Annotated in this window: 54 protein-coding genes and 9 pseudogenes (1 of these 63 running past the window's edge); 38 read left to right on the top strand and 25 right to left on the bottom strand. The window is 69.4% G+C overall.

Annotation, left to right across the window (positions count from 1 at the left end):
* The 6 genes in view from ACZ562_RS35460 to mftA are tightly spaced (at most 10 nt apart) and all read right to left on the bottom strand, a layout consistent with a single transcriptional unit that may run on beyond the window.
* Positions 1-414 carry the 5' portion of a mycofactocin-coupled SDR family oxidoreductase gene (locus ACZ562_RS35460; RefSeq protein WP_471188105.1) on the bottom strand. The gene continues 372 nt to the left of window position 1, outside the view, so the window shows 414 of its 786 coding nt (coding positions 1-414); its start codon is at positions 412-414; its stop codon lies beyond the left edge, outside the window.
* Positions 411-1,172 carry a mycofactocin biosynthesis peptidyl-dipeptidase MftE gene (mftE, locus tag ACZ562_RS35455; RefSeq protein WP_471188102.1) on the bottom strand — a complete coding sequence of 254 codons (762 nt, stop codon included), beginning with the start codon at positions 1,170-1,172 and terminating at the stop codon, positions 411-413. The genes ACZ562_RS35460 and mftE overlap by 4 nt, the downstream gene beginning before the upstream one ends.
* Before the next feature lies 1 nt (position 1,173).
* A complete protein-coding gene (gene mftD, locus ACZ562_RS35450) occupies positions 1,174-2,346 on the bottom strand; it encodes a pre-mycofactocin synthase MftD (protein ID WP_471188099.1) in 1,173 nt (390 codons plus the stop codon).
* Positions 2,343-3,644 (bottom strand): mycofactocin radical SAM maturase, encoded by a 1,302-nt coding sequence (mftC, locus tag ACZ562_RS35445; protein WP_471188097.1) that lies wholly within the window; start codon positions 3,642-3,644, stop codon positions 2,343-2,345. The genes mftD and mftC overlap by 4 nt, the downstream gene beginning before the upstream one ends.
* Entirely contained in the window at positions 3,644-3,955 is a 312-nt protein-coding gene (gene mftB / locus ACZ562_RS35440; protein ID WP_471188094.1) for a mycofactocin biosynthesis chaperone MftB, read from the bottom strand. Before mftB ends, mftC begins: the two co-directional genes overlap by 1 nt.
* A gap of 10 nt (positions 3,956-3,965) precedes the next feature.
* A complete protein-coding gene (gene mftA, locus ACZ562_RS35435; RefSeq protein WP_351579461.1) occupies positions 3,966-4,073 on the bottom strand; it encodes a mycofactocin precursor MftA in 108 nt (35 codons plus the stop codon).
* Between the two features lie 389 nt (positions 4,074-4,462).
* On the opposite strand from mftA, the gene mdo reads away from it, so the two are divergent.
* The 4 genes from mdo to mftM all read left to right on the top strand — a co-directional run bounded on the left by mdo (position 4,463) and on the right by mftM (position 9,538).
* Positions 4,463-5,755 carry an NDMA-dependent methanol dehydrogenase gene (gene mdo / locus ACZ562_RS35430; protein ID WP_471188091.1) on the top strand — a complete coding sequence of 431 codons (1,293 nt, stop codon included), beginning with the start codon at positions 4,463-4,465 and terminating at the stop codon, positions 5,753-5,755.
* Between the two features lie 84 nt (positions 5,756-5,839).
* Positions 5,840-7,033 carry an AAA family ATPase gene (locus tag ACZ562_RS35425; RefSeq protein ID WP_471188088.1) on the top strand — a complete coding sequence of 398 codons (1,194 nt, stop codon included), beginning with the start codon at positions 5,840-5,842 and terminating at the stop codon, positions 7,031-7,033.
* A gap of 14 nt (positions 7,034-7,047) precedes the next feature.
* Entirely contained in the window at positions 7,048-8,577 is a 1,530-nt protein-coding gene (locus tag ACZ562_RS35420; RefSeq protein WP_471188085.1) for a VWA domain-containing protein, read from the top strand.
* A gap of 34 nt (positions 8,578-8,611) precedes the next feature.
* Positions 8,612-9,538, top strand: a complete 927-nt coding sequence (gene mftM / locus ACZ562_RS35415; RefSeq protein WP_471188082.1) for a mycofactocin oligosaccharide methyltransferase MftM — start codon at positions 8,612-8,614, stop codon at positions 9,536-9,538.
* Between the two features lie 148 nt (positions 9,539-9,686).
* On the opposite strand, the gene ACZ562_RS35410 is transcribed toward mftM, so the two are convergent.
* From ACZ562_RS35410 to ACZ562_RS35400, 3 genes are read right to left on the bottom strand one after another with little or no spacing between them, the layout of a single operon-like run.
* On the bottom strand, positions 9,687-10,352 hold the full coding sequence (locus ACZ562_RS35410) for a MadR family response regulator transcription factor (protein WP_471188079.1): 666 nt from the start codon (positions 10,350-10,352) through the stop codon (positions 9,687-9,689).
* Positions 10,349-11,719: a MadS family sensor histidine kinase gene (locus ACZ562_RS35405; protein ID WP_471188076.1), complete on the bottom strand. Its 1,371-nt coding sequence runs from the start codon at positions 11,717-11,719 to the stop codon at positions 10,349-10,351. The genes ACZ562_RS35410 and ACZ562_RS35405 overlap by 4 nt, the downstream gene beginning before the upstream one ends.
* Positions 11,720-11,729: 10 nt before the next feature.
* Positions 11,730-13,004: an iron-containing alcohol dehydrogenase gene (locus ACZ562_RS35400; protein WP_471188074.1), complete on the bottom strand. Its 1,275-nt coding sequence runs from the start codon at positions 13,002-13,004 to the stop codon at positions 11,730-11,732.
* A 224-nt stretch (positions 13,005-13,228) separates the two neighbouring features.
* Between ACZ562_RS35400 and ACZ562_RS35395 the strand changes: the two genes are divergently transcribed.
* From ACZ562_RS35395 to ACZ562_RS35380, 4 genes are all read left to right on the top strand, one after another.
* Complete coding sequence (locus ACZ562_RS35395) at positions 13,229-14,464, top strand: GAF domain-containing protein (RefSeq protein WP_471188071.1); 1,236 nt, start codon at positions 13,229-13,231, stop codon at positions 14,462-14,464.
* Positions 14,465-14,591: 127 nt separating this feature from the next.
* The gene (exaC, locus tag ACZ562_RS35390) at positions 14,592-16,109 is read left to right on the top strand and encodes an acetaldehyde dehydrogenase ExaC (protein ID WP_471188068.1); all 1,518 of its coding nucleotides are present in this window, start codon (positions 14,592-14,594) and stop codon (positions 16,107-16,109) included.
* A complete protein-coding gene (locus ACZ562_RS35385) occupies positions 16,109-16,513 on the top strand; it encodes a DUF779 domain-containing protein (protein ID WP_471188065.1) in 405 nt (134 codons plus the stop codon). The genes exaC and ACZ562_RS35385 overlap by 1 nt, the downstream gene beginning before the upstream one ends.
* A gap of 193 nt (positions 16,514-16,706) precedes the next feature.
* On the top strand, positions 16,707-17,243 hold the full coding sequence (locus ACZ562_RS35380; RefSeq protein ID WP_471188062.1) for an ATP-binding protein: 537 nt from the start codon (positions 16,707-16,709) through the stop codon (positions 17,241-17,243).
* A gap of 32 nt (positions 17,244-17,275) precedes the next feature.
* On the opposite strand, the pseudogene ACZ562_RS35375 reads toward ACZ562_RS35380, so the two are convergent.
* Positions 17,276-17,581 (bottom strand): annotated as a pseudogene (locus ACZ562_RS35375) (SDR family oxidoreductase); the annotation flags it as partial.
* Here ACZ562_RS35375 and ACZ562_RS35370 point away from each other — a divergent pair.
* From ACZ562_RS35370 to ACZ562_RS35360, 3 genes are read left to right on the top strand one after another with little or no spacing between them, the layout of a single operon-like run.
* Positions 17,528-17,800, top strand: a complete 273-nt coding sequence (locus ACZ562_RS35370) for an NAD(P)-binding domain-containing protein (protein ID WP_471188059.1) — start codon at positions 17,528-17,530, stop codon at positions 17,798-17,800. The pseudogene ACZ562_RS35375 and the gene ACZ562_RS35370 overlap by 54 nt on opposite strands.
* Positions 17,797-18,177 (top strand): nuclear transport factor 2 family protein, encoded by a 381-nt coding sequence (locus ACZ562_RS35365; RefSeq protein ID WP_471188057.1) that lies wholly within the window; start codon positions 17,797-17,799, stop codon positions 18,175-18,177. The genes ACZ562_RS35370 and ACZ562_RS35365 overlap by 4 nt, the downstream gene beginning before the upstream one ends.
* Positions 18,174-18,947 (top strand): HD domain-containing protein, encoded by a 774-nt coding sequence (locus ACZ562_RS35360; RefSeq protein ID WP_471188055.1) that lies wholly within the window; start codon positions 18,174-18,176, stop codon positions 18,945-18,947. Before ACZ562_RS35365 ends, ACZ562_RS35360 begins: the two co-directional genes overlap by 4 nt.
* Before the next feature lie 22 nt (positions 18,948-18,969).
* Here the strand turns inward: ACZ562_RS35360 and ACZ562_RS35355 are convergent, their stop codons facing one another.
* The 3 genes and pseudogenes from ACZ562_RS35355 to ACZ562_RS35345 form a co-directional block, all read right to left on the bottom strand.
* Entirely contained in the window at positions 18,970-19,092 is a 123-nt protein-coding gene (locus ACZ562_RS35355; protein WP_471188053.1) for a hypothetical protein, read from the bottom strand.
* A 60-nt stretch (positions 19,093-19,152) separates the two neighbouring features.
* Complete coding sequence (locus tag ACZ562_RS35350; RefSeq protein ID WP_471188051.1) at positions 19,153-19,554, bottom strand: DJ-1/PfpI family protein; 402 nt, start codon at positions 19,552-19,554, stop codon at positions 19,153-19,155.
* Between the two features lie 58 nt (positions 19,555-19,612).
* Positions 19,613-19,960, bottom strand: a pseudogene (locus ACZ562_RS35345) (ATP-dependent DNA ligase); the annotation flags it as partial.
* A gap of 423 nt (positions 19,961-20,383) precedes the next feature.
* Here ACZ562_RS35345 and ACZ562_RS35340 point away from each other — a divergent pair.
* Both ACZ562_RS35340 and ACZ562_RS35335 read left to right on the top strand, forming a co-directional pair.
* Positions 20,384-21,336: pseudogene (locus ACZ562_RS35340) on the top strand (PHP domain-containing protein); the annotation flags it as partial.
* Positions 21,305-22,432, top strand: coding sequence for a TIGR02679 domain-containing protein (locus tag ACZ562_RS35335; protein ID WP_471188049.1), 1,128 nt, complete (start codon positions 21,305-21,307; stop codon positions 22,430-22,432). The pseudogene ACZ562_RS35340 and the gene ACZ562_RS35335, both read left to right, overlap by 32 nt.
* Before the next feature lie 261 nt (positions 22,433-22,693).
* Here the strand turns inward: ACZ562_RS35335 and ACZ562_RS35330 are convergent.
* Positions 22,694-22,813: pseudogene (locus ACZ562_RS35330) on the bottom strand (IS5/IS1182 family transposase); the annotation flags it as partial.
* Here ACZ562_RS35330 and ACZ562_RS35325 point away from each other — a divergent pair.
* The 3 genes from ACZ562_RS35325 to ACZ562_RS35315 all read left to right on the top strand — a co-directional run bounded on the left by ACZ562_RS35325 (position 22,812) and on the right by ACZ562_RS35315 (position 24,168).
* Positions 22,812-22,958 carry a hypothetical protein gene (locus ACZ562_RS35325; protein ID WP_471188047.1) on the top strand — a complete coding sequence of 49 codons (147 nt, stop codon included), beginning with the start codon at positions 22,812-22,814 and terminating at the stop codon, positions 22,956-22,958. The pseudogene ACZ562_RS35330 and the gene ACZ562_RS35325 overlap by 2 nt on opposite strands.
* A 454-nt stretch (positions 22,959-23,412) precedes the next feature.
* Complete coding sequence (locus ACZ562_RS35320; RefSeq protein ID WP_471188044.1) at positions 23,413-23,919, top strand: hypothetical protein; 507 nt, start codon at positions 23,413-23,415, stop codon at positions 23,917-23,919.
* A gap of 57 nt (positions 23,920-23,976) precedes the next feature.
* Positions 23,977-24,168: a hypothetical protein gene (locus tag ACZ562_RS35315; protein ID WP_471188041.1), complete on the top strand. Its 192-nt coding sequence runs from the start codon at positions 23,977-23,979 to the stop codon at positions 24,166-24,168.
* A gap of 100 nt (positions 24,169-24,268) precedes the next feature.
* On the opposite strand, the gene ACZ562_RS35310 is transcribed toward ACZ562_RS35315, so the two are convergent.
* The 3 genes and pseudogenes from ACZ562_RS35310 to ACZ562_RS35300 all read right to left on the bottom strand — a co-directional run bounded on the left by ACZ562_RS35310 (position 24,269) and on the right by ACZ562_RS35300 (position 27,059).
* A complete protein-coding gene (locus ACZ562_RS35310; RefSeq protein WP_471188038.1) occupies positions 24,269-25,156 on the bottom strand; it encodes a GNAT family N-acetyltransferase in 888 nt (295 codons plus the stop codon).
* A gap of 493 nt (positions 25,157-25,649) precedes the next feature.
* Positions 25,650-26,231 (bottom strand): annotated as a pseudogene (locus ACZ562_RS35305) (IS701 family transposase); the annotation flags it as partial.
* A gap of 207 nt (positions 26,232-26,438) precedes the next feature.
* Positions 26,439-27,059: a CGNR zinc finger domain-containing protein gene (locus tag ACZ562_RS35300; protein WP_471188035.1), complete on the bottom strand. Its 621-nt coding sequence runs from the start codon at positions 27,057-27,059 to the stop codon at positions 26,439-26,441.
* 108 nt (positions 27,060-27,167) lie between these two features.
* Here ACZ562_RS35300 and ACZ562_RS35295 point away from each other — a divergent pair, with 108 nt between their 5' ends.
* Positions 27,168-27,548 carry a carboxymuconolactone decarboxylase family protein gene (locus ACZ562_RS35295; RefSeq protein WP_471188032.1) on the top strand — a complete coding sequence of 127 codons (381 nt, stop codon included), beginning with the start codon at positions 27,168-27,170 and terminating at the stop codon, positions 27,546-27,548.
* Positions 27,548-28,453: a phosphotriesterase family protein gene (locus tag ACZ562_RS35290; protein WP_471188030.1), complete on the top strand. Its 906-nt coding sequence runs from the start codon at positions 27,548-27,550 to the stop codon at positions 28,451-28,453. The genes ACZ562_RS35295 and ACZ562_RS35290 overlap by 1 nt, the downstream gene beginning before the upstream one ends.
* Before the next feature lie 769 nt (positions 28,454-29,222).
* Here the strand turns inward: ACZ562_RS35290 and ACZ562_RS35285 are convergent.
* Positions 29,223-29,681 carry a hypothetical protein gene (locus ACZ562_RS35285; protein ID WP_471188027.1) on the bottom strand — a complete coding sequence of 153 codons (459 nt, stop codon included), beginning with the start codon at positions 29,679-29,681 and terminating at the stop codon, positions 29,223-29,225.
* Positions 29,682-30,388: 707 nt separating this feature from the next.
* Here ACZ562_RS35285 and ACZ562_RS35280 point away from each other — a divergent pair.
* From ACZ562_RS35280 to ACZ562_RS35265, 4 genes and pseudogenes are all read left to right on the top strand, one after another.
* On the top strand, positions 30,389-30,655 hold the full coding sequence (locus tag ACZ562_RS35280; RefSeq protein WP_471188024.1) for a hypothetical protein: 267 nt from the start codon (positions 30,389-30,391) through the stop codon (positions 30,653-30,655).
* Positions 30,656-30,669: 14 nt separating this feature from the next.
* Positions 30,670-33,072: an AfsR/SARP family transcriptional regulator gene (locus ACZ562_RS35275; protein ID WP_471188022.1), complete on the top strand. Its 2,403-nt coding sequence runs from the start codon at positions 30,670-30,672 to the stop codon at positions 33,070-33,072.
* Between the two features lie 360 nt (positions 33,073-33,432).
* Positions 33,433-34,276, top strand: a pseudogene (locus ACZ562_RS35270) (IS5 family transposase).
* Complete coding sequence (locus ACZ562_RS35265) at positions 34,273-34,428, top strand: hypothetical protein (protein WP_471188020.1); 156 nt, start codon at positions 34,273-34,275, stop codon at positions 34,426-34,428. The pseudogene ACZ562_RS35270 and the gene ACZ562_RS35265 overlap by 4 nt, the downstream one beginning before the upstream one ends.
* A 70-nt stretch (positions 34,429-34,498) precedes the next feature.
* Here ACZ562_RS35265 and ACZ562_RS35260 read toward each other — a convergent pair whose 3' ends face one another.
* The 4 genes and pseudogenes from ACZ562_RS35260 to ACZ562_RS35245 form a co-directional block, all read right to left on the bottom strand.
* Positions 34,499-36,661, bottom strand: coding sequence for a WD40 repeat domain-containing protein (locus ACZ562_RS35260; RefSeq protein ID WP_471188018.1), 2,163 nt, complete (start codon positions 36,659-36,661; stop codon positions 34,499-34,501).
* 326 nt (positions 36,662-36,987) lie between these two features.
* Positions 36,988-37,242 carry a DUF3732 domain-containing protein gene (locus tag ACZ562_RS35255; protein WP_471188015.1) on the bottom strand — a complete coding sequence of 85 codons (255 nt, stop codon included), beginning with the start codon at positions 37,240-37,242 and terminating at the stop codon, positions 36,988-36,990.
* Positions 37,239-37,802, bottom strand: a complete 564-nt coding sequence (locus ACZ562_RS35250) for a TopoII/MutL transducer domain-containing protein (protein ID WP_471188013.1) — start codon at positions 37,800-37,802, stop codon at positions 37,239-37,241. Before ACZ562_RS35250 ends, ACZ562_RS35255 begins: the two co-directional genes overlap by 4 nt.
* A 558-nt stretch (positions 37,803-38,360) precedes the next feature.
* Positions 38,361-39,422: pseudogene (locus ACZ562_RS35245) on the bottom strand (DUF4158 domain-containing protein); the annotation flags it as partial.
* A gap of 356 nt (positions 39,423-39,778) precedes the next feature.
* On the opposite strand from ACZ562_RS35245, the gene ACZ562_RS35240 reads away from it, so the two are divergent.
* From ACZ562_RS35240 to ACZ562_RS35220, 5 genes are all read left to right on the top strand, one after another.
* A complete protein-coding gene (locus tag ACZ562_RS35240) occupies positions 39,779-40,897 on the top strand; it encodes a tyrosine-type recombinase/integrase (RefSeq protein WP_471188010.1) in 1,119 nt (372 codons plus the stop codon).
* A complete protein-coding gene (locus ACZ562_RS35235) occupies positions 40,897-41,211 on the top strand; it encodes a helix-turn-helix domain-containing protein (protein WP_471188008.1) in 315 nt (104 codons plus the stop codon). The genes ACZ562_RS35240 and ACZ562_RS35235 overlap by 1 nt, the downstream gene beginning before the upstream one ends.
* 137 nt (positions 41,212-41,348) lie before the next feature.
* Positions 41,349-41,639 (top strand): hypothetical protein, encoded by a 291-nt coding sequence (locus ACZ562_RS35230; RefSeq protein ID WP_471188006.1) that lies wholly within the window; start codon positions 41,349-41,351, stop codon positions 41,637-41,639.
* Positions 41,640-42,124: 485 nt separating this feature from the next.
* On the top strand, positions 42,125-42,394 hold the full coding sequence (locus ACZ562_RS35225) for a hypothetical protein (RefSeq protein ID WP_471188003.1): 270 nt from the start codon (positions 42,125-42,127) through the stop codon (positions 42,392-42,394).
* Positions 42,376-42,696, top strand: coding sequence for a hypothetical protein (locus ACZ562_RS35220; RefSeq protein ID WP_471188001.1), 321 nt, complete (start codon positions 42,376-42,378; stop codon positions 42,694-42,696). The genes ACZ562_RS35225 and ACZ562_RS35220 overlap by 19 nt, the downstream gene beginning before the upstream one ends.
* Positions 42,697-42,726: 30 nt before the next feature.
* Here the strand turns inward: ACZ562_RS35220 and ACZ562_RS35215 are convergent, their stop codons facing one another.
* Positions 42,727-42,954, bottom strand: a complete 228-nt coding sequence (locus ACZ562_RS35215) for a hypothetical protein (protein ID WP_471187998.1) — start codon at positions 42,952-42,954, stop codon at positions 42,727-42,729.
* Between the two features lie 248 nt (positions 42,955-43,202).
* Entirely contained in the window at positions 43,203-44,192 is a 990-nt protein-coding gene (locus ACZ562_RS35210) for a helix-turn-helix transcriptional regulator (RefSeq protein WP_471187995.1), read from the bottom strand.
* 216 nt (positions 44,193-44,408) lie between these two features.
* On the opposite strand from ACZ562_RS35210, the gene ACZ562_RS35205 reads away from it, so the two are divergent.
* From ACZ562_RS35205 to ACZ562_RS35155, 11 genes and pseudogenes are all read left to right on the top strand, one after another.
* Positions 44,409-45,452, top strand: coding sequence for a helix-turn-helix domain-containing protein (locus tag ACZ562_RS35205; RefSeq protein ID WP_471187993.1), 1,044 nt, complete (start codon positions 44,409-44,411; stop codon positions 45,450-45,452).
* A gap of 789 nt (positions 45,453-46,241) precedes the next feature.
* Positions 46,242-46,394 carry a hypothetical protein gene (locus tag ACZ562_RS35200; protein ID WP_471187991.1) on the top strand — a complete coding sequence of 51 codons (153 nt, stop codon included), beginning with the start codon at positions 46,242-46,244 and terminating at the stop codon, positions 46,392-46,394.
* Between the two features lie 5 nt (positions 46,395-46,399).
* Positions 46,400-46,681: a hypothetical protein gene (locus ACZ562_RS35195; RefSeq protein ID WP_471187989.1), complete on the top strand. Its 282-nt coding sequence runs from the start codon at positions 46,400-46,402 to the stop codon at positions 46,679-46,681.
* 339 nt (positions 46,682-47,020) lie between these two features.
* Positions 47,021-47,851 (top strand): hypothetical protein, encoded by an 831-nt coding sequence (locus ACZ562_RS35190; protein WP_471187987.1) that lies wholly within the window; start codon positions 47,021-47,023, stop codon positions 47,849-47,851.
* 47 nt (positions 47,852-47,898) lie between these two features.
* Positions 47,899-49,143: a hypothetical protein gene (locus ACZ562_RS35185; RefSeq protein WP_471187984.1), complete on the top strand. Its 1,245-nt coding sequence runs from the start codon at positions 47,899-47,901 to the stop codon at positions 49,141-49,143.
* A gap of 114 nt (positions 49,144-49,257) precedes the next feature.
* Entirely contained in the window at positions 49,258-50,355 is a 1,098-nt protein-coding gene (locus tag ACZ562_RS35180) for a transglycosylase family protein (protein WP_471187982.1), read from the top strand.
* A 234-nt stretch (positions 50,356-50,589) separates the two neighbouring features.
* Positions 50,590-50,787, top strand: a complete 198-nt coding sequence (locus ACZ562_RS35175) for a hypothetical protein (RefSeq protein WP_471187980.1) — start codon at positions 50,590-50,592, stop codon at positions 50,785-50,787.
* 109 nt (positions 50,788-50,896) lie between these two features.
* Positions 50,897-51,310, top strand: a pseudogene (locus tag ACZ562_RS35170) (nucleotidyl transferase AbiEii/AbiGii toxin family protein); the annotation flags it as partial.
* 2 nt (positions 51,311-51,312) lie between these two features.
* Positions 51,313-52,737 (top strand): radical SAM protein, encoded by a 1,425-nt coding sequence (locus ACZ562_RS35165; RefSeq protein ID WP_471187977.1) that lies wholly within the window; start codon positions 51,313-51,315, stop codon positions 52,735-52,737.
* The gene (locus ACZ562_RS35160) at positions 52,734-53,750 is read left to right on the top strand and encodes an aminotransferase class I/II-fold pyridoxal phosphate-dependent enzyme (RefSeq protein ID WP_471187974.1); all 1,017 of its coding nucleotides are present in this window, start codon (positions 52,734-52,736) and stop codon (positions 53,748-53,750) included. The genes ACZ562_RS35165 and ACZ562_RS35160 overlap by 4 nt, the downstream gene beginning before the upstream one ends.
* Before the next feature lie 30 nt (positions 53,751-53,780).
* The gene (locus ACZ562_RS35155) at positions 53,781-54,689 is read left to right on the top strand and encodes a class I SAM-dependent methyltransferase (protein ID WP_471187971.1); all 909 of its coding nucleotides are present in this window, start codon (positions 53,781-53,783) and stop codon (positions 54,687-54,689) included.
* A gap of 251 nt (positions 54,690-54,940) precedes the next feature.
* Here ACZ562_RS35155 and ACZ562_RS35150 read toward each other — a convergent pair.
* Positions 54,941-55,134 (bottom strand): annotated as a pseudogene (locus ACZ562_RS35150) (transposase); the annotation flags it as partial.
* Positions 55,135-55,379: the final 245 nt, after the last annotated feature.

The raw sequence follows: 55,379 nt of genomic DNA, 5'->3' as shown, positions 1-55,379 counted from the left end.
GCGCAGCAGGGCGGGTACGGCGGCGCGCGCGAGGTTGGCCACGCCCATGACGTCCACGTCGAGCAGGGTCCGCCACTGGGTGTCGGTCTGTTCCCACACCGGGGCCCCGCCCAGCATCACCGCGGCGGCGGCCACGGCGGCGTCGAGGCCGCCGAACTCGGTCTCGGCCAGCTCCACCGCGCGGTGCAGCGCGGCGGCGTCGCGTACGTCGGCGCGGACCGTACGGATCAGGGGGAATTCCTGTGCCAGGAGGTCCAGCAGGCCGGGCTCGGCCAGCGGATAGGGCACGTCGGGGTCGTCCGCGCAGCGGTCCACCGCCACCACCGCCCAGCCGTCCCGGGCCAGTCGCCGTACCGTGGCGGCCCCGATGCCCCGCGCGGCGCCGGTGACGACAGCCACCCTCCGGCCGGTCATCGCCCGTCCCCGGCGGGGGTGGTGACCGGCTGCCTCTCGGGCTGGCCGAGCCGGCCCCGCGCGCCCACCCGCCATCCGCGGACGTCCTCGGCGAGGCGGTCCGCCATCCGCTCCAGGAGCCGCTCGCCGTCGCCCGCGCAGGCCCCGGCGGGGTCGCCGAGGACGCCGGACGGGCTCACCCCGCGCACCGATTCGGCGACCAGCCGGTCCATCAGCACGTGAACGGGTTCGGTCGGTCCGGCGACGGCCCGCTCGGCGCGGACGGCAGCGTGCCGCAGCCGCATCATCATCGAGGTCTCGGCGCGACCGGCGTGGGCGTCGGAGCCCGGCGGCAGGCAGGGCCACCAGGCGACGTCGCGGCCCTCGCCGCGCAGACCGGTGACCGCATCGGCCAGGCTGGCGAGGTTGCCGCCGTGCCCGTTGACCACCAGCAGGCGGGACGCCCAGCGCAGCATCGAGCGGCCGGTCTCCGTGACCAGCAGGCGCAGCGCGTCGTGGCCGATGGACACGGTGCCGGGGAACCCCTCGTGCTCGCCGCTGGCCCCGTACGGCTGAGCGGGCGCGACCAGCACGTCCGCCTCGCCGCGCAGCCGGGCGGCGGCACGTTCGGCGACCGCGCAGGCCACCGCCGTGTCGGTGTCCAGTGGCAGGTGCGGGCCGTGCTGTTCGCAGGAGCCGAGCGGCAGCAGCACCAGGGGGCGGCGGTCCGCCACGTCGGGCCAGCTCAGGTCCGCGAGCGAACTCCGGGCGTCGGGCATGTCAGACCGCTCCCGGTGCCCGGGTGAAGCCCGGCGGGACCAGCACGTCGTCGGGCGTGAGCTCGTGGACCGACGAACGCCCGAGCCCCAGCAGGGCGGAGTCGATGCCGCGGCGCAGGATGTCGAGCACGTTCTCCACGCCGGTCTGGCCGCCCGCCGCCAGGCCCCACAGGTAGGCGCGGCCGATCATCACGGCCCTGGCGCCGAGTGCGAGGGCCTTGACCACGTCGCTGCCGCGGCGGACTCCGCCGTCGAGGAGCACCTCGACCTGGTCACCCACCGCGTCCGCGATGACGGGCAGGACGCGGATCGGGGCGGGGGTCGCGTCGAGGTTGTTGCCGCCGTGGTTGGACACCGAGATCGCGGTGACGCCCGCGTCGACCGCGCGGAGCGCGTCGTCCACCCGGCAGATGCCCTTGAGCATGAACGGTCCCTCCCACTGCTCGCGCAGCCAGCGCACGTCGTCCCAGGAGGGCGGAGGGGTCGTCATCCACTCGCCGTAGGCGCCGAAGAACGTGGGCGCCTCCTGCCCCGGCTCGGCGATGTTGGGGGCCTTCAGGTCCGGAAGGCTGCGGGACTTCACGAAGTCCCAGAGCCAGCCGGGGCGGGCCAGCGCCTCGGGGGCGAACCGTGTCATGGCCCTGAGGTCCAGCCGCTCGGGAATCTCGGGGCTGCCCCAGTCCCGGCCGTACGAAAAGGACCAGTCGAGGGTGACGATGATGCCCTTGGCGCCCGCCCCACGGGCGTCCTGGAGGCGCCGGGCCATCGCATCGCGGGAACCCATCCAGTACACCTGGAGGAACGTCTGCGGATTGGCCGCCAGGACGTCCCCGAGCGGCTTGCTGGCGAACGAGCTGAGCCCCATCGCGGTGCCCCGCGCGGCGGCGGCGCGGGCCACGGCCACCTCACCGTCCGGGTGCACCGCCTGCACACCCGTCGGCGAGATGAGCACCGGCAGGGAGATGTCCTGTCCCATGACGCTGGTGGCCTGGTCGCGCTTGGCCGACAGCCCGGCCACGTGCGGCGCGAAGCCCAGCTCGGCGAAGGCGGCGGTGTTGTCGTCGTAGGAGACGCCCTTCTCGGAGCCCGCGAGCAGCGCGCTGTACACGGATCTCGGCAGCCGTTTCCTCGCGCGCCGCTGGGCCTCGGCGACCGTCTCGATCCACTTGCTCATGGCGTTCCTCTCTCATCGGGTACGGGGCCGCCCAGGTCGGCACCGGCCAGCGGGCTCTCGTCGCAGAAGCGGTCGGAGCGGCGGACGCGGACGGCGGGCATGCCCAGCGCCACCGTGCGGCGTGAGTGGTCCTTGCCCTGGCCCGGCAGCGCGGCCGGGTCGACGGCCGAGAGCGCGGTGGCCCCGTGGCCCTTGACGCACTCGGGGTCGGGGCCGTCCAGCGGCAGGCCCGTGAAGAACTTCGCGGCCATGCATCCGCCCTGGCAGGCGTCGAACGCGGAGCAGCCGGAGCAGGCCCCGCCCAAGGACGGCCGGCGCAGGTCGGCGAAGAGGTCCGACTCCCGCCACACCCGTTCGAAGCCGCCCGGTGAGCGGACGTTGCCCGCCTTGAACGCGTCGTGGATGGCGAACGGGCAGGCGTACACGTCCCCCACCGGGTCGATCAGGCAGACGACCCGGCCGGCGCCGCACAGGTTCAGCCCCGGGATCGGCTCGGAACCGAGGGCGTTGAGGTGGAAGAAGGAGTCCCCGGTCAGCACTTTCCCGCCGTGGCCGACGAGCCAGTCGTAGAGCCGGCGCTGCTGCTCGGCGGTGGGGTGCAGGTCGTCCCAGACGTCCGCGCCCCGGCCGGAGGGCCGCAGCCGGGTGATCCGCAGCTGGGCTCCGTACCGGTCGGCGAGCACGGCGAAGTCGTCGAGCTGCGCGACATTGTGACGGGTCATCACCACGGAGATCTTGAAGTCCCGGAAGCCCGCGTCCGCGAGGTTCTCCATGGCTCGCACGGCCATGTCGTACGAACCGGGGCCCCGGAGGGCGTCGTTGACCGCGCGGGTGGCTCCGTCGAGGGAGATCTGTACGTCCACGTAGTCGGTGGCGGCCAGCCACCGGGCCCGCTCGGGACTCAGACGGACGCCGTTGGTGGAGAACTTCACACCCACCTGGTGGGAGATCGCGTAGTCGAGGAGGTCCCAGAAGTCGGGGCGGACCGTGGGCTCGCCGCCGCCGACGTTGACGTAGAACACCTGCATCCGCTGAAGCTCGTCGATCACGGACGTGATCTCGTCCGTGGACAGCTCCAGGGGATCGCGCCGCCCGGACGAGGACAGGCAGTGCGCACAGGACAGGTTGCAGGCGTAGGTCCACTCCCAGGTCAGGCAGATCGGGGCGGCGAGGCCTCCCTTGAACTGCTCGACGAGGGCGGGCACCTTCACCCGTACCCCTTCGGACACGGGGGTGCCCTCGTTCGCTCCGGCCGCGCTCCGCTCGGCGGCGTGCGGGGGCTCGTACAGGGTGGTCATCACTGCGCTCCGGTTCCACTGCGCTGGGCAACGATCATGTCGGCGGCGGCCAGCGAGGCCAGCGCCCGCAGGAAGGCGCCCCGCCGGTCGTCGGGAACGCCGGCGAGGGCGTCCCCGACGCTGGTGTGCCGGTCGAGCCCCCGGACCAGTTCGACGAGCTCCGGTGCCTTGAGGAACGACAGCCGGCGGTTGCCGAAGTGGTAGGCGAGCGCTCCGAACGGCTCGGGACGCAGCGCGACGGAGGGGTGCAGCCGGTAGGGGCGCGCCGCGTCGAACGCCGCGCCGGCCGGGGCCGCCGGGAGGGTGGTCATGGCGGCGGGCCTAGTAGACGCCGCACATGCCGTCGATCGACACCTCTTCGACGAGGACCTCCTCGATCACCTCGTCGACGGCGATGTCCGGCTCGGCGCTGATCTGGTTGTCGTTCATGGCCAACCTCCTGAATGGGTGGGGGAGTCGACGGAGATCCGGTACCGCCGTGCGGTGACCGGCCGGTATCCGACGCTACGGAGGCCGCCGCCCTGTCTCGCCCTGCTTCCGGCCGCGATCACCCTGTCCGGTCGGGCAGGTGTGCGCCGCCGATGCCGGTGTCCGCGGCTCACCCCTCCGACCGGGCAGGGTGCTTCCCGTCCGTTCGCGCCCCGCTGCCGTCCGGGCGGCCGGTATCGCCCCGCCATGCCTTCGACGGAAGGTGAGTCACGCCACGCACAGGGCATGTCCGTGCTCCAACCGGACCATCCGTGCTCCACCGCGCCGCCGGCAACGGAGCAGTCGACGCAGTACGCGCGGCCCACCGCGCGGAGAGGACAGTCGCGATCATGCAGGTCGAAGAACTTCTCAAGCCGTTTCCGATCAAGGAGTTCCACCCCTTCCCCCGGGCGCTCATGGGCCCCGGCGCCCATGAGCTGATCGGCCCGGAGGCCAAGAAGCTGGGGTTCAGGCGGACACTCGTGATGACCACGGGGCTGCGCGGCAGCGACACCGTGCACAAGATCGTCGAGTCGATGAAGTACCACGGCCTGGAGGTCGTGGTGTACGACAAGGTCGAGTCGAACCCCAAGGACTACAACGTCATGGACTCCGTGGCGCTGTACCAGGAGAACAAGTGCGACTCGTTCGTGTCGATCGGCGGCGGCTCGTCGCACGACGCCTGCAAGGGCGCCCGCATCTCGGTGGCGCACGACGGCCGCAACGTCAACGACTTCGAAGGCTTCAACAAGTCCGAGAACCCCAGGAACCCGCCGCACATCGCGGTCTCCACCACGGCCGGCACCGGCTCCGAGACCTCGTGGGCGTACGTCATCACCGACACCACGACCGACCCCGACAACCCGCACAAGTACGTGGCGTTCGACGACGCCTCGGTGGCCTCGCTCGCCATCGACGACCCGACGCTGTACTACGACTGCCCGCTGGACTACACGGCGCAGTGCGGCTTCGACGTCCTCGCGCACGCCTCCGAGCCGTACGTCTCCCGCATCAACTTCCAGCCGTCGCTGGGCAACGCGCTGCACGCCATCCGCCTCACGGCCCGGCACCTCAGGCAAGCGGTGTGGAACGGCCAGGACCTGGCCGGGCGTGAGGGGATGATGTACGCGCAGTACATCGCGGCACAGGCGTTCAACTCCGGCGGCCTGGGCATCATCCACTCCATCTCGCACGCCGTCAGCGCCTTCTACGACACCCACCACGGCCTCAACAACGCCATCGCGCTGCCCCGCGTGTGGGCGTTCAACATGCCCGCCCACTACGAGCGGTTCGCGGACATCGCCGAGGCGATGGGCGTGGACACGCACGGCATGACCAAGGTCAAGGCCGCCGAGGCGGCGCTCGCCGCGGGCATCCGGCTGCTGCGCGACGTCGGCATCCCGGAGAAGTTCACGGACGTCCGTCAGGACACGTACTCCAAGAACCGGCTCGGCCAGGGCCCGACCAGGTTCTACGAACAGGCCAAGGTGATCACGGGCGACGCCGCCGACGTGGACCGCATCACGCACCACGTCCTCGGTGACGCCTGCACCCCGGGCAACGCCAAGGAGTGCACGTTCGACACCGTCCGGCCCGTCGTGGAGCACTGCATGACCGGCGACCTGGACGACCTGCTCGGCTGACCCGAACCCGCTGAGCCTTCCCACAGGGAGTGGGGGACCGACGACATCGCCGTCCCCCGCCCCGCTCCACCGGACGGAGGAATTGTGCCCGCCACACCCCAGCCCCCCGACACCCCCGCCTTCGCTTCGGCCGACGACGTGGTCCGGCGGTTCGCCGCCCACGGCTACATCGCCGACCAGCGTCTCGCCACGACCGTTTTCCTGCTGACCCGGCTGGACAAACCTGTGCTACTGGAAGGGCCGGCCGGTGTCGGCAAGACCGAGCTCGCCAAGACGCTCGCCGCCGTCACCGGGCGCCGCCTGCTGCGCCTGCAGTGCTACGAGGGCCAGGACGAGAGCCGGGCGCTGTACGATTGGGACTACGGCAAGCAGCTGCTGTACACCCAGATGCTGCGCGACAAGATCGGCGATCTGACGGCCGACGCCCCCGACCTCGCCGCGGCCGTCCAGCGGATCGAGGAGCAGGACAGCGTGTTCTTCTCCGACCGCTTCCTCGCCTCGCGCCCCCTGCTGGACGCGGTACGCGGCGAGCAGCCGGCCGTCCTGCTGATCGACGAGGTCGACCGGGCCGACGAGGCGCTGGAGGCCGTACTGCTGGAGTGCCTGGCCGAGTACCAGGTGTCGGTGCCGGAGATCGGCACGTACACCGCGAAGGTCGCCCCGTACGTCGTGCTGACCTCCAACAACACCCGCGACCTGTCCGCCGCGCTCAAGCGGCGCTGCCTGCACCTCTTCCTCGGCTATCCGGACGCGGAGCGGGAGTTGGAGATCGTCCGGTCGAAGGACACCGGGCTTCCGGAAGCCACCGCCCGCCATCTGGTGCAGGTGGTACGGGGCCTGCGTGACCTGAAACTGCGAAAGAGTCCCAGCATCTCCGAGACCGTCGACTGGGCCCGCACCCTCGCCGTGCTCAGCGTCGACGAACTCGACCCGGCGGTGCTCGCCGACACGGCCAACGTCGTGCTCAAGTACGAGCGCGACCTGCACCGCGCCCTGGACGTCCTGCCGCGCCTGATCGACCCGAACCGGGTCCTGCCCGAGCCGGGGCACCGGCACGACGGCGACGATCACCACCACGGGCACCACCACCACGGGCCGGGACACGAGGAGCCCGACGAGGTGGACGGCCGCGCCGTCCGGGCCGCCATGGACCGGCAGGGCCGACACGACGAGGCCTACTACGGCGCCCCCGGAGCCGGACCGACTAATCGCCCCGCGGCCGGTGGCGGCCAGGGCGCCCGCGCCTTCGCCGCCATCGCGCGGCGCCGCGCCGACTGACGGGGGAGGCGCACATGGAAGCGGGTGTGCACCGGTTCGTGCGCGTGCTGCGGCTGTTCGGGCTGCGGATCTCCGTGTCGGAGGCCGTGGACGCCATGCGCGGGGCGGCCCAGCCCGGCCTCCTCGGCGAGCGGGAGGGGCTGCGGGAGGCGCTGCGCATGACGCTGGTGAAGGACCGGCGCGACCACGCCCTGTTCGACGACCTGTTCACCGCGTTCTTCTCGCTCCTCCCGGTGGCCGGGGAACCCGACGGGCACGGCCACGGCCACGAGCACGACGACCTGACCGACACCGGCGAACTCGAGTCGTTCACCGTCTCCGACGAGCCCTCGAAGACCCCGGAGCAGGGGCACAGCCACGGCAAACCGTCCGACATCCGGGACTTCTTCGACCAGCAGGACCTGGCCCAGCAATACAACCTCCACCAGGAGGCCAACAAGATCGACCTGGCCTCGCTGACCGACGAGATCGTCCTCTCCCAGGACGGCGGCACCGGCGGCCGGGACACGGGGGCCGCCGTCCAGCTGGAGACCCTGCGGCTGCACGGCGCCGGCGTTCCCGGCCGGCTCGCGGCGTCGACCGGTCAGCCGGTCGACACGGCACTGACCGTCGCCCGGCAGGACGCCCTGCTCGGCCGCCTCACGGACGATCCCGAAGACGAAGCCGAGGCCGGCTTCCGGCGCGCCGAACTGGCGGGCGTGATCGAGAACCTGCCCGAACTGCTGAAGCGCCATCTGGACCGGCTGGCCGAACTTAGCTCGGTGGCCGTGGAGTCCGCCCGGATCGCCGAACGCGCCCGGATCGAGACGGTCGACGAGGACGAGCGCGCCCAGCTGGAGGAGGCGCTGCGCCGGGTCGGCCGCTCCCTGCACGGCGGCCTGACCAGCCGCAAGCGCGCCACCCCGCGCGGTCGCGTGCACCCGGGCCGCACCATGCGCCGCAACATGCGCTACGACGGCGTACCCTTCCGGCCCGTCACCGTCACCCGCGCCGAGGACCGACCCCGCCTGGTGATCCTCGCGGATGTCTCGCTGTCGGTCCGGGCCACCGCGCGCTTCACCCTGCACCTGGTGCACGGTCTGCAGTCGCTGTTCGGACAGGTCCGCAGTTACGCCTTCGTCGACGAGCCCACCGAGATCACCGAGCTGTTCGCCGAGCACCCGCTGGAGCGGGCGCTCGGCCTGGTCTTCGACGGACTGCCGGCCGGCGGACTCCTCGACGTCGACGCCCGCTCCGACTACGGCAGGACGTTCGAGCTGCTGCTGGGCGAGCACTCCGCCGCGCTGGGGCGGCGTACGACCCTCCTGGTGCTGGGCGACGGCCGCGGCAACGGCAACGATCCGCGGACCGAAACGTTCGCCGAGATCACGCGCCGGGTGCGGCACACCGTCTGGCTGACCCCGGAACCCCGCTACTCCTGGGGCCTCGGCGCCTGCGACCTGCCCGGCTACGCGGAGTACTGCGACCGCGTCCGGGTGGTGGCGGACCTCACGGGACTGCAGCGCACGAGCCACCGGATGGCGGCGGAGGCGACCGGACGATGAGCGCATCCACCCGCCGCCAGGAGGAGCCGCCGTCATGAGCGTCCCCAGCCTCCGCATCGCCGTCGCGGCGCGCCGTATCGATCCTCTGGCGCCGAACCCGCCGGGCGTGTACGCCGATCACCTGGTCCGGGTGGTGCGCGGCAGCCCGTGCGGCGACGGCGCGGCGCCCCGGCCGGTCGTCCGCACCGAGCACTTCGCCCTGCGCCGCCGCGGCCGGCGCGTCGAGCTGAGCCACTCGCTGCGCCCCGAGCACCTGGACGATGATCTGGCGGGGCTGCTGGCCGAGGAGTTGTTCGCTCCCGGCTGGCTGTCCGGCAGTGACATCTTCGAGCGCGTCTTCACGGGGGTGGTGCGCTCGTGTGTGGACGAGCCGCTACCCGCCTGGACCACGTTCTACGCCAACACGCTGGCCCGCATCCGGGGGGCCCGGCAGGCCCCGGAACCGGCCGACCACTCGTCGATCGCCGGCTTCGCCCCCGTGTATCACCACGCCATGGACCTGGTCGGCGCGGGCACGGTGCTGGACCTGGGCTCCTGCTTCGGCTTCCTGCCCCTGCTGCTCGCCGAGAAGCCGGGGTACACGGTGATCGCCTCGGATCTCGCGGGGGGCACCATGCGGCTGCTGGACGCTGTGGCCCGGGTGCGTGGCCTGCGGCTGGACACCCTGGTCTGCGACGCCGCGCGGGTGCCGCTGCCGGACCGCTCGGTGGACACCGTCACGGTCATCCACGTGCTGGAGCATCTGGACCCCGGTCACGGCGAGGCCGTCGTACGGGAGGCGCTGCGGCTGGCCCGGAAACGGGTGGTGGCGGCGGTGCCGTACGAGGACGAGCCGACCGCCGCCTACGGACACGTGCGGTGCTTCGACGAGGACCAGCTCGCCGCAATGGGCCGCCGCACCGGCCACCGCTTCTCCGTCGGCTCCTGTCACGGCGGCTGGCTGATCATCGATCCCGGCTGACTCCGGACACGGGCGGGTGCCGTCGCCGGCCACCGCCGGGAAGCGGCGTACGGCTCGGCCCACCGGCTCATGGACGGCCGGCCTGAGGCAGCGCCAGGAGGGCCTGGACCACTCGCACCGGTTCCGGCCCTCCTCGCCCTTCCCGCTGTCAGATGACGCCCATCTTGCTCGCCTCGTACACGACTTCCGCGCGGCTGCTCGCGTCCATCTTGCGCATGACGTTGCGGACGTGGAACTTCACCGTCGTCTCCGAGATGTACAGCTCGGCCCCGATGTCCCGGTTGCTCAGCCCACGGGCGAGCAGCTTCAGGACCATCACCTCGCGTTCGGTGAACCTGGGTTGCTCGGGCTGCACGCGCATGGCGCGCACCATCGCCGCGGCGGCGTGCGAGTCGAAGGCGCTCTCGTTGCGGGCCACGGCACGGATGGAGCGCAGCAGTTCGGTGGTGTCGACGTCCTTGACGACGTAGCCGCGGGCGCCGTGCTGGATGGCCTCCACCACCAGGGAGTCGTCGAGGAAGGTGGTGAGGACCAGCACCGCCAGCCCCGGATGCCGCTCGGTCAGCCGGGCACACAGGTCCAGTCCCTCGGTGTCGGTCCCGGTCGACAGCTTCAGGTCCAGCAGCACGATGGACGGTTTCGTCCGTTCGACGACGGCGGCCGCCTCGGCGGACGTACTCGCCTCCCCGACCACTTCCAGGTCGCTCTCCCGCTCCAGGATGGAGCGCACTCCGTGCCGGACGATCGCGTGGTCGTCCACCAGAACGATCCGCTGGGCCGCCGCGGGAGCCGTCGTCTGCTGCTCGGTGGTCATCGGCTGTCTCCTGGTTGTTCCGGCACCGGCAGCGGGATGTCGACCCGCAGCAGGACGCCTCCCATGCGCGAGCGGCGGATGGACAGTCTGCCGCCCAGCTCGTCCGTTCTGGCGACCATGTTGGCCAGCCCCCGGTGACGACCCGACAGGTCGGTGGCCCGGGCGAGCCGCAGGGCGCGGCGCAGTTGGGCCGGGTCTCCGCCGCCGTCGTCGGACACGGTCAGCACGACGGAGCCGGGCAGGTACCGCAGCCGGACCAGCGCCCGGCCGGCCCTGCCGTGCGTGGCGGAGTTGAACAGTGCCTCGCCGGTCAGCCGGAGCAGCGACTGCTCGGCCTCGCCCGGCAGCGGCAGCGGGCTGCCGTCCACGCGCACCCGCACGTCGAGGTCCGTGGTCAGATGCACCGTGGACAGCCGTTCGAGCATCACGGGGAGCGGGCCCGCGGGCTCCTGCGAGGTGCGGTGCAGCGCGTAGATGGCGGCGCGCAGGCGTTCCACCGCCTGCCGGTTGAGATCCTTGGCGCCGGCCAGCCGCTCGGCGATCTCCTCGGCCCGCCCGCCGAGCGCCTCCAGTTCGGCCCGGCACACCTCGACGGTCATGCCCGCGCTGAGGACGTACTGCGTGACACTGTCGTGCAGTTCACGTGCGATGCGGCGCCGCTCGTCGTCCAGGGCCTGCCGTTGCATCGCGTCGAGCAGCCGGGCCTGGGTCTCGGCCAGCTCGGCCTTGCGTGCCGCCAGGTCACGGGCCTGCCGCTCGGCCGCCTCGGACAGTTCCTCCGCCCGGCCGCGCAGGGTGGCCGCCGCGTGGAAGAGGAACGTGTTGTGCACGGCGACGGCGGCCTGGTTGGCCAGGACCCTGAGGATCGCCAGGTCGGTGTCCGCCACCTCGACGCCGACGCCGGGCTGCGCCGCGATCCCGCCGACCGGTTCGCCGTCCAGGGTCATCGGCGCACGCACCCACCCGGGTCCGCTGTGCGGCGCTGCGGCCTCCCACGGCCGGGTGCGCAGCACGCGCAGATGTTCCCGTACCTCCGCGGGCACATGGGTCTCGTCGTCGATCAGTACGTCGTCGGCGTACAGCAGGAAACGCGGCCGGGCCGCGCGCAGGGCGCCGTCCGCCACGGCCAGCAGCAGCCAGCGCGCCTGCAGGTGCTCGGCCGCGGCCCGTACGACCGCCTCGACCAGGGCACGCGGCCCCTCCGCCGTCCGCACCAGGGCCCGGGAGATGCCGTCGAGCGCCTCCACGGTCCGCTCCAGCCGCTCGGTGGAGCGCACGTAGGCCGGGTAGTACGAGCGCTTGCCCGACCGCAGGCCGGTGAGCACCCCCAGGTCGGGGGCGCGCCCGGGCCGTCCGGGGACGCTCACCGGTACCTCCTCACAGGGCCTCGCGGAACAGTGCCTCGACGTCCCGCACGTCGACCTCCCGGGGGTTGGTCGCCATACAGGCGTCCTTCAGCGTGGTGCGGGCCAGCACGGGCACGTCGGACTCCGCGACGCCGAGGCCGGCCAGGCCCTTGGGGACACCGACGTCGTCCGCCAGCGCTCGCACCAGGTCCGCGAGCCGCGCGGCCACCTCGCGGGGCGGTACGCCCTCGGTCGCGATGCCCGCCGCCGCCCCGAGCGCGACGAACCGCTGCGGCCGCGCCTCGGCGTTGAACCGGATGACGTGCGGCAGCAGCACGCCGTTGACCACGCCGTGCGGGGCGTCCAGCAGGCCGCCGACCTGGTGGCTCATCGCGTGCGTCGCCCCGAGGATCGCGTTCGTGAAGGCCATTCCCGCCTCCAGCGCGGCCTGTGCCATGGCCAGCCGGGCGGCGAAGTCCTTCGGCCGCACCTGGGTGCGCACCAGATTCCGGGTGATCAGTTCCACCGCGTGCAGTGCGTGGATGTCCGTCAGCGGGTTGTGCGCCCGGGACACGAACGCCTCGATGGCGTGGGTCAGGGCGTCCAGGCCGGTCGCCGCGTTGAGCCAGCCCGGCATGGTGGTCAGCAGGCGCGGGTCGATGAGCGAGATCTCCGGCACCAGAGTGCGGCTCACGATGGTGATCTTGATGTGTTCGGCGGTGTCGGTGATGACGGCGAACTGCGACACGTCCGCCCCGGTACCCGAGGTGGAGGGCACCATCACGGTGGGCGGAATCGGCCGGCCGACCCGGTCAACGCCCTCGTAGTCGAGGATGCGCCCGCCGTTGCTGGACAGGATCGCCACGCCCTTGGCCGCGTCGATGACGGAGCCGCCGCCCACCCCCACGATCACGTCGCAGCCGCTGGCCGCGTACCGCTGGAAGCCGGCCTCGACCTCGTGGTCCTTGGGATTGGGTGTCACGTCGTGCCAGACGACGGGCCGCAGGCCGACCCTGCGCAGATGGCCGACCGCCTCGTCCACCCAGCCCGCCTCGATCAGCCCCGGGTCGGTCACGAGGAACGGCCGACGGCCGCCGAGCCTGAGCGCGCAGTGACCGAGCTCGGTCAGCGAGCCGGGCCCGAAGAGGACCTCGGGCACATGGAACTTGGCCATCCTGGCGGACTGCCGGACAGCCTCGGTGCCCGTCCCCTGAGGCCCCAGGAGTTCGCCGTGGCGCTCGTCACGGCTCCAGTCGGCACTCGGGTCAATACCGCTGGTCACCATGGCGCCGGAGGTGAGCGACATGTGATCTCCAGAAGGGCGTGCAGTCCGCAACCTGTGCGAAACCTTGATTTCACTGCTTCATTCGCCGATAACACTGTTGTCAAACGCAGACCAAGCTAGGGGCGTGCAACGTGACGCGGCACCTGCCCGTCCGGGCAGGGAAACCTGTCCGACCGGACAGGTACGCTCTGTACGATTGAGGCCGATAATCGTGGTTCGCCCCCCTTTTCATGGCAAGGAAGCACATGTCACAGCGCAGTGACCTTCGGCGGCGCAGAGCCGCGCTGGAGGGCGAGTGGTCCCATGCGGTGTCGCTGGTGAAGCCCACGGGCTCGGCGCCCAGCGGCCACGAGGCGCTGCGCCATGAGGTGGCCGACTCCTGGGTGCGCTCCCTGGTCAGCGTGGACCCGGCCCGGGACAGCGCGCCGGTCGCCGACGACGGCACGGTCCGGCACCGCTGGACCGACTCGCTGCTGCGCCGGCCGGTCGACACCCTCTCCGAAGAACTGCGCAGCATCGCCGACGACGCCGGCTTCATCGCCGCGGTCACCGACGAGTCGGGAACGATCATGTGGACGTGCGCCGGACAGGACATGCGCCGGCGAGCCGAGCGGGTCAACTTCGCCCCGGGCGGCAGCTGGAACGAGCAGGCCATGGGCACCAACGCCCTGTCCCTGGCGCTGCGCACCGGCCGCCCCAGCACCGTCTTCTCGGCCGAACACCTGGTGGCCGCGCTGCACGGCTGGGTCTGTTACAGCGCGCCGATCCACAGCCCCGACGGGCGCGTCCTCGGTGTCCTGGACCTGTCCACCACCTGGGACCGCTCCCACCCTCTGGCCATGTCCACGGTGCGCGGTCTGGCGTCCGCCATCGAGGCCGGGCTCCGCTCCGAACTGCCGGCCTGGCCCCGGGACGACGTGCCCCAGGTGCGGCTGACCTGCATGGGCGAGGAGAAAGCCATACGCGAGGGCGCTCTGCTCGCTCTGCGCCCCCGGCAACTGGAGATCCTCACCCTCCTCGCGCTGGAACCGGACGGCTTCTCCTCGGAGCGGCTGCGCGATGCCCTGTACGGCGACCGTCCCGTGACGGCCTCCACGTTCAAGGCGGAGATCTCGCATCTGCGCCGGGCCCTCGGCGGCGGCATCGCCGCCCGCCGCTACGCACTCACCGCACCCGTCTCCTGCGACGCCGTCGACGTGCTGCGCGCGCTGGAGCGCGGTGACACGGACGCCGCCCTGCGCCTGTACCGCGGTCCGCTGCTCCCCCGCTCCGAGGCTCCCGGCATCGAGGAGTGGCGCACCCGGCTGGAGGTGGCCGTACGGGAGGCGGTCCTGGCGAGCGCCCGCCCGGAGCACGCCCTGCGCTACGGCGAGCGGGCGCCGTACGACGCGCAGGTGCACGAGCACGTACTGCGCCTGATAGGTCCGGGCGACGCCCGCCGGGCGATCGCGGCCGGCCGGCTCACCACCGCCCTGCGCTGACACGGCGGCACCGGCGTACCGGCGTCACCAACCTTGCGCCAACCTCGCGGGCCCACAGTGATGCACACCACGACGGCGAGGGCCGTCGTAGCGCATCAGCAACCATCGCCCACCGAGGAGAGCCGCCATGGTGTACGCGCAGCCGGGAACGGACGGCAGCATCGTCAAATTCGCCCCGCGATACGACAATTTCATCGGCGGTGACTGGGTCGCCCCGGTGGAGGGCCGCTACTTCGAGAACGTGTCGCCGGTGGACGGAAAGGTCTTCTGCGAGGTCGCCCGCTCCTCCGCCGCCGACGTCGAGCTGGCTCTGGACGCCGCCCACGCCGCGGCCGACCGGTGGGGCCGCACCTCCGCCACCGAGCGGGCCAACATCCTCAACCGGATCGCGGACCGGATCGAGGAGAACCTCGAGAAGATCGCCGTGGCGGACACCTGGGAGAACGGCAAGCCGGTCCGGGAGACCCTGAACGTCGACATCCCGCTCGTCGTCGACCACTTCCGGTACTTCGCGGGCGTGGTGCGCGGCCAGGAGGGCTCGGTGGGCGAGATCGACGAGGACATGGTCGCCTACCACTTCCACGAGCCGCTGGGCGTGGTCGGCCAGATCATCCCGTGGAACTTCCCCATCCTGATGGCCGCGTGGAAGCTCGCCCCGGCCCTGGCGGCGGGCAACTGCGTGGTCGTCAAGCCCGCCGAGCAGACCCCGGCCAGCCTGCTGTACGTGATCGACCTGATCGCCGACCTGCTCCCGGCCGGCGTGCTCAACGTCGTCAACGGCTTCGGCGTCGAGGCCGGCAAGCCCCTCGCCTCCAGCTCCCGCATCGCCAAGATCGCCTTCACCGGCGAGACCACGACCGGCCGGCTGATCATGCAGTACGCCAGCGAGAACATCATCCCGGTCACCCTGGAGCTGGGAGGCAAGAGCCCGAACGTCTTCCTGGCCGACGTCATGGACGCCGACGACGCCTACCTGGACAAGGCCATCGAGGGCTTCGTGATGTTCGCGGTCAACCAGGGCGAGGTGTGCACCTGCCCGTCCCGGGCCCTGATCGCCTCCTCGATCTACGACGAGTTCATGGCCCGCGCCCTGGAGCGCACCAAGGCCATCAAGAGCGGCAGCCCGCTCGACCCGCAGACCATGATCGGTGCCCAGGTGAGCAACGACCAGTTCGAGAAGATCCTGTCCTACATCGACATCGGCAAGCAGGAAGGCGCCGAGCTGCTCACCGGCGGCGGGCCCCGCACGGTCCCCGGCCTGGAGGGCGGCTACTACATCGAGCCGACCGTCTTCAAGGGCACCAACGACATGCGGATCTTCCAGGAGGAGATCTTCGGCCCGGTCGTCTCGGTCACCACCTTCGACTCCCCCGAAGAGGCCCTGAAGATCGCCAATGACACCCTCTACGGCCTCGGCGCCGGCGTGTGGTCCCGCAACGGCAACCACGCCTACCGGCTCGGCCGGGAGATCAAGGCCGGACGGGTGTGGACCAACTGCTACCACGCCTACCCGGCCCACGCCGCCTTCGGCGGCTACAAGGGGTCCGGCTTCGGCCGCGAGAACCACAAGATGATGCTCGACCACTACCAGCAGACGAAGAACCTCCTGGTCAGCTACTCGGAGCAGAAGCTCGGTTTCTTCTGATGGGAACCCGGGTGCGGCGGGTCGAACTGACCGACGCGGCAGCCGAGCTGGTGCGGCAGCTGGCGGAACGTCACGGACCGCTGATGTTCCACCAGTCCGGTGGATGCTGCGACGGCAGCGCTCCGATGTGCTACCCGCGCGGCGAGTTCCGCGTCGGCGCCGCGGACGTCCTGCTCGGCCACGTCGCCGGAGACACACCGTTCTGGATGAGCGCCGACCAGTACGCGTACTGGCGCCACACCCACCTCACCGTCGACGTGGTCCCGGGCAGGGGCAGCGGCTTCTCCCTCGAGGCCCCCGAGGGCGTGCGGTTCCTGCTCCGCTCCCGGGTACTCACCGACGAGGAGTGGGAGCGCGTGGAAGCGGAACCGCCCCTGCCGACCGGGGCGGAGACGACGGGATGACCTGACGCGTCGACGCGCCAGGCCATCCGGCAGCCACCGCATCCACGCAGGCGGTGGCGAGGGCGGGGCCGGACAGCAGGGCGTCCGGCCCCCCCTTCCGTCACGGAGTGCCCCGGCACCCCGTGACGTCACGACACACGAGAGGGCCCTCGAGCACCGCGCTCCTCTACAAGCCCAGCCACGGGGACCGACAATGAGCACCAGAGCTCTTCCCGACACCACACACCCGAGCACCGCAGGAGGCACCCCCACCCCGCCCGGGGCGGGACATCCCGGCCCCTGCTCCGATACCACTCCCGCCCGTACAGGGACGGCCCCTCCCCGTGGCGCGCGGACCGCCCCCGCCCGCCGTGCCGTCCTGGCACTTCCCGCCGAGGCCCGCTGGGTCCCGGTGGCACGCCGCAGCGCCACAGCGGCCCTGGCTCACTGGCAACTGCCGCCCCCCGCCTTGGCAGCCGCCGAACTCGTCGTCGGTGAACTCGCCGCCAACGCAGCCGAGCACGGCCACCGCGACATGACCATTCACCTGTCTCTCGGCGCCGGAGCCCTGCGGATCTCCGTGACAGACTCCGGCAGCCCCGCCGGGGCACGACGCCCGCATGACGACGACCCCGACGAGCACGGCCGGGGCCTCACCATCATCGAACTCCTGACCAGTGAGGTCCGCGTCCACCAGAACCCCATCGGCCGCCGGGTCAGCGTCCTCATCCCTACCACCCTCGCCCACTGACCCGTCGTACGGGAGATGGCGGTCGACGAGCCCCGCGTGCCGCCATCTACCAGCAGGTCCGCACCCGTGACCCACTCCGCCGCGTCCGACACAAGCCACTGCACCGCCCTCGCCACGTCCTCCAGCTCTCCGATGCGGGCCAGCGGCAGGCCGGCCGCCGTCTCCTCCTCTCCCGGCTTCCACATGTAACGTGCCATCTCGGTGCGGACGAGGCCGGGGGAGACCGAGTTGACCCGGACTCCCGGGACCAGCTCGCCCGCGAGCTGCTCGATGGAGTGCGTGCGATGGGCGAGGTTGCAGTCATCGGCCTGGGCGGGATGGGGCGGGCGATGGCCCGCAATCCGGTGCGGGCAGGCCATGAGACCGCGGTGTGGACCGTTCAGCGGGGCCTGCGGAAGAGCTCGCGGAGGCCGACGCCCTCTTCGTCGCATCCGTCGCGGAGCCACTCCAGTGCCCGGTGGCGTTCTCGGTCCCGGACCCGTCGACTCCGGATATGGATCGATGATCGCGCAGCGCAGAATATGAACGTTGCGACAATCTCAAGGAGATCGCCATGACCCTGACGAACGTGGCCCAGGTCCAGGAGCTGTACCGCTCCTTCGAGGAGGGCGACTGGGCACGCGTGCTCGGCTGCTTCTCCGAGGACGTCGAATGGACGCAACCGGGCACGACGAGGCTCAGTGGAGTCCACCGCGGCCAGGATGCAGTCGCGGAGTTCTTCGTCGACATCGCGCGGTACGGCTTGTCCGTCCGGCCAATCGAGCTCTTCGGTCAGGGCGACCGCGTCGTTGCCGTGGTCGCCGTCGAGCTGGCCGGCCAGCGGGCGAACGAAGTGGACCGATTCACCCTTCAGGACGGGCTCATCGTGGCCGTCGAGCACATCAGTGACACCGAGATGCTGAGCAGCGTCGTGACCGGAGGGGCGGCATCATGAGCCTGGCGCAGACCGCAGACGCGATCGGCTCGATCACATGGACCGAGCGCACCGGCGGCGTCCTAACCCGTCGCGAGCAGCGCGCCCTCGCACGGCCTCTGCTCCGAGGAGAACTCGCCATCGTGACCGGTCGGATCGCCATGGCGCTCCGGCTGCACTCAGGTCGTCGGCAGGCCATCGACCCGGCGCGGCTCCTCCCGCCGGACTCGGCGATGGCCAAAGACGCAGAGACCGCCGCGCGCGACCTCTTGAGACCTGCCCTGCTTAACCACTCCCGGCGGTCCTACGCCTGGGGTTCGGCTATCGCTGCGCTGGACGGCATCGAGTTCGACCGTGAGCTCCTCTACGTCGCCGCGATGTTTCATGACACCGGGCTCGCGACCCACGTACCCGAGGTCGACTTCACCATCAGAAGCGCCGCCCTCGCCCGCACGTTCACTGACGACCACGGTCTCGCGGCCCCGGAGCGCGAGACTGTCGCGAACGCGATCGCTCTGCACCACACCCCCGGCGTCGGGATCGACTCCGGAGCCGAGGCGTTCCTGCTGTCGGCCGGCGCAGGTGTGGACGTGTTCGGCCTGCGCAGCGACCGCGTTCCCGACGCAACCCGCAAGCAGGTCGTCTCGGACTTCCCACGGACGGGGTTCAAGCGGGAGTTCGCCCGGGCGTGGCGCGAGGAGGCGAAGCAGGTTCCGCACGGCCGGGCGTGGTACCTCCATCGCTTCGCTTTCAGCGACGTCACGATTCGGCTCGCGCCGTTCCGTGGCTGACTGCGGGCTGGTCGGAGCCCTGTCACCACGGCTGCGGGTCGTACTGGATTCCACGTAGTACGTCGGCGGCGCGATCGGTGCCGGCGAAGCGCGACACCAGGTGCAGAGCCATGTCGATCCCGGCGCTGACCCCGGCACTGGTCACGACGTCACCCTCGTCCACGAAGCGCGCTTCAACGTCGGTGCGGACGGTGGGGTCGATCTCCTAGAAGAGGTTGAGCCAGGCCCAGTGGGTCGTCGCGTGCCGGTTGGTGAGCAGACCCGCGGCGGCGTACACGAGGCTTCCGGAGCACACCGAGGTCATCAGCGTGACGACCTCACGCTGCGCGCGCACCCATGCGAGGTGATCGGCGTCGTGCAGCAGCCGCCGGGCGCCGACGCCACCGGGATGGATGAGCACGTCAAGCGGCGGCATGTCGTCGGTGGAGTGGTGCGCGCCGAGGGAGAGACCTTTCGCGCCGGTGACGGGGTCTCCCCCGACGGAGAGGCACGAGACGCTCCAGCCGTCCTCGGGGAACTCCTGGGTCCAGTAGGCGAGGACCTCCCACGGCCCGACGGCGTCCAGTTCTTCCACTCCGTCGAAGAGCAGCAGTCCGATGTGATTCATGGCACGGCGGTCGTCGTACAGCCGTGCTCGCACGTCGCGTGCTCGGGTGGAGCAGGACGTCCCAGGCCGCGAAGTGGGCGGGCAGGTCCTCGGCGAGACGGCGTGCCCGGGCCGGGGCGGACAGGGCGCGCGACTGCGCCGCCGCGAAATCGATCTTCCCTTGGGCGTAGATCACGGCCTCGCCGTCCAGCACCACGCCGGGCGGCAGCATGTCGAAGGCCGCGAGGGCCAGGTCCATCCACACCGCGGTGACGTCACGCCCGGAGCGGGCCTGCAGCCGGACGGCGTCCTTCTCACGCCAGACGACGGTCCGGTGGCCGTCGAACCTCATCTCGTACCGCCAGCCCGCCCCGACCGGAAGGGTCGGGACGAGCTCGGCGAGCGCGACATCGACGGGGAAGTCCACAGCATCAGGCTCCGACCGCCGCGGCACGCGTGCACGCGGAGGAGCCTTTACCGAAGCAGGGGCATCACCGCCTTCACGGCCAGCGTGAGCGGCGTGTCCTGGGCGGCGAGCACGGTGCCGTAGGCGACCGCGACGTGCTCGACGATCTCATCGCGGCGCACAGGACGCGAGCCTGGGGCTCGGTGAGCTGGTCGCCGGCATCAATCGCCAGCCAATCGAAACGAGAAGTGAGACACGTCACAAGCGTGTGTCCCGATCCGCTGAATCAAGGTCGTCCCGCTCCTTGCGGCCGCTGCGGGACGTGGGACAGCATCGAATCACTCCCGCACGCTTGTACGATTTCGCGTTGGTGGATCCTGGAGGGGACGCAGGTCAGGGAGGGGCGAACGAAGGACGGGAGGTTCGAGCCGTGGATTTACTCATCTGCGAGTCGCCTCCGGTTACTCCGCCCGCTACGGCGCCTCCCTCCCCGGCGCTCTCGTACAGCGCGCCGCCGAGCGCGGGATGACGACGCTCGCGCTGACCGACCGCGACACCGTCGCGGGCACGGTCCGCTTCGCCACCGCCGCTGCGGCCGCCGGTACCGTCCCGTCTTTGGTGTCGACGTCGCCGTCGCCCCGCTCTCCCCGCCCGACCCGGCCGCCGGACGGCCGCGTACGCCCTTGCGCGGCGGCGCGCACGTGATGGAGCCGCCGCTGCGGATCACCCTGCTCGCGCAGAACGCGGCCGGGTGGGCTCGCCTGTGCCGCCTGGTGTCCGTCGCACATGCCGAGGCCGACGGCGCGGCGCCGGTCGTGTCCTGGCCCGCCTCGCGCGCGTACGCCGACCAGGACCTGGTGGTGCTGCTCGGCCCAGCCTCCGAACCGGTGCGGGCCATGTCCGCCGGCCGCCCCGATGTCGCCGAGCAGTTGCTCGCGCCGTGGCGGGAGCTGGCCGGAGCGCAGCTGCGGCTGGAGGCCGTGTACCTGGGACGGCAGGGCACAGGTCCCGGATCGCTGCGGCTGGCCGCGCGCACCGTGGGCCTCACCGATCAGCTCGGCGTCCGTACGGTGCTGACGAACGCGGTCCGCTACGCCGATCCCGACCAGCACCGGCTGGCCGACGTGCTCGACGCGGCCCGGCTGCTGCGGCCCGTCGACCGCCGGCACCTGGACGGCGGCGAACGCTGGCTGAAGGACCCGGCCGCTATGGCGGCGGCCGCCGACCGTATCGCCCAGGCCGTCGGCGACGACTCCGTCCGGGCCACACGTCTGCTGGCCGAGACCGAGGCCACCGGCCAGTCGTGCACCCTCACCCCGGTCGATCTCGGGCTCGGGCGTCCCCACTTCCCCGAACCCAGTCGTCGTGGACGCCCGCGGGGCGCGAGTGCCGGTGCGAGCGCTACGCCAGGTACTGCGGCTGGAACCCCAGGACTTGGTGGCACTGGTGGAGCAGGCTGTGGGACGGCCAGTGGTCGACCGCGCGCGGCAGCGCATGAGCGACACGGCGCTGCGCCAGGATGTGTGGCAGTACGCGGCCGCGCAACTGCCGGCGTGTCCGGGCCTGGTCGCACGGATGCGCGCCGCCGGGATCGGCGTCGACGAAGGCACAGGGGTGCGCAAGCTGGTCGACGCACTCGCCGCCGTGGCGAAACGCCTGCCGGCCGACCCGCCCGTCTCGCTGCCCAAGCTCGCACACGACACCGCCGGTGACCCCCACTTCTTCGATCTCGACACTCTCGCCGGCAGCCGACTCGTCACACTGGTCGCCGAACTGGCCGGACAGGTGGAGCCGACACGGCCGGACCGGATCCGCGCCCTGCTCGAGCAGACCGGAGTGGTACCTGACCGGCTCACCGCCACCGTGTTGCTCCACCACGTTCAGGCCATCGGCGACGGACCGGTCGACCGACGCCTGCGCGACGCCGTCGCCCCGGTCGCGCTGCATCTGTTCGACCTGACCCGCACTCCCCCACGTCTGGACCCGGCCCAGATCCTCACCGTGGTGGAGAACCCCTCTGTCCTCGAAGCCGCCCTCGCCCGCGGCCATCCTGCGCCGCTGGCGTGCACCAGCGGACAGTTGCGTGCCGTCGACCACGCCCTGCTGCAACTCGCCGTCGACCAGGGCGTGGCGCTGCGGTATGCAGGCGACCTGGACGGGGCAGGGCTCGGCATCGCGCACACCGTCGCCCGTCTGTACGGCGCCGGGCTCGTCGCCATGGACCTGGCCACACTCCACCGCCGGAACCCGCCCGTCCGCAGTGTTACTGGGCCCGCTCCCCGCCGAAGACATCGACCTGCAGCTCGCCCGCGAACTGCGCAACGTGGGGCGGGTGGTGTTCCAAGAACACGACGCCGTTCTGGACCGCCTCCTCCCACCCGCTTCCACCTACTGAGCTTGACTCATGAAGTCGTTGGGGTGAAGGACAGTCCGGTCCCGGTGAGGCATCCGTCGATGAGGTGGGGACGATGCCGTGCCAGATGGTCTGAATGAGGTGCTCGGGTGTGGTGAAGGCGGTATTGGACAGCCAACAGCGCAGCCGCCGATACCGTCCGCCACATCAACAACCACAGGAGCGCGACCTGATCGACAAACCCCCGACCAACCCGTCACGTCACGGAAATACACGCCTTGAAACACACCCTTCTGTCATGCCCGTTTGGACTCGTACGGGCTCCAACCGCCCCCGCGACGGCGTCGCCGTGCGGAGCTGGTCCTCGGCAAGTACCCGAAGTGGAAGGTTAAGACGCCATCTCATTTGGCTAGTCGGCGGTAGCAGATGAGTGTGCAGGCGATGCTGGTGAAGGCGAGGAAGTGCTCGGCTTTGCGCTCGTAGCGGCGGTGCAGTCGGCGGCATCCGGCGAGCCAGGACATGAAGAACCTCATCGCCCTGCCCGTCGACAACGCCACCCCGTTCGGCGAGTACGTCGTCCGCGTCCAGCAGCAGACCCGCGCCGTCGACAAGCTCCTGGCCTCGATCGCCAAGGCGCTCACCAGCGCCCGCCAGATGCGCAGCTGACCAGAGGGCCGCCAATCGCCTGCACGAGAGGCGGTACATGAACGAGCGGGCCCTGATCCGGTGGATGGATCAGGGCCCGCTCTTCGTACGAGGCTCTCACGCCAGAGATGTGACTGAGCGCTTCAGTTGGCGGGATTCGCCATGTACGGCGCTCACCCAGAGGCGGATCTGTGTCCAGCGGTGATGCGAGTTCCACCCAGGACTTGTCCGGCGGATCATGGCCGGGGCCGCGGCGTCTGGCGCGGCACCTCGCCGCTTTGCCGAAACGTCCCGACAGCGACGTTCTCGCGGATGCCGCGGGCGGTCCGGGCGGAGAAGGACGCGACCGGCGACATCTACTGGCCGGTGTCGGTCGACTCGACGATCGTGCGAGCCCACCAGCACGTCATGGAGGGCTTCCGAGGGCACCTCGGATCGGTCACCATGGAGGTCCGTCGGCGATCCGAGGGTGGGGATGAGCGAGGGTGGGAACGTTCTGGACGGGCAAGGGAGCAGTCCGGAGCAGGTCGGACCCGCCCCGTGGCTGGCCCTGGCCTGTCTGGTCGGGCTGTTTCTGGCCTATGTCGTGCTGACGAACTTCACCGCAGAGCTGCGGGCGGCGCTGTGGGGCGAGCCCGGCACCGTGACCGAAGCCAGCTGCCGGACGTACGACAACACCGTGGCCAATGCGGGAACGTCGACGTCCTGCTCGGGCACCTTCACCCCGGACGACGGCGGCTCGTCGTTCGACGTCCCCGTCGAGGGCGACATCGATTCGCAACCGGTCCGTGCCTGGCTGGTGGACGGTACGTCCGGCACCGCGTACGTCTCACCAACGGTGTGGGCGGGGGTGCTCCCGGTGGGGCTGTCCCTCCTCCTGGCTGGTCTCCCGGCGGCGGTGACGGTGAAGCGCGTGCGCCGCGTCCACGCACAGCGCCCTAGAGAGCCGCTTCACGGATCAGACACAGAGTCGAGTGCGTGATCGACGACGAGCACAACGGGTACAGCAAGCACGTCCCGGCGGAAGCTGTTCCGCCGTATGCCCACGCTGCCCCTGCCGCTGCAGGACAGGGACCGCGCGCGGGTCGACGTCCAGGACGTGCTGGAAGCCGCGCACGAGCACTTCCTCCTCGGCGCCGTCCCGCGCGAGCGGGCCGCCGCGATCCTGCGGGCCCGGTACGAGTTGCGCACCGGGGCGATGGATCTCGACACCGACGCGTACGACCAATAGAAGCTGAGTAGGTGTTTTCCTTCCTCCCTGCTATGACCGGTAGAGCGGGGTCTGCGGATCAGCTCTCTGAGGGCAGGTGCGTCTCGCGTCGGTCGTGTTCCTAACCGGCTTCTGGCGTGCCGAAGGAGAACTTGTATCCGGTGAAGTCGGCGAGGTGGACGTATCCGATGCGCTGGTAGAGGGCGTTGCTGGTGGGGTTGTCCGGGTCCGTGAACAGGACGACGTCCGTCGCGCCTGCGGCCAGTGCGGCCCTGCTCACCTCGACCGTCACGGCGCCCGCGTAGCCGCGGCCCCGGAGGTGAGCTGGGGTGTAGACGGGGTCCACCCGGACCATGCCGCCGACGATCGAGGTCGCGGCCGCCATGGAGACGGGAGTGCCGTCCGGGCTCTCCCAGAATGTGAAGTGTCTGTCGCCGAAGCGCGAGTCGGCCCAGGAGCCGGCGTCGATCAAGTCGATGGACGGCTGCTCCCCAACAACGACGCAGAACTCACGACACCAGCGGACGACTTGTTCGTGGTCCTTTTCACCCGTGACGCGTCCCCGGCCCTCTGGGCATGGCTGCGGTGGGGTGAGCGGGCCGAGACGGTAAAGATGTGTCCGCCAGAAAGGGGCTGGCGCTGCGCCCGTGTGCCGTTGCCATGCATCCGCGAAGGCGGTGGCGGTGTCGTGGTCCGCGAGGACACCGGCGGGAGAGTGGCCGAGGCCGGCCAGGTGAGCCGCGAGGGTGCCAGCCTGCTCGGCAGAGAGGGGAGTAACCCACAGGTATCCGCGCGGCGTGCGATAAAAGACGGCGCAGACCTCGCCTCCCGTCTCCAGTCGCCCGAAGATGGTGGCTTCGGCACCATGCGCGCCAGCCCCGCGTGTCCGCAGTTTCTCGATGTCCGTCAACGGCGTGTTGTGCAGGGCGGGCCGCGAGCGCAGGAAGTCTCCGACTCGGGCGAGGAAGTCGTCGATGTCTTCGGTGAGTTGCCAGTCATCCGGGAGCATGGTTCATGATCCCGGATGTACTCAACTCGGGGGAGCACTTTGCTCAGAGGTGCATCGTCGCCACGACTGATGCAACGCCTATCAGCTACGTGAGATCCGCATGGCAATCGCCACCGCGAGTCGGTCAGACCCGTACGAGCAGGCCGGACGACTAAGGGCATTGTGCGCATCAAGACGGCGAGGCCCCGGCCGACGACCGGAGCCTCGCCGCAGCGCGGGCGCCTCTGTCCCTCCAGCGTTGTCAGTGGCGGGAGGTACCGTCAGTCAGTTGGGCGCCGGCAGTGTGGCAGGGCGCCGACCGGAGGCGAATCTCGTCTCCAGTACGGCTGGAGGTTGCATGGCCCTGGACAGACGCCGAGTGCAGACCGCAGTGATCGGCCACGCCGATTCCGAGCTCCCTGTGGTCCTTCCGATGGAAGCGATAGAGCTCGACGACTTCCGGGCCCACCATGCCGGCCAGACCTACTGGTGCGGCGTTTGGCTGGGTGGGTGCGGGCAGCGGCGAGGCGAGGGCCCGCAGCACCATGTGCCGGGCCAGTTCGCCTTTGGTGGCGAACTCCCGCTCGTCGGGGACCCTTGCGGTGCGGCAGCGTTCCCGGTCCTCGGTCCAGGACTTCGGGAGGTAGAGCTCGCGGTCGACCAGAGCCCGGCCACGGGCGGAGACGTAGGCGGCGAAGACGCCAATCTGGCAGTTCTCGGTCCGGCCAGCGGTTCCGGAGTACTGGCGCTGGACCCCGGCGGAGGTGGTGCCCTTCTTGATGAACCCGGTGTCGTCGGTGATCAGGACGCCGCCAGCCTCGCCGAGCTTGCTGGCGACGTATTCCTGCAGGTCGTCGCGGATGTCATCGGGTTCCCACTTCGATCCGGCGAGGAGGTGCTGCAGGCCGTCAGGGGTGGAGTGGCCGGCCTGTTCGGCCAGCTGCCAGCTGTTCTTGCGGGCCACCGGGGCGAGCAGCCCGCGCACGTAGTCCCGCACGCGGCGGCGGAGCTCGACTCGGCCGAAGCGGTGCCCGATGGTCAGGAAGAGATCGTCCAGTTCGAGGTCCCACTGCTCGGCGGCAGACTCGGTGATCACCCTCGGAGGCTGCCCCGCCGCTGTCACTACCTGCGGCGTTGTCGCACGATCGAGGGGCGTTCTCCGTGAGACCGCCCCCGCACGATCGAAGTCCCGCTACACTCCCGCCACCCGGCGAAAAGACCAGGTCAGGCAGCGAAATCCTGCTGGAGTACTAAGTCGAACCGCTGTACCAACGGCCCAAGCACCGCCACTCCAGCAGGCAGTTCAAGGGGCTGGGGTGATTTCGGGGTCGCCGTTCGCATCAGGAGTGGCGTTGCGGCGGGCGCGCAATGCGCGGACCCTGCCCCGGCTCGCACATGCCGGGGAGGGACACCAACGTCGACGCCCGGGCGGATCGATGAAGATGCCCCGGCAGTCGTGTTCCGGGCAGCTCTTGAGTGCTAGCCGGTCCAAGCTGCTGAGTTGGTCCACCGCCTGACGGGCGATGCGGGCCAGGGCGTTCATGGTCGTCGTTGGTGGTTGGCGTCGCAGCCGGTCGGCTGCTGCCAGCCGGATCGGGTCGTCATGTTCGGAGAGGAACCCGGCCAGGTCCGACACGGCGTCTGCGGGCGGCGGCTGCTCGTCGACCGTTGCCAACGCCAGGGAGCGCAGGATCTCCCGCAGTTGCCGCGCCTTCTCCAGGTCGCCCTGGTCCGGTGGCTGAGCCGGGGACAGCTCGCAGTGCTCCAGCCATTCGGCGAGCCGGGCAGACGTGGCGAGCCGCTCCACCGGTTCCGTGCTGAACGAGCGGCCTTGGGTGGCGAGCAGGTTCAACCAGAGGGCGCCGCAGTCGAAACGGAAGGCGAAGTTGTCCTCCTTGACCATGGCGGCAGTGTAACGCTTCATCCGTTACTACTGCTATCGTCCATGTAACGCTTGAAGCGTTACGAAGCGATGGAGGGCCCGACTGTGACAACGAATCCCGCCCTGTCAGAGCACCTGACACAGAGCCGCATGGATCGCGATGAGGGATACCGGATGCTGAACCTCCTCCAAGACGAGGCAACCCAGCAGGCGACCTTGCCGGGACTGGAGCAGATCGCCCCCGGATACGCCGACTGGATCATCACCGCCCTGTTCGGCGGCACCTACCTGCGCGAGGGGCTGTCGTTGCGTGACCGGCAGCTGGTCAACCTGGCCGCCCTCACCGCACTCGGCGGGGTGGACCCGCAGCTGAGCGGGCACGTCAGGACCGGGCTGCGCATCGGAATGACCCGGCAGCAGATCGTCGAGGTCTTCGTCCACCTGGCGCCCTACATCGGCGTGCCCAAGGCGCTGGCCGGACTGCGTGTCGCTGCGGACGCGCTCGCCACCGCCGAGCAGGAGAGCGCGTGATGAGCCCCGCGATCCGGACCGTGCTCGGGGACATCCCACCCGAAGAGTTGGGCACGTGCGACGCCCACGACCACCTGTTCATCGGTTCGCCCATGCTGCCGGGCCAGGAACTGGACGACGTCGAAGCCGCACTTGCCGAACTGAACGCCTTCGCCGCGCTCGGCGGCAGCGCGGTCGTGCAGTGGACACCCTGGGGCATGGGACCGCGAGCCGAAGAACTCCCCGGCCTGTCGCAGCGGTCCGGTGTCCACGTCATCTCCGCCACCGGATTGCACCAGGCCAGACACTACGACCCCGACGATCTGGAACGTGTTCGTGACGGGCTGGCCGAACTGTTCGTCCACGAGCTGACCAGCGCCCCCGTGAAGGCCGGACTGGTCAAAGTCGCCGGGTCCTATCACCGCCTGGACGACCACGCCCGGCACGTCATGACCGCCGCAGCCGAGGCACACCACACCACCGACGCACCCATCGGCGTCCACCTGGAGGCTGGAACCGCCGCCCTGGACGTGCTCGATTTCCTGTGCGGATCGCACGGGGTCGAACCGCGCCGTGTGATCCTCGGGCACCTGCATCGACTCCCCGATGCCAGAATCCACCGGCAAGCCGCCGAGGCCGGCGCCTTCCTGGCATTCGATGGCCCATCCCGCGTGCACCATGGCACCGACTGGCGATTGCTGGACTCCCTCGCCGCCCTCGCCGACGCCGGTCACATCAACCAGGTCCTGCTCGGAGGTGACACAGTCACGCCGACGGCCAGGTCCACTGCGGACGGCCCGGGCATGCCGTTCCTGCTGAGTGGCCTGCGTCCGCGGATCGAGAGCGAACTGGGACCCGACATCGCCTCTGCAATCTTCACCGAGAACCCGGCCCGCGCGTTCGCGGCGCAGTGGCGGCAGCTATAATCCGCAAGCCGCCCAACGATCACACACAGTCACCACAACCCCCGCCTCAACCAGGACCTGGCGACAGCTGATACGCCAACCCACCGGTATCGCGACGGCTCAGCCGCAAGCGTCACACAGTGCCACATGTCCGTTCGCCGTAGCTATACGAGACCATGCGGCCGACCTCGCGGAAGGCGATAGATGGCGTTCTTGTGCGACCCGGACCGGAGCCGCTTGAGCAGCGTCGTCGAGGAATGGGACAGGTAGCGGGCATGAACACACCTGTCTTCCCCACACACGTGAGGGTGTGTCCCACGCAGACCCCCGCCGAGCGCGGAGGCGGGTCTTCCCCACACACGTGGGGGTCTGTCCGCCCCGCGTTCCGCCGCTGCGGGAGCCACCGAGTCTTGCCCACACACGTGGGGGTCTGTCCTGGGCGCGATTCGCTGGCAACGGTGGGAACCAGCCTTCCCCGCACGCGTGGGGGTCTGTCCCGCGTCAGGGCTCGCCGCAGTTGTTCGTCGGTCTCTTCCCCACACGCGTTGGGGTCTGTCGCGGGTCCAGTACGTGGGTCCGACTGTGGGTGTCAGTTGGAGCCCACGGCCTTCGGTGTGAGCGGTGAGCATCTTCACCAGGCGCTTGGGGGTGGTTCGTGGACCTTGCCTGCCCACGAAGGCACGCTGCCGTCTTCCCGCGGGCCGTTTTCACCACCTACGTTGGGGGCTCACCAGCCTCGGACTATCGGCACGCCGGAGTCGGCGACTGACTGTCGCGACCGGAGCCTCGTTCACGCGAGCACCGCGATTCCGGTGAGGTCGTCCTCGCCCACAATGATGGGGCGGACCCAGACCAGGCCGACCAGCTCGCCGCGCACCAGCGGCATGATGACCGGGCGGAGCACGGTGCCTGTCCCGAGGCCGGCGGTGTACGTCTCCTTCATCACGCTGACCAGCCCGTCCCACATCCGTCCGTCCACGGACCCTCGTCTCGGTTGTGCGTGATCGCACCCGACCTGGCACGCGTAGTGATGCGGTGGCAGGGCGGTGATCGGCCAGCTTCTTCGAGCGGTGGGGGCCGGGCTGGTGGAAGAAATTGCCACCAGAGAACGAGGCGCGGCGTGAATCACAGCGGGTGTCAGGTCCTCGATGTCGGCCGTCTCGGGGAGTCCTTCGAGTTGGCCGATGACGGTGATGTGGGTGGCGTCGACGTTGGCGGTGCGAGGGGTGCAGAGGACCTTGGTGGTCACCTTGGTGGTCTCGGCTCCGTCGATGAGCGCGCGGACGGACAGTCGGTAGCTGCGTCTTACTCACCACCGCGCGTCAGCGGTACTTCAGAAGCCACCACCTCCGGTTCGCGGAGAGCCGAGGGGGTGGTCCAGGCCGTGGGCTCACGGGCTGCGGAAGTGTCCACCTCCTTGAACTGGTTTCGCTTGTCCGTCCGTTCAGTCCTCGGCGCCTGATGGCGGTGGGCGGAGCAGGCCTTCTGGATATACGGCGAGGCCGGCGCTCTCAGGGAGAGTGCCGGCCTGGAGCGGTCTCACGCGGCAACGTGATCGCGCTTGGGTTCCTGATCTGCTGGGTGGAGCCCGCAACTTTCAGGAGTGGCCGAAGCCTTGGTGCCAGTCGAATAGTGCCTGCTGTCTCTGAACGGGCTCTGAACACGATTGGGATGGCGCGACATCTAAATTCCGTGCGAGCGGCGGGAGGTTCTGCCGTCGGCCGTAAACTTGCTGGTCTGCCGGGGTGCTTACGAGCTGTGGTGCCTGGACAGGCCTGCATGAAAGTCTTGGACGCTGACGCATCATCGATTCTGAGGGTATCCCCTGATCGGTGGGGCGGGTGGCAGGATGCAGACCCCGGACGGCGTCGGCAAACGCCGTTTCGGTAGTTCGGCATTGGAGCCCGCAACGTCCCCCTGGCTTTGTGCGGGGGGCTCTTGATTCAGGAGAAGGTCATGGCTCGAACTCTCTTTCCAGCGCAGTGTGCGGTACACGGTTCGTCGTACGGGCACCGGTCTGCGTTCGCTGATGCCGTGGTGGTTGTGGTGATCGTGGTGCTGGCATGCGTTCTGTCCGTGTACGGTCTGGAGCTTTTGTCTGTCCTGGCTGTGCTGGGAGGTGCCGGTCTGGTGGCGGCCACCACGCTGGCCGCTGTTCGCGGAGGAGACAGGCGCCTGCGCGGCGCTGTGGTGCGGGCTGCGACCGCTGTTGCCGCCGGCTGACGGCCGAACGCGGCATGGGGCGCAAGGAGAGGCCGATTGCCTCATCGAACCGGGCGCTGGTGAGGCTTGCCAAATGGCTGCGCGACCAACGGTCCAACTGCGGTTGTACGTATGCCGAGTTAGCCGCACGCGTGGACCTTCATGCCACCACGCTGCAGCGGGCGGCATCGGGCCAGTCGGTTCCCAGTGAGCGCAGTGTGCGCGCCTACGCGATTGCCTGCGGTGCCTCGGTGGACACGGCGATGGACCTGTGGCGCCAGGCGCGCCGGGGCAGGCTGCGCAGTGCAGGGCTGGCCTCGCCGAGCCCGCAGGACATCGACGGCGTCGAGATGCTTCGCGCAGGGCTGCGAGAGCTGTACGAGCTGGCCGGACGGCCCTCGGTGCGGGTGATGGAAGAGCGCGCGGGCGCAGGGCGACTTCCTCACAGCACGGCCCATCGCATCCTGCTCGGACGGACGGTGCCGCGTGACGCGCACCAGCTGACCGGCTTCCTCACTGCGTGCCTGGTCACATCCTCCGAGCATCCGGCGTGGGTCGCGGCCTGGCAGCGAACCCGCGGGGAACAGCATGACGCAGCCCCCTCCACGCTCCCGCTGCAAAGGCGCGCATCGCGCACACGCACGACGCCGGTAGCACCGGTGCGTCCTTCGGTTCCCGCTTCGGGCCTGTACGCCAGCGTGCTCGGGCCGGTGCGCCTGTGGCAGGACGGAGAGCCGCTGTCTGCCGGTTCCCCCCAACAACGGGCCTTGCTTGCCGCCTTGGCGCTCAGGGAAGGACGGACGGCGACAGCAGCGGAACTCATCGACGCGCTCTGGGGCGACGAACCACCGTCGCAGGCGCTGGCCGCTGTGCGGACGTATGCCTCCCGGCTGCGCAAGGTGATGAAACCGGGAGCACTCGTCAGCGAGTCCGGCGGCTACGCCCTACGCCTACCCGATCAAGCGTTCGACGTGGCCGTAGCAAGAGATCTGGCCAGACAGGCTGAACAGGTGCGCATACAAGGGGATCTGGAGCATGCGCGGATGCTGCTGCGGCACGCCCTGGGGCTGTGGGAGGGCGAATCACTGGCCGGGATATCCGGACCCTATGCGGAGGCTCAGCACGCCCGCCTTGAGGAATGGCGGCTGCAGCTTCTCGAATGCCGCCTGGACCTGGACCTCGGATGCGGTCTGCATGCTGACGTCGTGGCCGAGCTGACCGCGCTGACGTCCGCCCATCCGCTGCGTGAACGTCTGCGCGAGCTGCTGATGCTCGCCCTGTACCGTGCGGGGAGGCAATCCGAGGCGCTTGCGGTGTACGCGGACATCCGCAGGCTGCTCGCCGACGAACTGGGCGTCGACCCGCGGGACGGGCTGGCCCTCCTCCAGCAACGGATCCTGCAGGCAGACCCAGGGCTGGCCGTCGACGCGGCGCCCTCCCCCGGCAACGCGCAGGCTCCTTCATTCATCCGCCCAGCTCAGCTGCCGCCCGCCGTCTCCGACTTCGTGGGACGGTCGGACGTGCTTGCCGAACTGACGGGCGTGCTGAACTCTGCCGCGGGCGGTGAAAGCCTGCCGGTCGCGGCTGTCTGCGGTCCCGGCGGTGTGGGAAAGACTGCCCTGGCCGTCCAGGCTGGCCATGCGGTTGCGCAATTCTTCCCCGACGGCCATCTCTACCTGGATCTTCACCAGACGGCACCGGAGGCTGCACTCGCCGCGGCACTGCATGCTCTGGGGGTGGCAGAGACAGCCGTTCCGGCAGGCCTCAAAGAACGCTCCGCGCTGTACCGCTCGGCTCTGCACGGCCGCCGCGTCCTCGTGGTCCTGGACCACGCGAGGGACGCGGCACAAGTCCAGTGGCTGCTGCCCGCAGCACGAGGCTGCGCCGTTCTGGTCACTTCTCGCAGGCGGATGATTGACCTGCCCGGAGCGCACCTGGTGGAGCTTGACGCCATGTCCCCCGCCGAAGCGCTCCAGCTCTTCACCCGGATCGCCGGCCGCCTACTGCCAGGTGAACACGGGCCGGCTCGCTACGTGGTGGCCGCATGCGGTTTCCTGCCGCTCGCCATCCGTGCCGCTGCCTGCCGTCTGGTGGCACACCGGGCCTGGACGGTCTCAGACCTGGCGGACAAGCTCGCAGACGAGGACACTCGGCTGGACGAACTGCAGGCAGGAAACCTGGCGGTGAAGCCTGTCATCGAGAACAGTTACCACCGGCTCAGCGCTGGCGAAGCCGACGCCTTCCGGACGCTGAGCTCGTCCGCTGACGCATTCCTGTCCCTCCAGGAAACCGCGCGTCTTCTCGGCCGTGACGTCGCGGATGCAGAACGCCTCTCGGAGACCCTGGTCGACGCCGGGCTGCTGACATCCATCGGCAGTGGGGCCTATCAAGTACCCCTGCTGGCCTGGCTCTACGCGAGAGCCCTGCCCCACCCCTGACGCCCGCAGATGGATGTGATCTTTGACGGCGGACCCCAGTTACGGATGCCGTGGCCACCGGGGGTGGCTCACTGCGACCGTCAGATCGCAGTCTCTGACCCCGTTGTGCTCCATGAGCAGTCAGTAGTGTCACCCGTCCTGACCGGCCTGTTCAATCCAGTGCTGTGGGATGAGTTTGCGTCCGCCGCGCCAGTTATGGCGCACTGACAGGAACCACGCCTCGTCCAGGTTTGCGTGATCGGAAACGATGATCTTTAGAGGCCGCGCGGATAGGCGCGGTTGGGAACGCCGGCAGCAGAACGGGCACGAGTCCCGGTGATCATGGAGCCGCAACTGTCTGTGATTTCTGTGAGGAGACCTGTGCCTGTTCTGCCGTCATGGCTCAGCGAACCGCTTTGGGGCCAGTTCGCGGTCCTGTTGCCGGTGCGGCCGAAGTACCGGCCGGACCATCCGTTGGGCTGCCATCGCAGGCGTATCAGCGATCGGATCGTCTTCGAAAAGATGCTGCAATTGCTGCGTTTCGGCTGTTCTTACGAGGCGATCGCCGACACGACCTGCTCGGCCACCACGATCCGCTGCCGCCGCGACGAGTGGTTACGCCTGGGCGTGTTCGCCGAGCTCAAGCGGATCGCGCTCGACGCTTATGACCGGATCGTCGGCCTCGTCCTCGACCGGATCGCCGTGGACGGCTGCATCACCAAGGCTCCCGGAGGCGGTGAGGCGGCTGGGCGTTCTCCGGTCGACCGGGGCAAACAGGGCTTAAAACGCTCCGGCATGACGGACGGTTACGGCATTCCGCTGGGCCGCGTCCTGGCCGGAGCCAACCGCCATGACTCCCCGTTGCTCGCCCCGACCCTGGACCGCCTGGACGACCTCGGGCCCCTTCCCCAGGACATGACCGTGCACCTGGATGCCGGCTACGACTCCGACAAGACCCGTGCCCTGCTGACCGAACGGGGCCTGAACGGCCGGATCGCGCGCAAGGGACGAAAAGGCGCCCATCCAGGCAGGCCAGAGGTGGCACGTGGAGCGCACCCACGCCTGGCAGAACGCCTTCCAACGCCTGGCCCGCTGCTACGAGCGGCGCGCCACTGTCATCGACGCGTTCTTCGACCTCGCCGACGCCATCATCACCCTCCGCCGCCTCATCCGCCAAGCGTGGACAACCCATCGCTGGGACGAACGGCCGCACCGCCGCCCATGAGTACACGCCGACGGTGGCATGGGGAACGTGTCCATGACCCAACTGCCCGGCAGAAGGCGTTCCACCGCCCGCTGCCCGAGCGCCGCGCCTTCGTCGTCGACGCCCTCTTCGGCCTCGTCGGCAGCATCATCACCGCCACCGCCCATGAATAGTCGACACTGCAGGGCCCCGGCGTCGGCTCTGCGTGGCAGACACCCAAGGGCCTACCGCGCGGGGAACTGGTCAGCAGCCGATCAGTACCGCTATTTCCCGGCCGAATCCCACCACCAGCCGACCGTCCGGAGTAATATCCACCGCGTGCACCGCTGCGGGGAGCACCAACTCCGCGCCGAGGGGCTGGCCGGTGGTCAGGTCCCACACCCGCACCGTCCCGTCGTAGCGCCCTCCGCCAGTGACGGCGGCCAAGCGGCCGTTCACTATCCCCGTCGCCACCGCACCCACCCCGCCGGTGTGGCCGGTGAGGGGTTCGCCGACCGGTTGGCCGGTTGCCAGATCCCGCACCCGCACCGTCCCATCCACGCTGCCGGTGACGGCGACCGGGCGGCCGTCCACGACCCCCGTCGCTACGGCGTTCAAGTAGTCGTGGCCGGTGAGGGGTTCGCCGACGGGCTGGCCGGTGGCCAGATCCCACACCTGTACCTCTCCGTCGTCGCTGTAGCTGCCAGTAACAGCGATCGGGCGGCCGTCCACCACAGTCGTCGCCACCGCCCCCACCGCGCCGGTGTGGCCGGGTTCGCCAATGGGCTGGCCGGTGGCCAGGTCCCACACCCGTACCTCTCCGTAAAAGCTGCCGGTGACCGCGACCGGGCGGCCGTCCACCACAGCTGTCGCCACCGCCGTCACCGTGCCGGAGTAGCGGCCGTCGGTGAGGGGTGCGCCGACGGGCTGGCCGGTGGCCAGGTCCCACACTCGTACCTCTCCCACGTTTTCTCCACCACCGCCGGTGACGGCCACCGGGCGGCCGTCCACCACAGCCGTCGCCACCCCGTACACCCAGTCGGTGTGGCCGGTGAGGGGTTCGCCGACCGGTTGGCCGGTGGCCAGGCTCCACACCCGCACCGTCCCATCCTCGCTGCCGGTGACGGCGACCCGACGGCCATCCGTCACCCCCGTCGCCGCCCCGAACACCTCTCTGGTGTGGCCGCCCATCGGTTCGCCGACCGCTCGGGCGGCCAGGTCCCACACACGCACCGTCTTGTCGTCGCTGCCGGTGACGGCGACCGGGCGGCCGTCCACCACCGCCGTCGCCACCGCATGGACCATGTCGGTGTGGCCGGTCAGCGGTTCGCCGACCTGCTGGCCGGTGGCCAGGTCCCACACCCGCACTTCTCCGGAGCTGCCGGTGACAACGACCGGACGGCCGTCCACCACCGCCGTCGCCACCTCGTGCACCGGGCCGCCGCAGCAAGTGAAGGGTTCGCCGACCTGCTCGCCGGTGGCCAGATCCCACACCCGCACCGTGCTGTCCCAACTGCCGGCGACAACGACCGGGCGGCCGTCCACCACCGCCGTCGCCACCGCCCGTATCCGACCATCATGGCCGGTGAGGGGTTCGCCGACGGGCTGGCCGGTGGCCAGATCCCACACCCGCACCGTCTCATCGTCGCTGCCGGTGACGGCGACCCGACGGCCACCGACCACCGCCGTCGCCACCGCATGCACCATGTCGGTGTGGCCGGTCAGCGGTTCGCCGACCTGCTGGCCGGTGGCCAGATCCCACACCCGCACCGTCTTGTCAGTGCTGCCAGTAACGGCGACAGAGCAGCCCTCCAATACCACCGTCGCCACCGCCTGCGTCGGACCATCATGGCCGGTGAGGGGTTCGCCGACGGGCTGGCCGGTGGCCAGGTCCCACACCCGCACTGTCCGATCCCGCTCGCCAGCGGTGACGGCGACCGGGCGGCCGTCCACCACCGCCGTCGCCAGCGCCATAACCCGGTCGGTGTGGCCGGTGAGGGTTTCGCCGACGGGCTGGCCGGTGGCCAGATCCCACACCCGCACTATGTTGTTGCTGCTGGTGACGGCGACCGGACTGCCGTCCACCATTCCCGTCGCCACTCTGATCACCCGGTCGCTGTGGCCGGTCAGGACCTGGCGGAGGCGGTGGTCGACCATGGTGCCGGTGGCCCACTCCACCCCCCACCGCGCGTCGGCTCCGTCGTCCAGCGGTACGGCGGCGATCCGCGTCGCAAGCTCCCGGTCCCCGTACCGAGCAGCATCCAGCGCCAGCAACTGCCGCCGCACCCCAGGCCCGGCATCCCGGTGCACATGCGCCGACGCCCGGTACACCGCACCGGCCAACCGCGCGGCTCGCCCCGAAGCCGCATCCACCAGCCCCAAGACCTCGCCCGGGTCGGCATTCAGCAGGAACCCAGGATCCGCCAATCGCCCATCCACACCCGCAAACACTGCAGCGACCCCGCCAACGCTCAGATCATCAGACATATCTGCATCCAACCAGCCCCCACCGACACACCACTCCCCAACCCGACACACCCACCACACGATCACGCAGCCAATTACGCACCGCTACTGACGAAACCCCAGCGGATACGCCTTACCTCAGTCTCGTAACCCACTTCGCCTCGCCAATTCGCGCGGGTTCTTAGGTGGGGGGCGAGTTCGCGGGCTACGTCGTGGATAAGGTGGAACAGGCGCGTGACGGCTGCCCGGTCCACGTCGTCCTCGAGGGTGCCGGAGGCTTGATCGACTTACGAGCGGTACCAGACCTGGGTGGGCTGGTCCAGCATCAGAATGCGCGGGGCCGGGCGGCCTTGGCGTGTGAAGTAGCGGTGGAGGGCGAGGTGGACAATGACGTGGTAGGCGACCCAGTTCTCTCCACTGCCGATACGGAAGAGGGGGGCCGGCCCCTGTTCGGTGTCGGTGACGACGGTCAGGCGGCTGAGGTCGAGGCGTACGCACTGGCCGCTGTGCTCGAGCTGCAGCCGGTCGGCCCAGTCGGTCATGTCCTGGCTGATCGCGACGAGACGCGAAGTGAGCTGTTCACGTTCTTCGTTGGGGCCTGGACCCGGGCCTGTGCGGCGTCGAGTAGCTGCTTGAGACGGGCCGCTTCGTCGTCTGTGCTGGCGGGAAGCATGCGAGGCTTGCGTGGATGCGGCCGCGCATGACGTCGCGGCGGGAGGCGTCGGCGAGTTCCTTGGTGACGGCGCTGGTGGAGATGAGGGCCTGCAGGGTGCTGTCGATGGTCCGAAGAGAGGTTCGGAGCTCGTCGGCCCGCTCGTCCAGCAGCGCCGCCAAGCTCTTCGCATGTGGCACCGCAGAACTCGGGATTGTCCAGCTTCACTGACACGACCACAGTCAGGCCCTCGCCGATCCGGTCGGCGCTGAGACCAGGGTCCGCCGCTGTCAGCAGCCGCCGCTGCCACGCGTACGCGTTGACCGCGGCCGCCCCCCCGTCGCGGAAGCCCGCCGCGTGCGTGCCCCCGTCAGGGGTGGGCAAGCTGTTGACGAAGCTCCGGATCCGCTCCACGCCGGAGCCGCACCACCGGAGAGCCACCTCCCCCATCCCCGCCGCCGTCGGGTCCTCCCACTCGAAGCCGATGACGTCCGGGCGCCCCCGCCCGCGCGTCGAGGAAGGCTACGAAGTCTCGCGCCCCGCCCGGGAACCAGAACCGTACCGACCGGGACCCGCCCGTGCGGCGCCCTCGGTCAGCGAGATGCCCAGGCCCCGTTCAGGAAAGCCAGTTCCCTGAAGCGCTCCTCAAGCACGGCGAACGAACACTCAGCCGTGCCGAAAATGTCGGCGTCGGGCCAGAAAGCGATGGTGGTCCCGCTTCCGGTCGCCGGCCCCGCGGCGGCGGGCGGGGCCACCGCGACGCCCCGCGCGTAGTCCTGGACCCAGCGAACACCCCTCGCGCCGCACATCGGCCGTCAGGCGGCTCGACAGGGCGTTGGCGACGCAGGACCCATTAAGGAAGCCCCCGGCCGCAGCGTGGCGGCCGCAAGACCGCGCCGCGGATCTTGGCCGGGAGAGGAATACGACGCCGCAGAAATAAGTGGTCTGCGCCAGTAACGACCAGGTCGCGGGGATCGGCGCGATGGTCGTGCGTGGCACCCCAGGCGACACCAGGTCCAGCTCCTCCGTGAGGATCTTCGACGCCTTCGCCAGGACGCGGGCCGCCTTCTCCTGCTGCGGCAGCATCGCCAACCGGTCCCGGTCCGACGCCCGCGCGGGCAGGGCTGATCAGCCGGTTTGCCATCACCAGCGCGAACAGGTCGAGGGCGTCGTCGACCGCCTGCGCCTCCAACTGGCGCACCACCGCCGTCAGTAGCGCGGTCCGGCGCGGCTCCGGTGCCCACTCGATCGTCTGCGCCTTGCTCAGTTGCCAGTACCGGGCCAGCGTGGACAGCCGGTTCACCGGCACCCGGGAGAGGTTCACGCGCCCCAGGCCGAGGCGTAGATCTCCTCCACCCGTTCCATGGCCCGCACCATCGCGGTACCCGTCGTCTTCACCGGCGGGGTACGCAGCCGCTCCAGCTCGGAGACCCGCTTGCCCTCCGGCACGTCCAGCAGTGCCGCCAGCGCTGGCGCAAGCGTGGGATCGGCCCGGTCTGTGGCCCGTGCCACCGCCACGTACAGGCGCCGCTCGGCCGCCGCACGGGCCTCGGACACCTGCCGGGCCAGTCCGAGACGCCCGGCAGCAGCACGCGGTGCCGGCGCAGCCACGTCACCGCGTGGTTGAACAGCGCCGGTTCCTCGGCGTGCGTCCACGCTCGCCCGTACAGGAAACTGCGGAACTCCCGGCCCCACCTGCGGTCGTTGAAGTCCCGGTAGCTGAACCGCTCCTGGATCTCCCGCGCGTGCTCGTATGGCGTTCTCCGATGCTGGGCATAGGCATACCGCTTCACGCACGACGTGTCTGCGATGCCGAGCTGCCCGGCCAGGTACTCCACGACCTCCCACGGCACCGCCAGCGGATCATCCCCCAGGAACCGGCCGATGTAGCGGCCCGTCCCGCTCTGGCACCGCCACGCCCAACCGGTGCCCGTCCGAACGACGTAGCGCAATCAGGTCCCGGTCGTCATCGTCGAGAAAGAAGAAACGCTCCAGCTCAGGACGTGTCGGAACCTCGGCAAAGGTCCCGTACGCCTGGGCCTGTTCGTCAGTCAGAAACTCCACCGACACAGCCGGACCGTAGCCAGCCCCAGGGCCCGCCCGGCGGGCCTTCCACGAACACTGCGAAGCCCTCAGCCGGTGCGCCAGCCGACCATGATCAATCTCAGCGGCACCATTCTGTACCGCAACTACTACCGACGCTAATTGCATCGGATGCGAATAGGCGACACCCGCCCTGGAAGCTGGCCGGAGACTGCATAGAGGCGGCCCCAGCAGGGCCGTTGGCCTCAGGGCTACGGTAGCGGCCTTGTCGGTGGACATCTGCCGATCTCACTCCATCGAGCGATTGAACTGCGAAGACGCCTCCGAGTCGCATCTGATGCGAAATTCTCGCGTCAGATGCGATAGACGGAGAGTGATGGCGGATGGGTGGGGACGGTCTCGTTCCAGGGTCTGCTCGGCTGCACCTGATCGACGGTCTGCCGTTGCTGCGGCCGGACGAGCAAGGCTTCGAGGCGGTGATCAAGGGCTGGCGCAACCAGCAGCTCGCCCGGAATCTTTCGCTGGGGTACGTCAGCGACCAGGAACGCACGGTCCGGGCGTTCACCCGGCATGCCGATGCGATGTCGTGGCAGTGGACGCCGCAGCACGTCGACGAATGGTTAGCCGATCTGCGGGCTGTGCACGGCTGTGTCCGATCCGCCCTGCGCAACTACCAGGGCTCGGTACGGCAGTTCTGCGACTTCCTGACCAATCCAGCCTACGGCTGGAGCGACGAGTGCCTGCGGTACTTCGGTACTCACCCAGTCCAGGTGGTCTACGACTGGAACGCCGCGACGCACGCCGACGAAACCGAGGGCGAGCCAGAACGCCGAGCCTTCACCAAGCCCGAGCTGGAAGCGTTCTTCGATCACGCCGACGAGGAGGTCTTGCGCGTTCGCGGCAAGGGCCGCAAGGGGTGGCTGCCGGCCTTCCGGGATGCCGCCTTGTTCAAGGTCGCGTACGCCTACGGCCTGCGACGCAACGAGACCCGAATGCTGGATCTCACCGACTTCGGACGCAACCCGGAGGGCCGGGAGTTCGGCGAGTACAACACCCTGCTGGTCCGCTACGGCAAGGCCAAGAAGGGGTCACCACCCAAGCGCCGCAGCGTGCTGACCGTCTGGCACTGGACGCCTTACACGATCAAGGAATGGATCAGCGAGGTGCGTCCCGGGCTGCGGCACTCGACCAGCCGGGCCCTCTGGCCATCCGAGCGAGGCCCGCGGATCGGGCTCCAACGCCTGGACTCCCGCTTCGCCGCCTACCGGGACGCCGTCGGCCTGGACCCCGCGCTGGAGTTCCACTCGCTGCGCAGGTCCTACATCACCCACCTGATCGAGGACGGCCACGACCCGCTGTTCGTCCAGCACCAGGTCGGCCACGACCACGCCTCCACCACCGCGATCTACACCTGGGTCTCCTCCGACTTCCGCACCCGCGGCCTGCGTCGCGTCCTGGACGCCACCATCGAGGCCGCTCTGCGGCAAGGAAGGACCTCCTGATGCCACGCCAGATCAGCTACCGGTGGCGCCTGCGCGAGCTGATGGCCGCCCGCAGCATGTTCACCGTCGCCGAACTGATGCCTCACCTGACCGAACGCGGCATCACACTGTCCTCCTCCCAGGTCCACCGTCTGGTCTCCGGAACCCCGGAACGACTGTCCCTGCCTGTGCTGGCCACCCTCTGCGACATCCTCGACTGCACGCTCACCGACCTGATCGCCACCTCGGCCCACAAAACCTCCCGGCCCGCCGCGCCGCCGGCGAAGAGGCGCCGATCAACCTGGCCGCTCACCGACCCACACGGGTACGGCTGACACCCGAGGGGTGAGCGTTGACGCCCGAGGAGTACGAGCGGTGGATAATCCGCGACTGCGCACGCTGCGGCCGTCGCGCCTCGAAGTCCGCCGAGTGATCGGACGGCCCGATCTGCCGAACCTGATACGACCGTGCGATGCGAGTCCGTGGCCGCTGCCCCTGCTGCGACACCGACCGGCTGCTGCCCGGACGGGACACCGACGGCGCACCGACCTGCCGCGACTGCGCGGGCATCGTCCGTGACTTCTTCTGCAATCGCTGCGGCTTCGAGGGGCTGCTGCTTGGCGGACGCCTCTGCGAACACTGCACCCTCGCCGACACGCTCGCCCGCCTCCTCGACGACGGCACCGGCCGCGTCGCCCCGGCGTTGCTGCCGCTGGTCAAGATCCTGCTGGAGATGGACCGGCCCAAGAGCCGACTCATCTGACTGTGCAACCCCAACGTCGTCCGACTCCTCCAGGGCCTGGCCACGGGCAGTATCCCGCTCACCCATGACGGGCTGCACCAGGAAACCCCCCTGGCGAACCGTCACTCACCTGCGTGACCTGCTGATGGACCAGCGCTGTCCTCCCGCGGGTCGACTGGCAGCTCCTGCTCTACCAGCGCTGGCCGACCGAACGGCTCGCCACCATCGAAGACCCCGAACACCGCCAGCTTCGCCGCCACTTCACCACCTGGCACCAACTGCGGCGCCTGCGAACCAAGGCGGAGAAGGGACCGCTGGGACGCTCCCAGACCAACCACACCAAGCAGGAAGTCACCCAGGCCGGCGCCTTCCTCACATGGCTCGCCGGCCGAGGACGTGCAATCGGGCAGTGCCAGCAGGCCGACATCGACGCCTGGCACACCGAGAGCCTGGCCACCCGCCGCCCGTCTCAGTCCTTCCTACGGTGGTGCATGAAGACCGGCCGGATGCCCCGCCTCACACTGCCGCCGACGGTCATCACCCAGGACTCGGAACCGCTGCACCAGCACCGCCGGCTCGCGATCCTCCGCCGTGTCCTCAACGACGACTCCTTGCCCCTGCGGGCCCGGGTCGCCGCCGCGCTCGTTCTCCTCTCCGCGCAACCCGTCAGCCGCATCGTCCGCCTCACCATCGACGACGTCACCGACGACGAGACCACCGTCACCGTCCGGCTGGGAGACCCGCCGTCCCCGCTGCCGTGCCCGTCGCCGACCTGATGCGGGCCTACACCCAGTCCCGGCAACACCTGCCCTACGTCAGCAGCAGGAGCTCACAGTGGCTCTTCCCCGGCCGCCGGCCCGGACAGCCCATGAACCCGGTCAGCCTCCAAGTCCACCTGCGAGAGATCGGCGTCCCTCCACAGCACGGCAGGACCTCCGCGATCCGCCAACTCGTCCTCCAAGCCCCGGCCCCCGTCATCGCGAAGGCACTCGGCTACCACGACAAGACCGCCACCCGCCTGGTCACCGAAGCCGGAGGCACCTGGAGCCGATACGCCCCCGGTGACCACACGCGGTGAGTTGTCGCTCACTCCAGCTGGCATGCCTCGTCACTCGGGAAAAGAAAAGCCCAGTTCACGCAGGCGGGGCAGGCAGGCTTCGAGGCACTGCTCCACCGACGCGGCATCGGTGCGCACGAGGATGTCGTCACGCAACGGGGCGCCACCGGCCACGAACGTCCAAGGATTCCGCCTCTCTGCCATCCGCTCAGCATCAGCCTTGAACAGCACGGTTATCCCCTGTTCAGCCAGCGCTTCCATGATCGCGACAACGTCCACCGGTGACCCCTCCAGAAATGCCTCGGACACACCACGTGAACCTATCCGCCCAAGCACAGACCACGAACACGGGCCTCGCCACCCAGAGTGACCAACGAGGACCGTCCAAGATGGAATACGCAACACCTCAACATGCGGGACTACCAGTCTCACGCCCGAGCACCAGCACCGTCGGCGCAGCACGCGGATGGGGTGGCGACGCAGCGAACAAGGCCGCCTGAGCGTTTTGAGGCGCGGAGATCCGTTACTCAGAGCCACCCGCGCTGGGCGGCCTTGAGTCCCGCCTCGAACCGGCTGGACGCCTGGAGGCGCTCCATCAGAGCAGCCATCTGGCGCCGCACCGTCCGCAGGGAGACGCCCAGACGCTTGCCTGCGGCCTCGTCCGTCATGCCGGAGGCCAGCAGTTTGAGCAGCTCCCGCTCCGCCAGGGAGATGGCCTCATCCTCGGCGGCACCCCGGCGGACCGCGCCGAGCGGAACGGCCGACTCCCATGTCTGTTCGAACAGTGCGAGCAGGGACGCCACGATGCCAGGCGCATTCGTGCACAGGGCGCCCAGACGGGAATTGGCTGGATCGATGGGCACCACCGCGGTGTGCCGGTCGAAGATCAGCATGCGCGGGGGCAGGACCGGGCTCGTGCGTACCTGCCCGCCCTGCTCGCTGATCCAGCGCGCGTAGGCAAACGTTGGCGGGTCGTTGCGGGCGCTGTCCTGGTAGATGGTCAGCAGCTGTACGCCTTGGCCCAAAGCCTGCTCGTCCAGCGGCCGTGACGCCTCGAGGCTCGCTTGTGACTGGGCGCCGCCCGGTTCGATGGCCCGGCATTCCTGGCGGAGATCCCGGGCCAGACCCTCCAGGCGGCGCTGGATAGCATCAAGGCCGACGAGCCGCTCGGCACCGTCCTCACGAGTTCCTGGTCGCAGCGTTGCGAACTCGGCAACCGTACGGGCCACGGCCTCCCGGCTGCGAGCCAGCTCCTCCTGGCGGCGCAGCAGCTCCACTTCCTGCCGGCGCAGGATGATCTCAAGCCCCAGCTCGGGACTGACCGCCCGCACCATGCCGGGAACGTCCCGGGACGGCTGCAGCAACTCCAGGTCCACGAGCTTGTCCAGACACTCGCGCACCTCGTCCTCAGTGAGCGCCAGCCGCGCGCTCAACTCGGCCACCCCGTTGTCCTCATGGCCCAGGACGGCTCGGTAGACCGATTCCAAGGCCTGATCAATCCCTAGTGCTTCTAGCACGAACCCCCCACCCAAAAAGCACATCCACCCCCAGGCATCAGCACTTTCGATGCCAGAGCGGCTCCACGCTATGGACCGGCGGGCCGTCGGATCAGGGACGAGGTATGCCGTTCAGGGGACCGTACGCGCCACAGGCAGCTGCTCACATGGCGGTGGGAAAACGGAGTGCCCAAGGGCGGTAATGACCCTTCTGGCCTATGCTCAGCGGATGTGATCTTGCCTACGCACCAGGGGACGACGTCCACCGCCCTTACTCGTCTGAGCGTCCGGACCGCACGTCTCGTCGGTGTACCTCGGGACCAGTACGTGCACCTGCTGGGCCTGGCCCCTGAGCACCTCGACGACGACCTGTGCCGCCCCCCTGCCGCCACGAGCAACCGCATCGCGGAACTGACGACGGCCTGTGCTGCATGGACTGACGTGTCCGGGCTGCTGATACAGCAGTCGGGCATCGGCACGCTCGGAGTCTGGGACTACCTGATCACCAGCGCGCCCAGTCCGCTGGAGGGCATAAAAGACGCCGCGGCCTACTTCGCCGTCGTCGCCGACGCGGCAACAGACTCCCTGCGCATCACGGAGGACGGCGAACAGGTCACCATCAGCCACGTCAGCCAGGCCGATCTGACGAACGAGGCGGCCTGCGCCATCCGCGGCTACGCACTCGGCTTGTACCAGCAGCGCCTCAGCCAGGCCGCAGGGCGCCGCCTGGTGCCCCTGCGCGTCACCCTGGCCGCGAAAGCGCCCGACCGGCACGACGCCCTGGTCGAGTTGTACGGGACTCGCACCATCGACTTCGAGGCGCCGGCCAGTTCGATCACGTTCCTCGCGTCCGACTTGACACCCCCGACACCGCATGCCCAGCCCGGTCTGTCCTCCGTACTTCGAAGACACGCCGAGCAGACCCTCGCCACCGCGATACCGCTCCGCAACTGGTTGGACCTCTTCCGCACAGCGTTGGCCTCCGTCCATGACGAGACCTCGCCGACGCTGCCCGTGGTGGCACGGCGCATGGCCATCAGCACCCGAACCCTCCAACGCCGCCTCAACGAACACGGCACGACATGGAACGACGAGCTGGAGACTGTGCGTCGAACCCACGTCACGCACCTGCTGCACAGCACGGACCTCGGCATCGACGCGATAGCCGCCCGAAGCGGCTACGCCAACGCCCGCTCCCTGCGGCGGGCGGTACAACGCTGGTACGGCATCACCCCCGCAGGTGTGCGCCGCAGCGGCCCACCTGCACAGCGTAGCCAATAGCTGCTCACGGGATCTTGACCACGCCGGTCCACGGCGAGTTGAGGCCGTCTACCGCGTGGGAACGGGCGCATGGCGACCAGACATCCGCCGAGTCCTCGAGGACCCCGTCTCCGCCGCAGCCGTCGCGACCACCGACCCGCCGCATTGAACCACCACCGAAGCCCGATGTGCGGTCAGCCGTTGTCTCGCAACGGTGGGCAGCGGTGGTGACTTCACCCCATCGTGCTCCGACTCTCCCTGGGACCGGATGCACCCCAGACTCACCCACCGCGGCCCCTGGCTGAACCGCGCAGAAGATGAACTCCCCATCATGCATGGCACCTTGATCCGTCTGAAAGTCGAGCGTCTGCCGGGCGACCACGACCCCAAGTCCGGTCTGGCTGTGGTGTAAGAGCGTCAAACGCGCCGATTCGATCAAGGAACAGCAAGCCCGCCGAGGTTAGACGTCAAGTTGAGGCCGATCCATCCTTCCTCATCGACCAGCAGAGGCCGATAGACCGGCTCCAACGACTGATCGACCCCCACAGTGGCCCCAGCAGGCTACCCCGACGAGCGCTTTTCCCAGTCCAGAGCCCTTCAAGTTGCACCTTGTGCACGCAGCCCATGCGGTGGGGCCGCCAACCCGTGGCTCCTTGCTGCCAGCCACCTTGGTGCCAGCCGTAGGCGCTTCCCCACCGGTGACGCGACCCGCAGGATGGTGATCACCGAGAGGGACACGGGCCGGACAGCCGGTCGGCTCCCTCACCGCCGCAGAACCGTTCCACACTTCTGTCATCCAAGGGGATCCGCATGTTCCGCACCGCTCGCCGTCTGTTCGCCACCGGCACAGTCGCTCTCGTCCTGTCCACCGCCGCCCTCGACGAAACCGGCGTCATGGGCTGGGACAACGAGCCCGCGGACACGCCGCTCGCCGCAAGCCCCGTCGTTATCGGCTGGGACTGAACTGAATGCGCATCGTCAGCGTGACCTTCCAGGCGCGCAGCAACTCGGCACAGACGGCGGGGATCTGCCCGCTAGTGCACGATCTGCTTTGGGCACATGCGACGCCCGGCTCCGGGCTGGAGCATGTGCGGGTCCGTCCCGTTCGGGCCGGCTTGGAGGCCGTGTGCTTCGTCAGTGCCGCCACCGACGCCGCCGCCGTCACCGGCGTACGCCACCTGCTCGACCGGGTACGGGACCCGGTCGCCGCACACGGCTACTCGGCGATCTGGCCAGAGCCCGCCGAGTAGCGCACCGACTGGGGCAGCTGACTCCCCGCCACTATTTGCCTTCCGCCTCACACCTCGCGGCGCGAGCCTTCATCCGCTAACCGGCCGCCTCATGCCGCCTTCCCGGCCGGGACCGTGCCCACCGGCGATACACCCCGCCACCGACCGCCGTAACTGGGCCACCCCATTCGTCGGCACCCAAAGATTGCCGTACACCGGCCGCCCGTCCTGGGCCCCTTGCCCGACCAGGTGTGCCGTCGGCTTCCTCACCACCCCCTGCACACCGCCGCAGTCCATTCCCTGTCCGCGGGCGCTTCGCCCTGCCCGCTTCCGACTCGCACCGACGTCTTGGAGACCGCCATGCCCAGAAGGAAAGCACTGATCGTCCGTACGAGCCTGGCCCTGTCCGCCATGACGGCGGCCGGAGCGGCCGTGGCCCTGACCACCGGTGCGTACGCCACCACGACGGCGGCGCCCGCGCCGGCCAAGGTACGCACCCACGCCCCGCACAGCACCGCCCCGGTATCCACCCCGACCGCCACCGCCAGGCACGGCAAGCCGTCGCCCACCACGCCGCACCATGCGCACTCCCAGCCCGGTCGCGTCACCACGGCGGGCACGGATGAGGCCGGCGGAGACTCACCGGCGCGGACGCCGCCGAAGCCCCTGCCCGCCAAAAGCCTGCCCGACAACAAGGCCGCCCAGTGGAAGCCTATGGGCCCTGCGAACACCCGTCCCGTCGGTCGCGACACACCGCTCAACGAATGCGCTGCCGTCCACGGCGCGACCTCCTGGCAGCAGCAGGGGTATGTCAGTGCCTTCAAGACCCCGGCCATCGAGGACTCGTTCACCTTCCAGACGCCCGCCGCCGCGACCTCCGCCTATCAGAGCCTCGTCGCGGACATGGCTGACTGCCAGAGCACCTCACGCCAGGTGCAGCGCAAGGGCGGTCTGACGGCGGACGCCCGCGTGCAACGCACGGCGGCCACGTCCGACGGCAACGCCTACAGCAGGCAGTGGACCGGAATGGCTGGCATGTCCGCCCCCGGCCCACAGACCAACCACATCTACCTGGTCCGACGCGGCGCCGCGGTGACCGTCCTTCAGTTCACCGAAATGCTCGCCTCCGGTCCTCAGCACTCCTACGACACCCACAACGACCAGGGCACGCTGGCCACCCTGGCCCGCTGACCGGCACCCAGCCTCTTCCCCCTACACCTGACACCAAGGAGTTCGACATGTCCCGCCGCTCTCGCGCCTCCCTGCGCCTGGCCGCCATCGCCACCGTGACCGCAAGCCTGACTCTGCCCCTCCTCAACGCCCCTGCCGCCCAGGCCGCTTCCACCGCCGGCGGACCGATCACCCGCAGCGAGGTCCTCGCCCGCGCCCAGAGCTGGGTGGACGAGAAAGTCCCCTACAACCAGGGCGGTTACAAGACCGACGCCAACGGCACCTACCGCGAGGACTGTTCCGGCTACGTCTCCATGGCCTGGCACCTCACGACCAGCCTGACCACCTGGACCCTGCCGAACGTCTCCACGAAGATCGGCTTCAGCCAGCTCCAGGGCGGCGACATCCTCGACTACACCGATGCGCACACCTTCATCTTCAACAAGTGGACCGACAAGGCCAACGGAGCCTTCACTTACTACGCCGAGTCCAACCCCAACAACCCCACGCACGGCCCCACCGCCGCCAACATCAACAACTCCAGCATCGAGGGCTGGCCCACCAGTTACTACGATGCCTACCGCTACAACCACATCGTCAACAACACCACTGCCGGCATCGGCATGTGGAATCCGTCGGACCACTACTTCCACCTGCGCAATGCGCTGAGTGCGGGTCCGAACGACAAGGACTTCGTGTTCGGTGCGACGGGCATGCAGCCGGTCACGGGTGACTGGGACGGCATAGGCACCGACGGCGTCGGCATGTACGACTCGGCCAACCACACGTTCTACCTGCGCAACAGCCCCAGCGCCGGCGGCAACGACTACACGGTGTCCTTCGGCAGCGCCGGTGACATCCCGGTGGTCGGTGACTGGGACGGCAACGGCACCGACACCATCGGCGTGTGGCGGCCCTCGAACCACACGTTCTACCTGCGCAACTCCAACACCGCCGGCCCGGCGGACAAGACGTTCGTCTACGGCGGCGACGGCATGCAGCCGATCGCGGGTGACTGGGACGGCGTGGGCACCGACGGGGTCGGCATGTACGACGACAGCACCCACATGGTCTACCTCCGCAACAGCCCCAGCGCCGGCGGCAACGACTACACCATCAGCTACGGCACCCCCGGCGACATCGCGGTGGCAGGCGACTTCAACGGCGACGGCAAAGACACCGTCAGCGTGTGGAACCCCACCACGCACTACTTCGACATCAACAACTCCAACACCAACAACGACCCGTCCGCCACCTTCGTCTACGGCGCCACCGGCATGATCCCCGTCGCCGGCGACTGGGACGGCCAGTAAGAGCCCCTTGCGGCGCCGGGCCCTGCCGCCCGCCCGGCGCCGCCGCTATCTCTCCCGCACCTCCTTCAGGACACGGGCGTCCGTGCCCTCACACATGCCTTCCGGAGTCTTCTCATGCGCACTCGCGTCTTCACCCCGCCCGTCAGCCGGGCCACCCGCACCCTGGCCCTCGCCACCGCGCTGACGGCCGCAGTCCTGGGCCTCGGGACCGCCCCGGCACAGGCGGCCTCCGTCGAGACGTGGGACAAGGTGGCCGAATGCGAGAGCAGCGGCAACTGGAGCCTCAACACCGGTAACGGCTTTTACGGGGGACTCCAGTTCACCCAGTCCACGTGGACCGGCTACGGCGGTACCGCCTACGCTTCCCGGGCCGACCTCGCCACCAAGAAGGAGCAGATCCTGATAGGCGAGAAGGTACTGGCCAGCCAAGGCGAAGGAGCCTGGCCCACGTGCGGGCCGCGGGCCGGTCTGGGAGACGATCACGCCGTCCCCTACCCGACCTACACCGCTGCCGGCATCGGCATGTGGAATCCGTCGGACCACTACTTCCACCTGCGCAATGCGCTGAGTGCGGGTCCGAACGACAAGGACTTCGTGTTCGGTGCGACGGGCATGCAGCCGGTCACGGGTGACTGGGACGGCATAGGCACCGACGGCGTCGGCATGTACGACTCGGCCAACCACACGTTCTACCTGCGCAACAGCCCCAGCGCCGGCGGCAACGACTACACGGTGTCCTTCGGCAGCGCCGGTGACATCCCGGTGGTCGGTGACTGGGACGGCAACGGCACCGACACCATCGGCGTGTGGCGGCCCTCGAACCACACGTTCTACCTGCGCAACTCCAACACCGCCGGCCCGGCGGACAAGACGTTCGTCTACGGCGGCGACGGCATGCAGCCGATCGCGGGTGACTGGGACGGCGTGGGCACCGACGGGGTCGGCATGTACGACGACAGCACCCACATGGTCTACCTCCGCAACAGCCCCAGCGCCGGCGGCAACGACTACACCATCAGCTACGGCACCCCCGGCGACATCGCGGTGGCAGGCGACTTCAACGGCGACGGCAAAGACACCGTCAGCGTGTGGAACCCCACCACGCACTACTTCGACATCAACAACTCCAACACCAACAACGACCCGTCCGCCACCTTCGTCTACGGCGCCACCGGCATGATCCCCGTCGCCGGCGACTGGGACGGCCAGTAAGAGCCGCACGCAGGAACGAGGCTGCCTCCGCACCAGTACGGTGCGGAGGCACCACCGTTCCCGGCACAGACGCCCCATGAAGCTCCGCCATCTTGAAGTGTCTGGTCGGCGGGGTGGCGTGGCCTGGTTTCGGGGCGTTCGTGGTGGTCGTGGGCGGCAGTCTGGGGTGTAGATCGTCTGGCAGGGCGGTTTTTGTGGATTCCAGCCCGTCGTCGACAGTGTCGCTCCGACGCAATGATGGATACCGAGGTGCTGGAGCGGGTCGCCGCGCGACGTGCGGAGTTGGATGGAATCGAAGAACAGCTGGCCAAGCAGTTGGCGGAGGTGCGGGCTGAGCGGGACGAGGGGGATCGCTACCACGCAGCCCTCCGTAATCTGTTCAACCGCATGCTCGGCCAACTCCCCCAGCACCCCGCGGCCGGCTGCCGATGAAGGGCTGGGCCGTTCGAGGGGCGGTCTGACCGCTGATCAGCCGTCCCCTCCGCGACGCCTGGGAGAACCGCTTCCCCGAGCTGCCTACGGACAAGGCCGCCGCTGCCCTGTGAACCTCTCCGAACTGCATCGTCGCCTCCTGTCGGACGTCCTCGACATTGGGACCGCCTATCCTCTGGTGATCACCGGTGGGTACGCCGTCCAAGCTCACGGCTTGGTCGACCGTCTCTCCCAGGATGTCGATGTCGCCACCGAGAACCCCGCACCGATCAGCGAGATTGTCCGCTCAGTGAGCGACGGGCTCATGGAGCGTGGCTGGCAGGTCGAGCAGATTGAGATCGGGGCACTGTCCGGCCGGCTCCTCGCCACCGACTCCGGCATGGGCGAGCAGTGTGAGGTCGACGTCCTGAGAGAGGTCCTCTGGTACCCACCGACGTCGAGCGAATACGGCCCGGTGCTGTCACTGGACGATGTGATCGGAACTATGGTGCGGGCGCTTGCCGACAGAGGCGCAGTGCGCGACCGTTGACGACGGATCGGATCGGGGCACCGCGTTCCGCCTGTAGTTCGGCCCATGTCGTCTGGGGCCAGTTCATGCATGATGACGGGATGAACCATAGCGACCAGCGCTTCCACGTCATCGTGCTGTCGAACTTCGCGAAGGGCTTCGACAAGTACCCGTTCGCTTACGGTAAAGCGGGGATTCCGGAGAGTACCTATCCCGACCGGTTCCACCTGCTGACCCGTGCGGAGTTGGGAATCGGCATCGGCAAGGCGCGACGCTTGCTGGACCGTCTGGCCATTCCGGGCGACCGGCTGCTGGTGCTGGAAACCACGGTGGACCCCGACAAGCTGGTGCCCAACGTGTCGACCGGCCTCGGCATGGAACTGCACGAGGCTCGCATCCGGTTGTCAGCAGTCCACGAACTGGCCGAAGCAGGCGACGAGTTCACTCTGCGCCCGACAACCGTCGAGGATGCGATGGCGGCCTCCCTGCACCTGCACGGATCGGCACAGCGGCGCTACGCCGACACGCGACCGCGCTCGGTTTCGCTTCTGCCGGTCGCCTCCGCCTGCCAAGCCCGGTGTTCGTTCTGCTTCTCCTCGGCTTCGATCTCCAGCGACCAAGCGCCGGCACGGGTCCCGTGGGATGCGGTCACCCACTGGCTGGAGCGCGCCCGTGCGGCGGGTGCCGAGCGTGCAGTGATCACCGGCGGCGGGGAGCCCACGCTCATACCGTTCGAACAGCAGCTGCGACTGGTGTCCGCATGCTCGGCAGCCTTCCCGAAGGTCGTCCTGATCACCAACGCGCACACCCTGGCGAAGGGCCAGCACGCTGACCGGGGCGGCCGCCTCGCAGCCCTGAGCGCCGCAGGCCTGAGCGTGCTCGCGGTCTCCCGGCACCATCAGGACGACGCCGTCAGCGAGCGGCTGATGATGCTGCGCACGCCGGTGAGCTCCGTGATCGACACCTGGCGCGTGGAACGTGACCGCTGGCCGGGCCTGCGGATGAGGCTGATCTGCGTGCTCCAGCACGGCGGCGTCGCCGACGCAGCCGAGGTCGCCGACTACCTTTCGTGGGCCGCGGCTCTCGGTGTCGAGGAAGTCTGCTTCAAAGAGCTCTACGTCTCCACCAGCACTGAGTCGCTCTACTTCGAACGCGCCGCCAACGTCTGGAGCCGAGAGCACCAGGTGTCGTTGTCCATCATCACCCGGTTCGCCGAGCAGCACGGCTTCGAACTGGCGAGCCGCCTCCCCTGGGGCGCGCCGGTCTACCACGGCAGCTGGGACGGACGACCGATGCGGATCGCCGCTTACACCGAACCCAGCCTGCTCTGGGAACGCACCAACGGGATCGCACGCAGCTGGAACGTCATGGCCGACGGACGCTGCTACGCCTCCCTGGAAGACCGGGCCAGCGAGATCGTGCCGGAAGGTGCAACGGCATGAGGTTCGACGAGTTCCAGGAATTCCGGCAGCGGCAGCTCAGTGCTTCCTCGTCGCTTCTGGATGCCGCCGAGACCAACGTGTACCGGGCGCTTGCTCCGATGCGACCGGATCCGCCGACCGACACGAGTATGGTGCACCGGTGCGATCTCGCCCGTGCCTGGCTGCGGCGCTTCGAGCTGCCGGAAGAGTGGTCCGGCCACGCCATGGTCTGTCGAGGGGTCCGTCACGGGCTCGGCGTGGTGTTCCACTGGCTGCGCGCCATGCAAGCGCGGTTGTGGCTGCCCAGCGACGTGTACCCGGTTTACTTCGAGCTGGCCCGCGCTGCGGGCCTGGCGCCCGCGTCCTACCCGACGCTGCCGGCGCCGGCCCTGCCGAGGTCGCCGGCGGACGACCGGCCCGAATACCTGCTGCTCGCCAACCCCAGGAAGCCGCTAGGCCGGTACCTGTCCGATGCCGAGTGTGCCGCGGTGATTTCGTGGTTGCGGGAATCACCACGCCGCCGCCTGCTGATCGACAGCGTCTACGACCTGGGAGCCCCGTTCGCTGCCAGCACACGGCGATTGCTGGACACCGGTTGTGCGGTCCTGCTGCATTCGGTCACCAAGGGATGGCTGTGGCCACGCACGTTCGGCGTGGTCCTGCTGGGTCCGGCGCAAGTCGAATTGGCCGAAGCGTTCCGGTCGGATCCGCCGACGCCGGCTCAGCTGAGGCTCGCCGACCGTCTGCTGACCGAGCACAGTGACGTGCCCCGGCAAGTCGTCGACGAACTGGCCGCACGGGCAGAGCGGTTGTTCGAACGGCTGCCGGACGAGGTGCTCGGGGCGATTCCCACGGCGAGCCGGACTTGTCCCGGCAACTATTTCTTCCCGGTTGAAATCCCAGCGGAGACGCTCCAGCGTGAGTGCGGCGTGCTCGCCATGCCGGTCAGCGTGTTCGGGGAGAGCAGTTGGTCCGGCTCCATCCTGACCAGCCTTGCTGACGCTTTCGGCCCGACGTCGGCGGTGGCGCGATGAAGCCACTGGAGGACCTGGCCGTATACGACGATGCGGTCTTCTACGATCAGGAGTTCGCTGCGCGGACCCACGACATCCCGTTCTTCCTCGGACAAGCGGTCCGGGCGGGCGGTCCGGTCCTGGAGGTGGCCTGCGGAACCGTGGCGCATCACCCTGCCGATCGCGCGGGCGGGTGTCGAGGTCACAGGGCTTGACATCATGCCCTCGATGCTTGCGCGTGCCCGTCAGCGGGCCGAGGACGAGCGACTGCCAGTCGAGTGGCTGGAACAGGACTGCCGAGATGTCCGCTCTGACAGGCGCTTCGCCCTGGTGTTCTCGGCAACCAACGCGATGCAGCACCTGCACGACCTGGATTCCGTGGTCGCGTTCCTCGCCTCGGCGCGAAACGTGCTGCGAGCAGGCGGGACCCTGATCCTGGACGTCTTCAACCCCGACATGGCCAAGCTGTGCAGGCTCCCCGAGTCGCCCTACCACCACAAGTCGGTCGTGGACCGGGACGGGGCGAGGCTCGACGTGCGAGCGACGACCAGCTACGACGCCGCCGCCCAAGTGCTGCGCTTCACGCTGGACTACCTACGCGACGGCGTGTGCGTACGCACCAAGAAGGTCAGCATGCGCTGCTTCTTTCCCGAGGAACTGTTGGCGCTCTGCCGGCTGGCCGGTCTCGCCGTCGCGCAGCGCTACGGAGACTACGATCAATCCCTGTTCACGAGCACCTCGCAGAAGCAGCTCCTGTTCTGCCGCTCCAAACCGCCAAAGGCCAGATCGGCGATCCGCCGTCGGTACCGGTCATGCATCCGAGCTGAGCCAGCACCGTATTCCGGGCAACATGCCTGTTCGGAGGCCACACGAGCGGTGATCCTCGCTGTCGTCCCCGCGTCCCGGACTTCCCAGACCACCAGCGCGGACAGGTGCGGGAGCAGCAGCTTCAACGTCTGACCGCATAGCACTACCGTTCAAAGATCGACCTGATGATCAGTCATGTTGGGCAATCCCGAAATGTTGATCAGAGCCGTATCTACTGGCCGGCGTCACTCTTCCGCTTCGCAGGCCGCCGTGGTTGAACTTCGTCGTCCCCGCCTGCGCGGGGGTAGCTCGGGGCGCCACCCAATACCGCTGGTACCTCAACGGGTCGTGGTCACGTCCGCTGGATTGGTATATCGACGGCACTCGGTGATCTCGTTTTGAGACTATGCGGTGAGTGCGGTCGGCAGGACGGTCTCGTCGATTTGTGACTCGATCAGGTGGAGGCGCGCCTTGGCCAGCAGCTCGCGGCCCATGTAGCGGCGGCCTCGGTCCATTCGTCGTTCTGCTCGGCCAGGACCGCGCCGACCAGGCGGATCAGCGCGGTGCGGTCGGGGAAGATGCCGACCACGTCGGTGCGGCCGACCGTCATGTACGCGAGGACTGCCGGCGTGGTGCGCGTGAGCGTCGAGCCTCGCGGGTGTGTGGCCTCGCCCGGCGGACGGCACCATGGTGACGGAGCCGTCCGCCGGGCTGTTCGGGTGGTCAGATCCGTGGTGCGGGAACCCTGCCCAGGACCTCTTCCATCGCCATACCGATCGCGAGCAGCCTCCGATCGCTGCCGATGGGTCCTTCCAGGCTGAGGCCGACGGGTAGTCCGGGGTC

It is taken from the genome of Streptomyces sp. NPDC040410 (assembly GCF_055595715.1).
Note: the sequence above shows the minus strand (reverse complement) of the source record. Positions and strands in the feature narration are given on the sequence as shown.

Coding starts and splice junctions, on each gene's coding strand:
- mftE (WP_471188102.1), bottom strand. CDS start 1,172: ATGCCCGACGCCCGGAGTTCGCTCGCGGACCTGAGCTGGCCCGACGTG.
- mftD (WP_471188099.1), bottom strand. CDS start 2,346: ATGAGCAAGTGGATCGAGACGGTCGCCGAGGCCCAGCGGCGCGCGAGG.
- mftC (WP_471188097.1), bottom strand. CDS start 3,644: ATGACCACCCTGTACGAGCCCCCGCACGCCGCCGAGCGGAGCGCGGCC.
- mftB (WP_471188094.1), bottom strand. CDS start 3,955: ATGACCACCCTCCCGGCGGCCCCGGCCGGCGCGGCGTTCGACGCGGCG.
- mftA (WP_351579461.1), bottom strand. CDS start 4,073: ATGAACGACAACCAGATCAGCGCCGAGCCGGACATCGCCGTCGACGAG.
- mdo (WP_471188091.1), top strand. CDS start 4,463: ATGCAGGTCGAAGAACTTCTCAAGCCGTTTCCGATCAAGGAGTTCCAC.
- ACZ562_RS35420 (WP_471188085.1), top strand. CDS start 7,048: ATGGAAGCGGGTGTGCACCGGTTCGTGCGCGTGCTGCGGCTGTTCGGG.
- mftM (WP_471188082.1), top strand. CDS start 8,612: ATGAGCGTCCCCAGCCTCCGCATCGCCGTCGCGGCGCGCCGTATCGAT.
- ACZ562_RS35410 (WP_471188079.1), bottom strand. CDS start 10,352: ATGACCACCGAGCAGCAGACGACGGCTCCCGCGGCGGCCCAGCGGATC.
- ACZ562_RS35400 (WP_471188074.1), bottom strand. CDS start 13,004: ATGTCGCTCACCTCCGGCGCCATGGTGACCAGCGGTATTGACCCGAGT.
- ACZ562_RS35395 (WP_471188071.1), top strand. CDS start 13,229: ATGTCACAGCGCAGTGACCTTCGGCGGCGCAGAGCCGCGCTGGAGGGC.
- exaC (WP_471188068.1), top strand. CDS start 14,592: ATGGTGTACGCGCAGCCGGGAACGGACGGCAGCATCGTCAAATTCGCC.
- ACZ562_RS35385 (WP_471188065.1), top strand. CDS start 16,109: ATGGGAACCCGGGTGCGGCGGGTCGAACTGACCGACGCGGCAGCCGAG.
- ACZ562_RS35380 (WP_471188062.1), top strand. CDS start 16,707: ATGAGCACCAGAGCTCTTCCCGACACCACACACCCGAGCACCGCAGGA.
- ACZ562_RS35370 (WP_471188059.1), top strand. CDS start 17,528: ATGGGCGAGGTTGCAGTCATCGGCCTGGGCGGGATGGGGCGGGCGATG.
- ACZ562_RS35365 (WP_471188057.1), top strand. CDS start 17,797: ATGACCCTGACGAACGTGGCCCAGGTCCAGGAGCTGTACCGCTCCTTC.
- ACZ562_RS35360 (WP_471188055.1), top strand. CDS start 18,174: ATGAGCCTGGCGCAGACCGCAGACGCGATCGGCTCGATCACATGGACC.
- ACZ562_RS35350 (WP_471188051.1), bottom strand. CDS start 19,554: ATGAATCACATCGGACTGCTGCTCTTCGACGGAGTGGAAGAACTGGAC.
- ACZ562_RS35325 (WP_471188047.1), top strand. CDS start 22,812: ATGAAGAACCTCATCGCCCTGCCCGTCGACAACGCCACCCCGTTCGGC.
- ACZ562_RS35320 (WP_471188044.1), top strand. CDS start 23,413: ATGAGCGAGGGTGGGAACGTTCTGGACGGGCAAGGGAGCAGTCCGGAG.
- ACZ562_RS35315 (WP_471188041.1), top strand. CDS start 23,977: ATGCCCACGCTGCCCCTGCCGCTGCAGGACAGGGACCGCGCGCGGGTC.
- ACZ562_RS35310 (WP_471188038.1), bottom strand. CDS start 25,156: ATGCTCCCGGATGACTGGCAACTCACCGAAGACATCGACGACTTCCTC.
- ACZ562_RS35300 (WP_471188035.1), bottom strand. CDS start 27,059: ATGAAGCGTTACACTGCCGCCATGGTCAAGGAGGACAACTTCGCCTTC.
- ACZ562_RS35295 (WP_471188032.1), top strand. CDS start 27,168: ATGGATCGCGATGAGGGATACCGGATGCTGAACCTCCTCCAAGACGAG.
- ACZ562_RS35290 (WP_471188030.1), top strand. CDS start 27,548: ATGAGCCCCGCGATCCGGACCGTGCTCGGGGACATCCCACCCGAAGAG.
- ACZ562_RS35280 (WP_471188024.1), top strand. CDS start 30,389: ATGGCTCGAACTCTCTTTCCAGCGCAGTGTGCGGTACACGGTTCGTCG.
- ACZ562_RS35275 (WP_471188022.1), top strand. CDS start 30,670: ATGGGGCGCAAGGAGAGGCCGATTGCCTCATCGAACCGGGCGCTGGTG.
- ACZ562_RS35265 (WP_471188020.1), top strand. CDS start 34,273: ATGAGTACACGCCGACGGTGGCATGGGGAACGTGTCCATGACCCAACT.
- ACZ562_RS35255 (WP_471188015.1), bottom strand. CDS start 37,242: ATGACCGACTGGGCCGACCGGCTGCAGCTCGAGCACAGCGGCCAGTGC.
- ACZ562_RS35250 (WP_471188013.1), bottom strand. CDS start 37,802: ATGGGGGAGGTGGCTCTCCGGTGGTGCGGCTCCGGCGTGGAGCGGATC.
- ACZ562_RS35240 (WP_471188010.1), top strand. CDS start 39,779: ATGGGTGGGGACGGTCTCGTTCCAGGGTCTGCTCGGCTGCACCTGATC.
- ACZ562_RS35235 (WP_471188008.1), top strand. CDS start 40,897: ATGCCACGCCAGATCAGCTACCGGTGGCGCCTGCGCGAGCTGATGGCC.
- ACZ562_RS35230 (WP_471188006.1), top strand. CDS start 41,349: ATGCGAGTCCGTGGCCGCTGCCCCTGCTGCGACACCGACCGGCTGCTG.
- ACZ562_RS35225 (WP_471188003.1), top strand. CDS start 42,125: ATGCCCCGCCTCACACTGCCGCCGACGGTCATCACCCAGGACTCGGAA.
- ACZ562_RS35200 (WP_471187991.1), top strand. CDS start 46,242: ATGTTCCGCACCGCTCGCCGTCTGTTCGCCACCGGCACAGTCGCTCTC.
- ACZ562_RS35195 (WP_471187989.1), top strand. CDS start 46,400: ATGCGCATCGTCAGCGTGACCTTCCAGGCGCGCAGCAACTCGGCACAG.
- ACZ562_RS35190 (WP_471187987.1), top strand. CDS start 47,021: ATGCCCAGAAGGAAAGCACTGATCGTCCGTACGAGCCTGGCCCTGTCC.
- ACZ562_RS35185 (WP_471187984.1), top strand. CDS start 47,899: ATGTCCCGCCGCTCTCGCGCCTCCCTGCGCCTGGCCGCCATCGCCACC.
- ACZ562_RS35180 (WP_471187982.1), top strand. CDS start 49,258: ATGCGCACTCGCGTCTTCACCCCGCCCGTCAGCCGGGCCACCCGCACC.
- ACZ562_RS35175 (WP_471187980.1), top strand. CDS start 50,590: ATGATGGATACCGAGGTGCTGGAGCGGGTCGCCGCGCGACGTGCGGAG.
- ACZ562_RS35160 (WP_471187974.1), top strand. CDS start 52,734: ATGAGGTTCGACGAGTTCCAGGAATTCCGGCAGCGGCAGCTCAGTGCT.
- ACZ562_RS35155 (WP_471187971.1), top strand. CDS start 53,781: ATGCGGTCTTCTACGATCAGGAGTTCGCTGCGCGGACCCACGACATCC.